We start from the raw sequence: 55,933 nt of genomic DNA, 5'->3' as shown, positions 1-55,933 counted from the left end.
CGCAGAATGACCTGACGACGCGTTCGATCCCGACCAGTCGCCGCACACCAGCCAAGGAGGCCGAAATGAACATGCACTCGATGACAGTCCGCGGCAAGGATCGCTATAAATCCGGCGTCCTCGAATACAAGAAGATGGGCTATTGGGAGCCCGACTACGAGCCCAAGGATACCGACATCATCGCGCTGTTCCGCGTCACGCCGCAGGACGGGGTCGATCCGATCGAGGCGTCGGCGGCGGTTGCCGGCGAATCCTCGACCGCGACCTGGACCGTGGTGTGGACCGACCGCCTGACCGCGGCGGAAAAATATCGCGCCAAGTGCTACCGCGTCGATCCCGTGCCGAATGCGCCGGGGCAGTATTTTGCCTACATCGCCTACGATCTCGACCTGTTTGAGCCCGGATCGATTGCAAACCTCTCGGCCTCGATCATCGGCAACGTGTTCGGTTTCAAGCCGCTGAAGGCGCTGCGGCTGGAGGACATGCGGCTGCCGGTGGCCTACGTCAAGACGTTCCAGGGGCCGGCGACCGGCATCGTGGTCGAGCGCGAACGCATGGACAAGTTCGGCCGTCCGCTGCTGGGCGCCACGGTGAAGCCGAAGCTCGGCCTCTCGGGACGTAACTATGGACGCGTGGTCTACGAGGCGCTGAAGGGCGGGCTCGACTTCACCAAGGACGACGAGAACATCAACTCACAGCCGTTCATGCACTGGCGCGAGCGGTTTCTCTACTGCATGGAAGCCGTCAACAAAGCGCAGGCTGCGTCCGGCGAGATCAAGGGCACCTATCTCAATGTCACCGCCGGCACCATGGAGGACATGTATGAGCGCGCCGAATTCGCCAAGGAGCTCGGGTCGGTCATCATCATGATCGACCTGGTGATCGGCTACACCGCGATCCAGTCGATGGCCAAGTGGGCGCGCCGCAACGACATGATCCTGCATCTGCACCGGGCAGGGCATTCCACCTATACGCGGCAGCGTAGCCACGGCGTCTCGTTCCGTGTCATCGCGAAATGGATGCGCCTCGCAGGTGTCGATCACATTCATGCCGGCACGGTGGTGGGTAAGCTGGAAGGCGATCCAGCAACTACCCGCGGCTACTACGACATCTGCCGCGAGGACTATAACCCGACGCGGCTCGAACACGGTGTGTTCTTCGACCAGCATTGGGCGAGCCTCAACAAGATGATGCCGGTGGCGTCGGGCGGCATTCATGCCGGCCAGATGCACCAGCTGCTCGATCATCTCGGCGAGGACGTGGTGTTGCAGTTCGGCGGCGGCACCATCGGTCATCCGATGGGCATCCAGGCCGGCGCTACCGCCAACCGGGTGGCGCTGGAAGCGATGATCCTCGCCCGCAACGAGGGTCGTGACTACGTGCACGAGGGGCCTGAGATTCTCGCCAAGGCGGCAGCGACCTGCACGCCGTTGAAGGCGGCGCTCGAGGTCTGGAAGGACGTCACTTTCAACTACGAATCGACAGATATGCCGGACTACGTGCCGACCGCCAGCGTCGCGATGTAAGGAGAAAAGATCATGCGTATCACTCAAGGTTGCTTTTCGTTTCTGCCTGATCTCACCGATGAGCAGATCACGCGGCAGGTGCAGTATTGCCTCGGCAAGGGGTGGGCGGTGAACATCGAATTCACCGACGACCCGCATCCGCGCAACAATTTCTGGGAGATGTGGGGCCTGCCGATGTTCGACCTGCCGGATGCCGCGGGCGTGCTGATGGAACTCAACGAGTGCCGCAAGGTCTATGGCGACCGCTACATCCGGATGTCGGCCTACGATTCCAGCCATGGCTGGGAGTCGCTGCGGCTGTCGTTCATCGTCAATCGGCCGAAGGATGAGCCCGGCTTCCGCCTCGAACGCCACGAGGCGGCCGGTCGCAACATCCGCTACACGACGACATCCTATGCCGCCGACCGCCCGGAGGGCCGGCGCTACGGTTGAAACAGCTCCTCGGGTCGGCGAACGTGTTCTCCCTGATCGTTGCTACGTTCGCCGAACTAACTGCTCCGTCGCTGTGCAAGCGGCGACGGAGTTTTTTGTCTCTCGGGAATGCGCGCTGAGGTTCGGCAGATGGATATGGATGTGCCAACAACCACGGACAGGGTAAGCCTTCGGGAAGAGCTTGAGGCCGTCGGCATCGAGGAAATCCTGACGCAGCTCGATCGTGAGCTGATCGGCCTGAAGCCGGTCAAGACGCGAATCCGCGAGATCGCGTCACTGCTGCTGATCGAGCGCATCCGCAAGCGGATGGGACTGACCTCGGGAGCACCGACGCTGCACATGTCGTTTACGGGCAATCCCGGCACCGGAAAGACCACGGTGGCGCTGCGGATAGCCGATATCCTGCACCGGCTCGGCTACGTCCGCCGCGGTCAGGTGGTGTCGGTGACGCGTGACGAACTGGTCGGGCAATATATCGGCCACACCGCGCCGAAGACCAAGGAGATCCTGAAGAAAGCGATGGGCGGCGTGCTGTTCATCGACGAGGCCTATTACCTGTACCGGCCGGACAACGAGCGCGACTACGGCCAGGAGGCGATCGAGATCCTGCTGCAGGTGATGGAATCGCAGCGCGACGATCTGGTGGTGATCCTCGCCGGCTACGGCGACCGCATGGACAAGTTCTTCGCGAGCAATCCCGGCTTCCGATCGCGCATCGCGCATCACATCGACTTTCCCGATTATTCCGACGATGAGCTTATCGACATCGCGGAACTGATGTTGCGGGAAATGAACTACAAGTTCACGCCGGAGGCGCGGGCGGAATTCGTTCGCTACATTGCATTGCGCAAGAACCAGCCGCTGTTCTCCAACGCGCGTTCGATCCGCAACGCCCTGGATCGCCTGCGGCTGCGCCAGGCCAATCGTCTCATCGCCGATCTCGACCATGTCCTGACTGTGGACGACATAAAATCGATTGAGGCCTCGGACGTGCGGGCGAGCCGCGTGTTCGGGAAGGGAGGAAAATCCGCCGAAGCGGATTAGCGTGTGCCTTCTCTGGCGCCAGGTCGACGACTGCGATCAACGAAGCTAACGCTGTAATGCCGTTTCAGGGATCGCCCTGCGAACCACTTCGCGCATCGCAAAGCTCGAATGGATGCGCGCGACGCCGGGCATCCGCGAAAGATGCTGCTTGTGAATGCGCTCGAAGTCGGCGATGTCGCGCGCGATCACCTGCAGATGATAGTCATCGCTGCCCGACATCAGGTGGCAGGACACCACGTCGGGGCAGCGGGCAATCGCCGCTTCGAACGCGGCGAGATATTCCTCGCTTTGTTTCTCCAGCGTGATGGTGACGACAACCGTCGTGACGAGGCCGAGCGCAGTCGGTTCGAGGTCGGCTCGATAGCCGCGAATGATGCCGGTTTCCTCGAGCTGACGAATGCGACGCGCACAGGCGGTGGGTGACAGCCCGACCTTTTCGGCGAGCTCGATCTGGCTGGCCCGTGCGTCGGAGAGCAACTCAGCCAGAATCCGAAGATCAATGCGATCCAGCTCGCTCACGCCGCTATTCTCTAATTTTTGTCAGCAAAGAGCAGAATATCTGCGAAAAATGCTGCCGGCAAGCCGCTATTCGCAGAGAAGCGTTGTCCGTTCAGAGATAGTTTTTGATGTCGGATAGCAGCTTCCAATGCAGGAGCAAGGCGATGCGGATCGGTGTGCCCAGGGAAATCAAGGTCGAGGAATATCGCGTCGGTCTGACGCCGGCGTCGGTCCGGGAATATGTGGCGCAGGGACACGACGTGATCGTCGAGCAGGGCGCCGGGCTCGGCATTGGCGCCGGTGACGATATTTACCGTTCGGCCGGTGCAGCGATCGTGGACACGGCAGCCGAGGTCTTCGCGACCGCGGACATGGTGGTCAAGGTCAAGGAACCGCAGCCGACGGAATGGCGCCAGCTTCGCGAGAACCAGATCCTCTTCACCTATCTGCACCTTGCGCCTGATACCGCGCAGACCAAGGGGCTTCTCGCGTCCGGCTGCACCGCGATCGCCTACGAGACGGTAACGGACGCAAATGGCGGGCTCCCGCTGCTGGCGCCGATGAGCGAGGTGGCGGGACGGCTGGCGATCGAGGCGGCAGGCGCCGCCTTGCGAAAATCGGCGGACGGCATGGGCAAGCTGATCGGCGGCGTGCCCGGCGTCGCGCCGAGCCGGATCGCCGTGATCGGCGGCGGCGTGGTCGGCACGCATGCCGCCAGGATGGCGGCAGGCCTGGGCGCCGACATCGTCATCCTCGACCGCTCGCTGCCGCGGCTTCGCGTCCTTGACGAGATGTTCCTCGGTCGCGTTCGCACGCGCTATGCGACGCAGGATGCGATCGAGGAGGAGGCCATCGGCGCCGACGTCGTCATCGGCGCGGTGCTGGTGCCGGGCGCCAGCGCGCCGAAACTCGTCTCTCGCGCGCATCTCGCCCGCATGAAGCGACGCGCCGTGCTGGTCGATGTCGCGATCGACCAAGGGGGCTGCTTCGAGACGTCGCGGCCGACGACCCATCAGGCGCCGACCTATCTGGTCGACGAGATCGTGCATTATTGCGTCGCCAACATGCCCGGCGCCGTGCCTGTCACGTCGAGCCATGCGCTCAACAATGCCACGCTGCCGTTCGGCCTTGCGCTGGCCGGGAAGGGCATCCGCGCGCTGATCGAGGATCCGCATCTGCGCGCCGGGCTCAACGTGCATCGCGGGCAGATCACCAACCGTGCGGTCGGCGACAGCCAGAATTTGCCCGCGGCGGCGCCCGAGAAAATTCTGGCGGCGTGAAGCCCCGCCGGCTGACAGGCGAGATCCCCGCCGGGACGACCATCAGCTGCTGGACGGGTGGCCGGAATTTGGTTTCTGGCTGAGAAAACGCCGGGCCAGCTTGATGAAATTGTGTACGACCATCGACGTCTCGTCTTTCCTGAACACGAGAAAGACATCGGCGGAGGGCGGTGAAGGCCTGATTGGCCGAAATACGATTTCGTCAGTCGTGAAGCGGGCAATTGATTGTGGGACCAGCGCTACTCCGAAGCCGGCGGCGATCAAACTGGGGACCGACTGTGCATCGATGACTTGCTGGGAAACCCGCGGCAGGAAGCCGGCGTCGACACAACATTTCTGGATGTAGCGCGCAAACTGTGAACTTTCGGGCTGCAGGACAATCTGATCCTCCAACGCAAGGTCGCCGAGGGCGATGCGCTTGCGTCGCGCCAGTGGATGCGTCTTCTGCATCGCAACCACAACCTCTTCCGACCACGCAAGCTCGCTGCGGAGCAGATGCTCGGTGGGGATGCTGCGGTTCAGGCTGATGTTTGTCGTGTGATTGAGGAGGGCCGCGATCTGCAGGGCCGGCGCTTGCTCATGCACCGTCATCCTTACCGAAGGCGCATCCTTTCGATACGCGGCGAGCAGGTCGGCCAGGCGTCCGCGCAGGATGGAGCCGGTTGCTCCGATGTCGAGAGTCCCGACCAGGCCGGCGCCGATTGAATGGATCTCGTCCTCGGCCAGTTTGATCTGCTGTTGAATGGCGCGTGCACGCGCCAGGAGGGCTTCTCCGGCTTGCGTCAACTCGACCTTGCGACTGGTCCTGTAGAGAAGCTGTGTTCCCAACGCCGCTTCTAGCGACTGGATATGTTGGCTGAGAGGAGGCTGCGAAAGATTCAATCGTCGCGCCGCAGCAGTGAAGCTGCGCTCCTCGGCCACCGCAATGAAGTACCGGAGCTGGCGGAGATCCATAGGATTTCCCTCTTGATCGTGTCGTTCTATATATTGGACACTTGGTTCGGCATGGTCAACGAATGGCTTGGTGCGCAGCCGGGACGGGGTCCGGCGGGCAATCATCGGTTTCGAAGCGACGTCAGCGTCGCGTTTAAGAGCAAAAGTGGCACCCGGCCGCGGGCCGACGAAGCCACATCAAATGAAAACACCGACCAAGCGAGGGAACGTCGTGCCAAGGCTATTCAAGTCACTCTTCTTCCAGGTCATCGTGGCGCTGGCGCTGGGTATTGCGCTTGGCATGGTTCACCCGGATGCCGCTCTTCAAATGAAACCGCTGGGCGACGGCTTCATCAAGCTCATCAAGATGCTGGTTCCGGTGATCGTGTTTTGCGTTGTCGTGCACGGGATCGCCGCCGCAGGGGACCTGTCGAAGGTTGGGCGAGTCGGGGTGCGCGCGCTGATATACTTTGAGGTCATCACGACGATTGCGTTGGTGCTCGGCATTGCGCTCGCCTATTACTTCCAGCCCGGTACCGGAATGAATATCGATCCGAAGACGCTGGATGCAAAAGCGTTGAGCGGCTTCAGTCAGACGGCGGCCCAGGTCGCCGGCGGCGGTGTCTCGGAATTCCTCATGAAGCTCATTCCCTCGACGGTGGTCGGGGCCTTCACGACCGGCGACATCCTGCAGGTGCTGATCGTCTCGATCATGTTCGGCTGTGCTGCCTCCCTGTGTGGCGAGCGGGCCAAGCCGGTGACGGATTTCATCGGACGTGTGAGTGACATCGTCTTCAAGATGATGAATTTCGTCGTCAGGTTGGCGCCGCTCGGTGTGTTCGGGGCGATCGCATTTACGGTGGGCAAGTACGGCATCGGCTCGCTCAAGCAACTCGGCGGGCTCGTCGCTCTGTTCTATGTGGCCGTGGTCGTCTTTGTCGTCGTCGTGCTGGGCGCGGTCATGCGCGTTTCCGGCTTCAGCCTGTTCAAGCTGCTCCGCTATTTGCGCGAGGAACTGACGATCGTTCTCGGCACGGCAGCCGGAGACAGCGTGCTTCCGCAGACGATGCGCAAGCTCGAACTTCTTGGCATCAAGCCGTCGACCGTCGGACTGGTAATCCCGACGGGATATTCGTTCAATCTGGATGCCTTCTCGATCTATTTGACGCTGGCCGCCGTGTTCATTGCCCAGGCGACCAATACGCCGCTGGCCACGGGTGATCTTCTGGCAATTCTCGGCGTTGCTCTCCTGACCTCGAAGGGCGCTCACGGCGTCCCCGGCTCCGCCATCGTCGTGCTTGCGGCCACCCTCGCGGCCATCCCGGCCATTCCGGCCATCGGATTGGTGCTGATCCTGTCGGTGGACTGGTTCATTGGCATCGCACGCGCGCTGGGCAACTATATCGGGAATTGCGTCGCCACGGTCGCGGTGGCCTCCTGGGAAGGCGACATCGATCGGGAGAAGGCGCATCGGGTCCTGAATGGGCAGGTCGATCCCGTGAGCGCGGAAGCAGGGATCGATCCGGCGGATCTGGACACAACGGGAGCGCAGCCTCAGGCGATCTGATATCAGGCATAAGGCGTCCGGTATCGGCCAGACCAACCGGGCCGATCTGGACGCCTCGCCATGCTCGAAGTTGATCGGAGTTTGAACGATGCTGACGCTTTCGGTTGCACCTTTGTCAAAGGCGGGGTTCGCGCCTTTCGGCGAGGTCGTCGAGACCGAAGATGTGAAGCCGAAACTGATCAACGAAGGATTTGCCAGTCGCTATGACGATCTGGCGAAGATTGACGTCGCCTCGGCAGGCGGAGAGGTCAATATCAGCCTGTTCATCGGCACGGTGAGACCGGCGCCGATTGTCATCAAGATGATGGAGCGTCATCCGCTCGGCAGCCAGCTTTTCGTCCCGTTGAACGAAGCGCCCTGGCTGGTGGTCGTTTGCGCAGATCCGGGCATCCCGTCGAGCTACCGGGCGTTTGCTGCGTCGGGACGACAGGGCGTCAACTACGCGAGAAACTGCTGGCATCATCCGCTGCTTGTCATTGCGGACGCCAGTCCGTTCGTTGTCGTCGATCGAAAGGGCGCGGGAAGCAACCTCGAGGAAAAGTGGCTTGAAGAACCAGACTGGCTGCGGGTCGCGTTCGATAGTGCTGCAATGCACCCGGGCATTACGGCGAAGCAGGGCTAGTCGTTCGATGAACAAGAACCGTCTTTGAGAGGCCAGGAAATGTCATCTCGAACCTATCACGTCCCAACCGGCGGGCATCCAGCCCAGACGGAGCTTCTGACCGGCCGCGCGGTTTTTACGGATGCCTATGCGGTGATACCCAAGGGCGTCATACGCGACATTGTTACAAGCTATCTTCCACACTGGAACGATGCGCGCGTTTGGGTGCTGGCCCGACCGCTATCCGGATTCGCCGAAACGTTCTCCCATTACCTTGTCGACGTGGCGCCGGGCGGCGGAAGCGAATCGCCGGAGCCCGATACGGAAGCGCAGGGGGCGCTGTTCGTGGTTGGCGGTAAGTTGGCCTTGCGGCTCAACGGGGCGGAACACGTGTTGCGGCCCGGTGGCTTTGCGTATCTTCCGCCCGGTTGCCGCTGGAGCGTACAGAATCGCAGCTCCGAAGCGGTGCAGTTTCACTGGATCCGGAAGCTGTATCAGCGCGTGTCCGGGATCGCGACGCCGGAACCCATTGTGACAAACGAAGATTCCATCACGCCAACACCAATGCCTCATACGGATGGAAGATGGGCCACGACGCGCTTCGTCGATCCATCAGACATCCGGCACGACATGCACATCACCATCGTCACTTTCGAGCCGGGCGCGTCGATTCCGTTTGCGGAGACCCACGTCATGGAGCACGGTCTTTATGTTCTTGAGGGCAAGGCCGTCTACCGGCTCAATCAAGACTGGGTCGAGGTCGAGGCCGGGGACTATATGTGGCTCCGCGCCTTTTGCCCCCAGGCGTGTTACGCCGGTGGGCCCGGGCGGTTCCGTTACCTGCTCTACAAGGACGTGAACCGGCACATGGATTTGCGAGCCCTGAGGCCGGCGGCCGCTTCTGCAATCGGGCTTGTCGGATGACCTGACGCTTCAGTGCCAGCGATGACAGACGTTGCGAGGGGACGACCACGTCTAACGGCCCAGCCGGAACTGCACTACTTGCCCTTGGTCTCGACCTTCTGCTTTTCGTCCTCGTTCATTTTCTTCACGACGGGATCGCGGCTGGCTTCGCCGGTGGTTTGCGTTGTCGTGGCCGGCGGGCTTTCGTTTGGCAGGGAGGTTTGTCCCGGCGGGTTCGTCGCCGGCCGCGTGGCGGTCGCGCCCGGCGGCGACGTCGTTTGAGCGGTCGCCGCCTGAGCAGTTAGTAGAAGCACGCCCGACAGCAAGGATACCGCGAGCGCAGTTGAGTTGGGTTTCATCGGCCTGAACTCCTCTCAGACCAATGAAAACGGCCCGTTCGGCCTAACGTTCCTCCTTACGCCTCCAATTGCTTGCCGATCGGCAGTGCGCGGATGCGCTTGCCGGTCGCGGCGAAGATCGCGTTGATCAGCGCCGGTGCAAACGGCGGCACACCCGGCTCGCCGACACCGCTGGGCGGCGTGTCCGGGCCGGGGGGCACGATGTAGACGTTCGTTACGGCCGGGGCCTCGTCCATCCGGATCACCGGGAAATCGTCGAAATTGCCCTGCTGCACCTTGCCGTCCTTGAAGGTGATCGCGCCATGCTTGGCGAGGCTCAGGCCCATGATCGCGGTACCCTCGATCTGCGACTGGATCCGCTCCGGATTGACGAAAGTGCCGCAATCGATCGCCGTATCGACCCGGGGCACGGTGAGCTTGCCCTTGTCGTCAACGGCCACCTCGACGATCGTCGCGATATAGCTGACGAAGCTGCGATGCGCGGCAATGCCGAGCCCGTGCCCCTTGGGGACGGAACGCCCCCAGCCGCCCTTTTCTGCGACCAGCTCGACGACCTTGCGAAGACGCGCGGTGTCGATCGGATAGCTGTCATAGGGCTCGCCGTAGTTCCAGAGGTCTTTCACGGAATCGAGCTTGACGATCCGCGGAGAGCCGATCAGCTCCAGCAGCATGTCCTTTGGATCGCGTTTGGTGGCGTGCGCGAGTTCGGCGACCATGGACTGCACCGCGAAGGCGCGCGGGATGTTCGACACGGAGCGGAACCAGCCGATACGGGTATGCGCGGCCGCTTCCGGATTCTCACATTGCACGTTGGCGATCTCGAAGGGCATGTCGACCAGCCCCATGCCGAGTTCGAACGGCGCCTGGTGCACCGTGTTGGCGGCAAATGTCGAGGCGATGCTCGGCGCGACGCTTCGATGGCGCCAGGCCGTCACCTTGCCGCTCTTGTCGAGACCTGCCTCGATGCGTTCCACCGAGACGGTGTGCAGGAAGCCGTTGCGAACGTCGTCCTCCCGTGTCCATTGCACCTTGACGGGGGCGCCGAGCTCCTTTGAAAGCAGGGCGGCTTCGATGGCGTAATCGCACTTCGACTTGCGGCCGAAGCCGCCGCCGAGCAGCGTGACGTTGACGGTGACATTCTCCTGGGGAATGTCGAGCGTCTTGGCGACGTCCTCGCGCGTTCCGCCGGCGCTTTGCACCGGTCCCCAGATCTCCGCCTTGTCACCCTTGACGTCGGCGACCGCAACCGGCGGCTCCATGGCGACATGGGCGAGATGCGGCAGGTAGTACTCACCGACGATCACCTTGTCGGCGCCCTTCAGGGCGGCTTCAACGTCGCCTTCCTTCCGCACCACCAGTCCCGGCTTTCGTGCGGCTGCCTCGAGTTCGGCCCGGTAGGCGACCGACTCATACTTGCCGTTGGCGCCATCGTCCCAGACGATCTTCAGGGCGTCGCGCCCCTTGATCGCCGCGCCGGTGTTGCGGGCGATCACGGCGACGCCGCCGAGTGGCTGGAATTTCGATGGCCACGGCCAGCCCTTGACTTCCATGACCTTCTCGACGCCGGACACCTTCATCGCCGCTGCCCCGTCAAACGACGCGACCTTGCCCCCGGTTACTGGCGGCCGGGCAATGACGGCGTATTTCATGCCAGGCAGGCGGACGTCGGCGCCGTAGCGCGCGGTGCCTACCGTGATGTCGCGGAGATCGACCATGCTGATCTGGCCTTTGCCCAGATAGCGGAAATCCTTTGGGTCTTTCAGCCTCAACCCTTCGACACTCGGTACCGACTCCTTGGCGGCGTCGGCCGCCAGATCGCCGAAGCCAATGCGCCGTCCGCTCGCACTGTGGACGACCTCGTGATTGACCGCCTTCACTTCGGTCGCCGGAACGCCCCAGCGTTTCGCCGCTGCGGTTTCGAGCATCGTGCGGGCTGAAGCGCCGATCTGGCGCATCGGCATCAGGTAGTGCCGCGTGCTGCGCGATCCGTCGGTGTCCTGATTGCCGAATTTCACCTCGTCGCCATGCGCCTGCTGAACGCGAACGCGCGACCAGTCGGCTTCCATCTCTTCGGCGACGATCATCGGCAGGCTGGTGCGGACGCCGGTTCCCATCTCGGCGCGATGCGCAACGATCGTGACAATGCCGTCCGGTGCGATCGCGACGAACACGCGCGGATCCACCACGGTGCCGTGCGGCATCTCGCCCGCGCCGGTCTTATACGCGGCAAGGGCGGGGCGTGACATCACGGGAGCAGCCAGAACGAAGCCTCCGGCGAGCCCGAGCCCCTTCAAAATGCTGCGGCGTGAAACGTTGTCGACTTTGACGTATCGCTCAAAGCCACGGAGCTTCCTGGGATTGGTGATGATGTTCATGATCAGACCCCCGTCGATGCGAGGTGGACCGCATTTTCAATGCGCTGATAGCAGCCGCAGCGGCAGATGTTGCCCGCCATGGCCTCGCGTATCTGGTCGTGCGTGGGCTTCGGATTTTCTGTCAGCAGCGCGGCGGCCTGCATGATCTGGCCGACCTGGCAGAAGCCGCATTGCGGAACATTGAGCTGGCGCCAGGCCTTCTGAACTGCGTGATCGCCGGTCGGATGAAGACCTTCGATCGTCGTGACCTCCCGACCAACCACGTCGGAGACCGACGTGATGCAGGAACGTACCGCCTGCTTGTCGACGATCACGGTGCAGGCGCCGCAAAGCGCTTGGCCGCAGCCGTATTTCGTGCCTGTCAGTCCGGCTTCATCGCGGAGGAACCAGAGCAGCGGAAGATCGGGGTCGCCATCCCAGTTCTTTTGCTGGCCGTTAATCTTCAAGGTAATCATGATCGATCCTCGCTCTTCATAAGCTGCTGATGGTAGCTCCGACGTGAGCGGCAACACTCCTGCTGACCACTCGACGCCGTCGCTTCGAAATTCCTTGCTGTCTGGCTGGGATTTCTGTGAGCCATCCTCCTGATCGTTATTATTGGTTTGGTTCAGTCGGCCGCGCTTTTGGATTACTACTATAAGGCGTTCTCCATTTTGCTTCCGCATGTTTGGCGAAAGCGGGGCATCGCCCAAGAATTGCATTTGGTAAGCGACACTGACGCAGTGAGATCGGGCACGAGCAATTGGCGTCAAACTTAAACGTTTCCGTCAGGACAAAATGGAAGATCGTCTCTTCAACATTGTGCGGTCAGCATGGACTTGCATGCGCACATTGAACGCTGGCGTGAGGCCTCTCGCACGCTCGTGATGCACTGCACATCACCGAAGGCTGAGCTGTTCTGCAAAATACGCATGAGGCGCCAGGCTGCAGCGGCGATGCGATGGAGGCTTACGCTACGGGCATTTGTTGCAATCGCTGACATCAAATGGAAGAGGTGATTGCTCGAGACACAATTTTTCTGTCGCCATTTTTTTGACCGAGTCTCTCCTTCAGGTTGAGTGATGTGCAAATCCGATCAGGCAACAACGTCGATCACACGCACAGACACGGAACTCGCGACAGCGATGTGTCAGGATCCAACGCGGCGCGCGCTTATCCTGACGGCTCTTGCCACGGGCGCCTGCCTGGCGTCGTCCAGCCCCTGCATTGCCGAGGAAGATTTACCTGGAAGCAACGAGCGGCCTCAGAAGGGCGACGTTCTGGTTTTCGCCGAAGGGGATCGTGCGGGCGAGGTGATCAAGCCGCAGGATTTGCAGGCTGGCGGTCCGCCGGTTCGGGCCTGGCCAAAAGATCCCAAGACATCGGTCGTGCGCAAGGGCTCGCGCCTGAACGAAGTGCTCGTCGTCAAACTGGAACCGGCTGAGCTGGATGAAGAAACGCGCTCACGCGCCGCCGGCGGCGTCGTGGCTTATTCGGCCATCTGCGTCCACACCGGTTGTCCGATCACGGCTTGGGTAAAGGCGGCTGGCGGCGACAAGGACGTGTTCAAATGCGTTTGTCATAATTCGGAATATGACCCCCGGCAGGGCGCGCAGGTTGTGTTTGGACCGGCGCCCCGGCGCCTGCCGGCGCTTCCGTTGGCGATGGACGACGGTTCGCTGACGGTGGCCGCAACATTCATTGGAAAGGTAGGTGCGCAGCAGGCCAGGTGACGGTGGGCGGCCGTCTCGATCCACGACCAGAAAACAGAATTCGTGAGATGAAAACAAAGGGGAGGTTGCGCTATGGCCTTGAAGCAATGGATTTTGTCCGGTTTGCTCGCGTCTACATGCCTCGTTTCGATCGCTGCCGCGGGTCCGATCGAGAACTACGCCCCGGTGACTGCGGAGCGGCTCAAAAATCCGGAACCCGGCAACTGGATGCATTATCGCCGGACCTATGACGGCCAGGGATACAGCCCGCTCGACCAGATCAACACCTCCAACGTGAAAAATCTCGTGCCGGCGTGGACGTTCTCGACCGGTGTGGTCGAGGGACATGAGGCTCCGCCGATCGTCAACAATGGCGTGATGTTCGTCGCAACGCCGTCGGGGCAGGTGATTGCGCTCGACGCCAAGACCGGTGACGAGTACTGGCGATACAAACGCCAGCTTCCCGAAGACCTCTTTCAATTGCACCCGACCAATCGCGGCGTCGGGCTGTGGGAGGACAAGCTGTACCTCGCCACGACGGACGACCATCTGGTGGCGCTTGATGCCAAGACCGGCAAGGTAGTCTGGGATACCAAGGTTCAGGACTACAAGAAGGGACAGTATCTGACCCTGATGCCGCTGGTCGTCGACGGCAAGGTGATCGTCGGCGGTTCCGGTGGCGAGTTGGGCGTGCGCGGTTACGTCGTTGCCTATGATGCCAACACGGGCAAGGAGCTGTGGCGGACCTTCACCATTCCCGGTGCGGGTGAGCCGGGTAACGAGACATGGAAAGGCGACGACTGGAAAACGGGTGGCGGATCTGCCTGGATGACGGGCAACTACGATCCAGACACCAGGACAGTCTATTGGGGCACCGGCAACGCCGCACCCTGGCCGGGCGACACTCACCCTGGCGACAATCTTTACACAAGTTCAGTGCTCGCGCTCGATCCCGATAGCGGCAAGCTGAAAACTTACTTCCAGTACCACCAAAACGATTCCTGGGATTGGGACGAGGTGGACGCACCAATGCTGGTCGACCTGCAAAGGGATGGCCGGACGATCAAGAGTCTTATCCATCCGGGGCGGAACGCGATTTTCTGGGTACTGGAGCGCAAGCCGGACAGCATCAAATATGTCGCCGGCTGGCCTTTTGTTCATACCGACGTCTGGAAAGGCATTGAGCCCGAGAGTGGCAAGCCGATTGTCGATCCGGCTCACAAGCCGATTATTGGCAAGCGGGTCGAATTCTGCCCATCGTTGTGGGGTGGCAAGGATTGGCCGTCGGCTGCGTACAGCCAGAAAACCGGCTTGGTCTACGTTCCGGCCAACGAGAATTTCTGCGGCGGCTTCACCGGCGAGAAAGTGCCGTTGGTTGCCGGTCAGCTTTGGCTCGGGACCAAGCCCGAAGATATCGGCCTGACACCTCGTCCCGGCGCGACACACTTCGGCGAACTGCAGGCGTGGGATCCGGCCACGGGCAAGAAGGCCTGGTCGCATAATTTTCCCAAGTCGCACCTGTTCGGTTCGGTGACCGCTACCGCAGGCGATCTTATCTTTGTCGGCGGCACCAACGACCGGATGTTCCGCGCCTTCCATGCCAAGACCGGTGAGCTGCTGTGGGAGCAAAAGACCAACTCCGGCATCATGGGCATGCCGGTCGCCTATGAGGTGGACGGGACGCAGTATATCGCCATCCAGTCGGGCTGGGGCGTGGACGCGCAGCGCATCCAGGACGCATTGGTGGGCAAGGTCCCCGGCCTGGAGAACAACGTGCCGCAAGGCGGCGTCGTCTGGGTGTTCGCCGTTAAGAAGTGACGGCGAGCGGTCGCGCCGGGCGCCTGGCTTCTGCGGCGGCAGTGGCGAGGCGCTGGCGCGATCCAGTCCTCTCGCGCGTGGCGTACAGTTATGCCTCGTTCAGGGCCTGCGCGAGGTCCGCGATCAGGTCGGACGGGTGCTCGATGCCGATCGACAGCCGGATCGTGCAGTCGAGAACGCCGATTTTCTGGCGGATGTCAGCGGGAACACCGGAGTGGGTCATGCTTGCGGGCAGGCTGGCAAGCGACTCGGTGCCGCCGAGGCTTACTGCCAGCTTGAAGATCTGCAGCGCGTTGAGGAACTTTGAAGCGGCCGCCTGGCCGCCGACGATGTCGAACGAGAATGTGGAGCCTGCGCCGCTGCATTGCCGCGCGAACAAACGGCCGGCGACGGAGTCCGGTTCGTGGTGAGCAAGATAATGAACCTTCGCCACCTTGTTGTGATCGCGCAGGTAATCCGCCACGAGCCGCGCGTTTTGGTCCGCTTTCTCCATGCGCAGGCTCAGCGTCTCGAGCGATCGGCCGATCATCCAGCAGGAGTGCGGATCGAGTTGGGTGCCGATGGCGCTTCGCAGTGCCTTGATATCCTTCAGGATGGCTTTTGAGCCGATCGCCGCGCCCGCGATCAGGTCGGAATGACCGCCGACATATTTGGTCAACGAGTACACCGAAAGATCAGCGCCGTGTTCGATCGGCCGCTGAAACACCGGTCCGAGCAAGGTATTGTCGCAGGCGACGATCGGCGTATGCCGCTGGGTCTGCGCGATCATGTCGGCGACGCGGCGGACCATCGCTACGTCGACGAGACCGTTGGTGGGATTGGCCGGCGTCTCAATGAAAATCATCGCAACCCGGCCTTTGCGCATGGCTTCCTCCGCTGCCGCCTTGACCGCGGTCTCATCGAGACCGTCGGCAAAACCCACGGCGCCGATCGAGAGGTTCGCAAGCGTCTTCGCAAGCAGTGTCTCTGTCCCGCCATACAACGGCTGAGAGTGCAGAATGACGTCGCCGGGGCGGACGAAGGCCAGGATGGTGGTCGAAATTGCCGCCATGCCCGAAGAGAACAGCGCGCAATTTTCCGCGCGCTCGTAGACGGCGAGCCTGTCCTCGACGATCTCGCTGTTGGGGTGGTTGAAGCGCGAGTACACCAGGCCCGCGCCCATCCCCTCCGGAGGCTCGCGCCGGCCCGAGACGAAATCGAAAAAATCCTGTCCGTCTTCGGCGGTCCTGAAGACGAAGGTCGAGGTCAGGAAGACCGGTGGCTTGACGGCGCCTTCCGACAATTGCGGATCGTAGCCGTAATTCAGCATCAGCGTTTCCGGATGCAGCATGTGGTTGCCGATGTGGGTCTTCGACGGAAACGGTTTCACCATGGCTGTCTCCCTGTCGGGATTCGGAACGTCGCACTGCGTTGCAGGTCCGCAAGTGGCGAGGCGGTGAGAAGCGATGGATGCGACGGCATCCAACGAGTCCAACGCAAGCAGGGATCAGCGTAGCAAAATCCGGGGCTGATTTCACCGCACCCCTGTCGGATTTCACAAGCGAGCGAATCGTCAGGCGTGAACCGCAACCTTCAATGCCTCGGCGCGGATCTCTTCCACGAGCCGTTCCTTCAGGCTGACGAATTCGGGCGTAGTCTTGATCTTGTAGGATCGCGGGTGCGGCAGATCGACCGCGATCTCGGCCTTGATACGGCCGGGACGGGCGCTCATGACGATGACGCGGCTGCCGAGGAAGATCGCCTCCTCGATATCATGGGTGACGAACAGCACCGTCTTCTGGTCGCGTTCCCAGATGCCGAGCAGCATCTCCTGCATCAGCACGCGGGTTTGATTATCCAGCGCGCCGAACGGCTCGTCGAGCAACAGGATCTTTGGATCGTTGGCAAGGGCTCGCGCGATCGCGGTGCGTTGCTGCATGCCACCGGAGAGTTGCTTTGGCCAATGATTCTCAAAACCCGACAGGCCGACGCGCTGAATGAAACCGTCGGCGATTTTTTCGCGGTCTGCCTCGGAAACTCCGCGCTCGCGCAGGCCGAACGCGATGTTTTCGCGCACGGTCAGCCATGGAAACAGCGTGTAGGACTGAAACACCATGCCGCGATCCGCGCCAGGGCCCGTGACCTCTTGGCCGTCCAGAATGACGCGGCCGCTGGTCGGACGGTCGAGCCCCGCGATGATGCGCAGCAGCGTCGACTTTCCGCAGCCCGAGGGGCCGAGGATGGTGACGAAGTCGTTGTTGCCGACGTCGAGGTCGATCGGTTCGAGCGCGCGTGTCGGCGCATGGCCCTGGCGCGCGGGGAAGATGCGGGCGACCTGGTCGATCTTCAGTTCGGTCATGCCAGCTTCCACGGAAACAGCCAGGCGTTGAAGCCCTTGAACAGAAAGTCCGACACCAGGCCGATCAGCCCGATGACGATGATGCCGAAGATGATCTGGCCGGTGTTGAGCAGCGCCTGGCTGTCGGTGATCATGTGGCCGATGCCCGAGGATGAACCGATCAGCTCGGCGACGATGACATAGGTCCACGCCCAGCCGAGAACGAGCCGGAGGATTTCCGCGACCTCGGGGGCGGAGGAGGGCAGCAGCACCCGGTTGATGATGCCGCGGTCGCTGGCGCCCAGCGTGTACGCGGCTTCGACGAGGTCGCGCCTGGTGTTGCCGACCGTCACGGTGACCATCAGGATGATCTGGAATACCGAGCCGATGAATATGACCAGCAGCTTTTGCAGTTCGCCAATGCCCGCCCACAGGATCAGCAGCGGGATAAAGGCGGAGGCGGGCAGGTAACGGGCAAAGGAGACGAACGGCTCCAGAAAGGCTTCGATCGGCTTGTAAGCGCCCATCAGGACGCCGAGCGGCACGGCGATGATGGCCGCCAGCACGAAGCCGCCGACGACCCGCCAGATGGTCATGCCGATGTCGAACAGAAAGCCGTGCTTTGCCAGCAGTTCCCAACCCTCCTGCAGCATGGTCAGTGGAGTGGCGAGAAAAGTCTTGGAGACGTAGCCGCCGAAGGTTGCCCAAGCCCATACGGCGACGAAAAGCACGAAGAACGCGAGGCCATAGGCGACGCGCTGCCTCGATGTCACGGGATCCAGAGGGCGTATCACAGGCATATCCCCAAAACGGTGCGCTGATATCGCCGGTCCCGCTCCCGTGACCGAAAGCGGGGCCGGCGCAAACCAAAACTACTTGATGAAGCTCGTATCAACGAGATCGTCGATCTTCGGAACCGATTTGATGATGCCGATCTCGAGCAACAGGTCTGCGGCTTCCTTTGTGAACGCCTGCCACTCGCCAGCGAAGAATTTCTGGTTCGCGGCCTTGTCTTGCCAGCGCAGATATTTTGCCGAGTTGCCGAACTGTTCGCCGGACTGCTTCACATCGGATCCCATGATCTCATAGGACTTGGCCTGCTCCTTCTCGATCATGGCGACAGCCTCGAAATAGCTGTCGGCCAGCGCCTTCGCGGCCTTCGGATTCTCGGTCAGAAATTTCGGCGTGCAGCCGAACGTGTCCATGATCATCGGGTAGTCCAGCGTGGTCGCGATGATCTTGCCCTTGTCCGGCGCGGCGCGCACGGTCGAAAGGTACGGCTCATAGGTCATGGCTGCATCGTTCTGGCCGGACACGAATGCCTGCGCCGCTGCGGCCGGCTCCAGGTTCACCACTGTGACGTCCTTGACCGTAAGGCCGTTCTTCTTGAGCATCCAGGCCAGGGTGAAATAGGGAGCCGTGCCGGGCGCGGACGCGGCGACCGTCTTGCCTTTCAGGTCCTTGATCGCTGCGACATCGTTCCGCGTTACCATGCCGTCGGCGCCGTAGCTCTTGTCGAGCTGGAAGATCTGCTTGGTGGCGACGCCATTGGCGTTCCAGGAAATCCAGGTCTCGACCGTGGTCGCCGCGCACTGGATGTCGCCGGAAGCGATGGCGAGATGGCGGTCCTTCTGCGGGATCTTCTTGATCGTCACATCGAGACCGTTCTTCTTGAAGATCCCGGCCTGGTTGGCGAGCGTGAGCGGCGCAAACCCGGTCCATCCGGAGATGCCGATGCCGACCTTTACATCCTGGGCGGCGGCCGGTGCGGTTACTAAGAGAGCGGCGGCTGCCGCGAAAAATCCAAAACTACGCATGGCTGTATCCCTTTTGCTGGTTCATGGATTGTATCTTGGTCTGTTCATCGAAACTTCTGCCTCGAAATTGTTGCATGGTCCGTGCCAGATCTTGCGTGCATCGTTGTCCCCTCAGCCGCCCTTGAAGCGAGCAACCAGTTTATGGGACTCGCCCGGATAGAGCAGGCGCACGGCCGTCAGCGGCCGGGCGCTGCGCCAGGTGTGCCGGTCGATCACCAGGCAGGGCGCGCCGATCGCGATGTCGAGCGCTGCCGCTGCCTGCTCATCAGCCACGATGGCGCTGATCGAATGCTCGGCTTCCGTCCATGGCACATGGTGAAGCAGCCATGTGCCGGGCGGCTCGGTCGCAAAATCCGCCGTGGCTGCTTCAGGCACCGCGTCGAGATCGATCAGCCTGTCCTCGATGGCGAACGGTACGTCGTCGGCGCTGTGACGGCACGCAATCGCGATCACCTTTCCGGTCTTCCGTGCCCCAAGCCGGGCGCGGTCGGCGGCGTTCGCGGCGCGCCGCGAGCACTGGATCAGCTCATAGCCGTAACTGCGGCCAAGCGCGCCGATCTCAGCGCGGATGTCGGCGATCTTGAGCACGGCCGAAAGGAACGTGGGCCGGCGGACAAAGCTGCCGGCCTTGCGCCGCCGCTCGATAAGATCGGCCTGCGTCAGCTCCGACAGCGCCTTGCTCACCGTCATGCGCGAGCAGCCATAGCTCGACATCAGCTCGTGCTCGAACGGGATGCGATGACCGGGGGGCCATTCTCCGGTCAGGATACGGCGCTCGATGTCGATCCGGATCTGCTTGTACAACGTCGGCTTGTCGGCCGACTGGGGCTTGCCGCGATCGGTGACGAGGCTCATGCGACGAGCCTCCGAACCGCTGCGTTGAACGCGTCGCGCGCCTTCTGACGCAATACATGCCGTCCATTCTCGACGACCTTGGCGCCGCCTGCCCAGACCGTGTCGACGGCACCCGCGCTCGTAGCAAAAATCCAGCCGTCGAGGATAGCGTCGCCGCGGCGTCCGGCGAGTGAGGGGTGGCTGGTGTCGAGGGTTACGATGTCGGCGCGCGCGCCTGTCTGAAGTCCGGCGGTTGGCTGTGCGAGCGCCTGGGCGCCACCGGTGAGCGCGGCTTCGAACAGCGCGCGGCCGGTCGACAGGCCGGGACCGCCTGAGAGCACGTTGCGCTCGCGGTGTTTCAAGCGCTGGCCATATTCGAGCTGACGCAGTTCGTCGGTGACGCCGACCAGAACGTTGGAGTCCGTACCGATGCCGAACCGCCCGCCGGCGCCGAGGAATTCGCGGGCGGGAAAAATGCCGTCGCCGAGGCTGCCTTCGGTGATGGGGCAGAGCCCGGCAACCGCACCGCTTCCTGCAAGCGCGGCGGTTTCCGCCGCTGTCATATGGGTCGCATGGATCAGGCACCAGCGCTGATCGACGGGCGCATCTTCGAGCAGCCACTCGACCGGCCGTCGTCCCGACCAGGCGATGCAGTCCTGGACTTCTTTTGTCTGTTCAGCGGCATGGATATGCACCGGCCCGCCTTCGGCCAGTGGCGCGATGGCCGCCAATTCGTCAGGCGTCACAGCCCGCAAACTATGCGGCGCGATGCCGACATTGGCGCCAGGCAAGGCGCGAACGGCGATGCGCGTCGCATCAATCAGCCTGGCGAATTGGTCGACCGAGCAGATGAACCGGCGCTGGCCGGCATGCGGCGCGGCCCCGCCGAATGAGCCGTGTGCGTAGAAACTCGGCAGCAGCGTCAATCCGATGCCGGCGATTTCGGCGGCTCGCGCAATTCGCATCGCCATCTCGGCGAGGTTGGCGTAAGGCGCGCCGTCGTGGTCGTGATGCAGGTAGTGGAATTCCCCGACGCGCGTAAAGCCTTGCTCGAGCATCTCGACATAGAACAGCGTCGCAACAGCTTCGGTGTCTTCCGGCGTCATTTCAAGCGCGAAGCGATACATGGTCTCGCGCCACGTCCAGAACGTATCCGCCGAATTGCCGCGCGTTTCGGCGAGCCCCGCCATGCCGCGCTGAAACGCGTGGCTGTGCAGGCTCGCAACGCCGGGAATGGCGAGCTTGTGGCGTTCGTCGTGCGAGCCCGGCGGAACGCCGACTGTAACCTTCGTGATGGTCTGATCCGTCACCACCACCTGCACGTCATCGGCCCACCCCGAAGGGAGCAGCGCTGATGCGAAATGCAGTGTCGACATGTTTCGAAACCGGCTGGACAGAACACCCGCACGATTTTATGTATAGACATATCGATACGTCAAGCTCCTGCCGCGGAGGAGAACTGCATGGCCGAGCGCTTCGATCGAATCTGGCTCAACGCCCGGCTCGCCACGGTCCGGGAGGATCTGCCCGGGCTCGGCGTGATCGAGGGCGGCCTGGTCGCCGCGCGCGCCGGCCGCATTGCCTTTGCAGGCAGCCGCGCCGATTTTCCGTCGGACGCCGATGCCACTGAACGGATCGATTGCGCCGGGCGCTGGATCACGCCGGGACTGGTGGATTGTCATACCCACCTGGTGTTTGGCGGAAACCGCGCGCATGAATTCGAGCTGCGGCTGCAGGGCGCAAGCTATGAAGAGATCGCGCGCGCGGGCGGCGGTATTGTCTCGACGGTCGCGGCGACGCGGGCGTCCAGCGAGGCCGAGCTTGTCGCCGGCGCGCTGCCAAGGCTCGACGCCCTGATCGGCGAGGGCGTGACGACACTGGAGATCAAATCCGGCTACGGCCTCAATGCGGAAACCGAGATGCGCCAGCTATCGGCGGCGCGTACGCTGGGCCGCATCCGGCCGGTCGCCGTCAAAACGTCGTTTCTTGGCGCGCACGCGCTGCCGCCGGAAGCCGATGGCGACAAGGACCGATATATCGATCTGGTCTGCCGCGAGATGTTGCCAGCGGTAGCGCAGGCGGGATTGGCCGACGCCGTCGACGGCTTCATGGAAGGCATTGCGTTCTCGGGAGAGCAAACGACGCGGGTGTTCCGCGCAGCCAAGGCGCTCGGATTGCCGATCAAGCTGCATGCGGATCAATTGTCGAACCTCGGCGGCGCCGCGCTCGCTGCGGAATTTTCCGCTTTGTCCGCCGATCATCTGGAGCACACGGACGAGGCCGGCGTTGCCGCCATGGCGCGGGCAGGGACGGTGGCCGTGCTGCTGCCGGGCGCATTCTATTTCATTCGTGAGACGAAAAAGCCGCCGGTCGAACTGTTCCGCACGCACGGCGTGAACATGGCGCTCGCCACCGACTGCAATCCCGGCAGCTCGCCGCTGACGTCGCTGCTGCTGGTCATGAATATGGGGGCGACGCTGTTCCGGATGACCGTTGCCGAATGCCTCGCCGGCGTGACGCGGGAAGGGGCGCGAGCGCTCGGCATTCTCGGCGAGACCGGTACGCTCGAAGCTGGCAAATATTGCGATCTTGCGATCTGGGACATCGACCGGCCGGCCGAGCTCGTTTACCGGATCGGCTTCAATCCATTGCACAGCCGGGTGTGGAGGGGACAGTGAGCCGCGCCGACGCCTCCATTGTGGTTTCGCCTGGCAGGGTCAGCCTCGATGATCTGGCGCACGTTCTTGCCGGCGCGCCGGTCGTGCTCGATCCATCCTTCTGGCCACGCGTTGAAGCTGCATCGGCGATTGTTGCGGCAGCCGCACGCGCGGAAGCTCCCGTCTACGGCATCAATACCGGGTTCGGAAAACTGGCGTCGAAACGGATCGCGGCCGACCAGACGGCCGTGCTGCAGCACAATCTCATTGTCTCGCATTGCTGCGGCGTTGGGCCGCCGACGCCGGAGCCGATCGTTCGCCTGATGATGGCGCTCAAGATCGTCTCGCTGGGGCGAGGTGCATCGGGCGTGCGCCGCGAGATCATCGAGCAGCTCCAGGCCATGCTTGTGCACGGCATTTGTCCGCTGGTGCCGCAGCAGGGATCGGTCGGTGCCTCCGGTGATCTCGCGCCGTTGGCGCATATGACGGCCGTCATGATCGGGGAGGGGCAGGCGCTGGTCGGCGGAGACATTGTGCCGGGCCGCGATGCGCTGGCCGTCGCCAATCTTACGCCGATCACGCTCGGGCCGAAGGAAGGCCTTGCGCTGATCAACGGCACGCAGTTTTCCACCGCCTATGCCATTTCGGGGTTGTTGCGCGCCCATGGCCTGGCCACCACGGCACTGGTGACAGGCGCCCTGTCGGTCGACGCGGCGATGGCTTCGACGGCGCCGTTTCGCCCTGAAATCCAGCAACTGCGGGCGCATGCCGGACAAATCGCGGCAGCCGCCGCTCTGACCGCATTGCTGGAGGGCAGCGATATCCGCATGTCGCATCTCGAAGGCGACGAGCGCGTGCAGGATCCATATTGCCTGCGCTGCCAGCCGCAAGTGGCCGGCGCCGCGCTTGATCTGCTCGCGCAAGCCGCGCGCACGTTGACGATCGAAGCCAACGCTGTCACCGACAATCCGCTGGTCCTGGTCGATACGGGAGAGATCGTGTCCGGCGGCAATTTTCATGCCGAGCCGGTCGCGTTTGCGGCCGACCAGATTGCGCTGGCGCTGTCCGAGATCGGCGCGATCAGCGAGCGGCGCATCGCGACCCTCGTCGATCCCGCGCTCAATTTCGGCCTGCCGCCGTTCCTGACGCCCGATCCCGGCCTCAACTCCGGCTTCATGATTGCCGAAGTGACGGCAGCTGCGCTCTATGCCGAGAACAAGCAACGCGCCGCAGCCTGCTCGATCGATTCGACGCCGACCAGCGCCAACCAGGAAGATCATGTGTCGATGGCCGCGCACGCGGCGCGTCGTTTGTCCGACATGGCGGATAATCTCGCCACGATACTAGGCATCGAACTGCTGGTTGCGGCGCAGGGTATCACCCTGCGCGCGCCACATTCGACCAGTCCCGCGCTTGTGGCTGTCATTGCAGCGTTGCGCGAAGAGGTGCCGGCGCTGGGTGGCGATCGCTACATGGCCGGCGATCTTGCGAAGGCAACGGCGCTGGTCGGGGCAGGCGCATTGCCGGCGGCCGCGATGTCGGTGCTCGAACAGAACCCGTTTCCAATCCTTGCCGAGAGAGGCCATTCGTCATGAACCGCCGACTGGACAACGACCGTACGATCCGCTCGCCACACGGCTCTGAGATCAGCGCCAAGAGCTGGCTGACGGAAGCGCCGCTCCGAATGCTGATGAACAACCTCGATCCCGATGTTGCCGAACGTCCGAGCGAGCTCGTCGTCTATGGCGGAATCGGGCGTGCCGCCCGCGACTGGGAAAGTTTCGATCGCATCGTCACCTCGCTGCGCAAGCTCGAGGGCGACCAGACGCTGGTGGTCCAGTCGGGCAAGCCGGTCGGCATCTTCCGCACCCATGCCGATGCGCCGCGCGTGCTGATCGCGAACTCGAATCTGGTGCCGCACTGGGCGACGCTCGATCACTTCAATGAACTCGACAGGGCCGGGCTGATGATGTTCGGCCAGATGACGGCCGGCTCGTGGATCTATATCGGCAGCCAGGGCATCGTGCAGGGGACGTATGAAACCTTTGTCGAGGTCGGGCGGCGTCACTATGGCGGCAATCTCGCGGGCAAGTGGATATTGACCGCGGGTCTTGGCGGCATGGGTGGCGCGCAACCGCTGGCCGCAACCATGGCCGGGGCGTCGATGCTGGCGATCGAATGCCAACCGAGCCGCATCGAGATGCGCCTGCGCACGGGCTACCTCGACCGGCAGGCAGGTTCGCTTGACGAGGCGCTCGCGCTCATGGCGGAAGCGGCGCAGAGCAAGAAGGCAATCTCGGTCGGCCTGCTCGGCAATGCCGCCGACATTTTTCCGGAACTTGTGCGCCGTGGCGTCAGGCCCGACATCGTCACCGACCAGACCAGCGCGCACGATCCGATCAATGGCTATTTGCCGAAGGGATGGACGCTCGCCGAGTGGGAGTCGAAACGCAGCGATGATCCGAAAGCGGTTGAAGTCGCGGCGAAGACCTCGATGGTCGGCCACGTCCAGGCCATGCTGGATTTCCATGCACAGGGTATTCCCACGCTCGACTACGGCAACAACATTCGCCAGATGGCCAAGGACATGGGACTGAACAACGCGTTCGATTTCCCCGGTTTCGTTCCGGCCTACATCCGTCCGCTGTTCTGCCGGGGCGTAGGGCCGTTCCGGTGGGCGGCGCTATCGGGCGACCCCGAGGACATCTTCCGCACCGATGCCAAGGTCAAGGAGCTGATGCCTGACGACAAGCATCTGCACAACTGGCTCGACATGGCCAAAGCGCGGATCAAATTTCAGGGGCTGCCGGCGCGGATCTGCTGGGTCGGCCTTGGCGATCGCCACCGGCTCGGCATGGCGTTCAATGAAATGGTGGCGAAGGGTGAGCTGAAGGCGCCGATCGTCATCGGCCGCGATCATCTCGACAGCGGCTCGGTCGCGAGCCCGAACCGCGAAACCGAGGCGATGCGCGACGGCTCGGATGCCGTGTCCGACTGGCCGCTGCTCAATGCGCTGCTCAATTGCGCCAGCGGGGCCACCTGGGTCTCGCTGCATCATGGCGGAGGCGTCGGGATCGGCTATTCGCAGCACGCCGGGATGGTCATCGTCGCCGATGGAACGCCGGAGGCCGCGCGCCGTCTCGAACGCGTGCTGTGGAACGATCCGGCGACAGGCGTCATGCGCCATGCCGATGCAGGCTATGAAAGTGCTGTCGCATGTGCCCGCGCCAACGGCCTCGATCTACCCAGCCTGACGTTGTAGCGCACCGGATCGGCACGCGCTTCGCAGGCGTCGTCGGCTATCTTAAAAAGTGATGGAACGTTGATACCGGTGATTTACCCTTGGAGGGCGTCGGGCCATGGATTCTGGTCAGCCGACGGCACTCGACTGAAGGGCGGATTATCCCTCTTGATGGTTGTGCATACGCGTAACTTGCTTATATAATGCTCTCCTAGGGGTCAGTGACCCGTGCAAATTCAATTGGTTTTCCGGTCAGGCCCGTCATTCAGGCGGGCCGTTGCCGTTTTGGGACTACCGAAAGATGAGCCAGTCCAATCGTACCGACCATATTCGCCTGACATCGCATCCGGTGCCCGGCGCGACGCATGAATTCCCGATCCGGTGGGGCGCGCCGACCGCGCGTGAGCGTGGTCCGATCATCGGGACGGTATCGCGTCCACAGGATCGCAACGTGATTGGCACCCACGGAGGCTCCTATGCTGTCTACCGCGCGCTTGCCGTATCTTCGGGCGCGCTGGACCCGATCCGTCGCCCCGATCTGACCAACACGCATCCGGCCGCGACCGTTGGGCCGTTCTCGCAATGGATGGATCCGGAACGCATTGTGGCCCTTGACCCCTGGGGACATCTCGTCGCCGAGAATTTTCGCGCCGAAATCGCTGAGGGTATCGACATCAGGCCGAGCATCGCGATCACGCGCGCCCGTCTCGATCTGCCCGAAATTCAGGCGGCTCTGGCCGCCAAGCGGCTGGAGCCCGATGGTGAGTTCGTTCACGCCAGCGGCTCGGTCTCCGTCGTCAAGATCGCGATCGATCCGGTCTGGTATCTGCCGGGGATCGCGCAGCGCTTCGGCACCAGCGTGACCAACCTGCGGCGTGCGCTGTTCGAACAGACGGCCGGCATGTTTCCCGAGCTTGTCACGCGACCGGATCTGCAGGTCTTCCTTCCGCCGATAGGCGGGATGACCGTCTATCTGTTCGGCGACGTCACGAAGCTTCCGGACCATCGGACCAAAATTACCTGCCGGGTCCATGACGAATGCAATGGCTCGGATGTCTTCGGCTCCGATATCTGCACCTGCCGTCCTTATCTCATCCATGGCATCGAGGAATGCGCGCGTGCCGGACAAGCCGGCGGTCTCGGCGTCATCGTCTACAACCGCAAGGAAGGAAGGGCGCTCGGCGAGGTCACGAAGTTTCTGGTCTACAATGCGCGTAAGCGCCAGGAAGCAGGCGACGATGCGGCCGCCTATTTCGAACGAACGGAATGCGTTGCCGGGGTGCAGGATGCGCGTTTCCAGCAATTGATGCCGGACGTCATTCACTGGCTTGGATTGAAGCGCATCGACCGGTTCATCTCGATGAGCGACATGAAGTACGATGCGCTGACGGGGCAGGGCATCGAAATTGTCGAGCGCGTCGCCATTCCCGACGACATGATTCCGGCCGACGCCCATGTGGAAATCGCCGCCAAGAAGGCCGCTGGATATTTTTCGCCGGACCAGAAGCCCGAGGACCTGATCGCCTCCGGCCGGCCGCTCGAAAAATATTAGGGCGGGCCGGACCTTTGATCGTGACCGCAGACACGAGCGCAGACGCCTTTTCTCTTTTGAGTGCGCAAGCGGTGCGCGCTCGCGCCCACCGGATGCTCGAAATCGGCTTGAACGACCAGCTTCGCCATTTCCGGGTGGACCTTGGCCGGCTCGACGCGGCGGTAGACCTCGTGCTTGCGACAACGCGCAAGGCCTATCCGACCTTCGATGTGCCCTTTCATTCTCGCTGGCGACATTTCGTTGTCGGTGGCGTTGATCGCTGGGCGGCGCTTGCCGACGCGAGGGACTGGCGCGACGGCAAAGAGCGCGCCCGTTCCGAATTTGACCTCGCCATCGTCAGTGTGCTTCTCGACGCCGGTGCAGGTCCGTCGTGGCGCTATCGCGATCCCTTGACCGGCGCCAGCATTGGCCGTTCGGAGGGGCTGGCGCTTGCCAGCCTGGATATGTTTGCGCGCGGTGCCTTCTCAGCGAAGGCTGACGAACCGTTGCGGGCCGATGCCGCTGTGCTTCAGCGATTGACCGTTGCCGATCTGCGGACTGGCTTTCAGGTTGCGGACGACAATCGGCTGGTTGGCCTCGAAGGCCGTGTCAGCCTTCTTCGCCGGCTGGGTGAACAGGTATCGGCGGCGCCGCAGGTTTTCGCTCGCGGCGACACGGCCCGACCCGGCGGATTGTTCGATCACCTCACGGAGGCGGCCGAGCAGGGGGTGATCGAGGCCCCGACGATTTTGGCGGAGCTGTTACGCCAGTTGGGGCCGATCTGGCCGTCGCGCATCACGCTCGGCGGAATCCCGCTGGGGGATTGCTGGCGTCATCCGGCGCTCAAGACAGAAGACGCTACCAGCGAGCTGGTGCCGCTGCACAAGCTGTCGCAGTGGCTGTCCTATTCGCTGATCGAGCCGATGCAGCGGGCGGGGCTGCAGGTCACCGATATCGACGGCCTGACGGGCCTCGCGGAATACCGCAATGGCGGATTGTTTGTCGACGCCGGGGTGCTGGCATTTCGCGACCCCGCGGACGCGCAACGCGAACACGATGTCGCATCTCCGCTCGTGGTCGAGTGGAGGGCGTTGACCGTTGCGCTGCTGGACCGGTTGGCGGATCTGCTGCGGCAGCGCGTAGGTCTTGACGCCCTCTCGCTTCCACTGGCGAAGATTCTGGAAGGTGGCACCTGGGCGGCGGGCAGGGCGATGGCGTTCGAACGCCGGCCCGACGGCTCTCCGCCCGTCAAGGTCATCAGCGACGGTACGGTTTTTTGAGCGACTATTCGCAAGAGGGCAAGAGCATGGAAGGCGTTACGATCGTGGATCACCCGCTGGTCCAGCACAAGCTTACGCTGATCCGGGACAAGACGATTTCGACCAAGTCGTTTCGCGAGCTCCTCAAGGAGATCGGGATGCTGCTCTGTTACGAGGTGACGCGCGATCTGCCGTTGACCGATGTGGAGGTCGAGACGCCGCTTGCGCGCATGCACTCCGCCAAGATCGCGGGAAAGAAACTGGTCTTCGTGCCGGTATTGCGGGCAGGGGTGACCTTTGTCGACGGAATGCTGGATCTCGTTCCGACCGCCCGCGTCGCGCATATCGGACTCTACCGCGAACCGCAGACATTCGTGGCAGTCGAATATTTTTTCAAATCGCCGTCCGATCTTCACGAGCGATTGGCGATCGTGGTGTCGCCGGTTCTTGCAACCGCGAACACGGCGGTGGCGGCGGTGGACAGGCTGAAGGAACGCGGCGCAAAGGATATCCGGCTGGTGTGCCTGCTTGCCGCGCCGGAGGGGGTGGAGCGCTTTCGCGGTCTGCATCCCGACGTTCGGTTGTGGACGGCCGGCATCGACGAGGGGCTGGATGCGAACGCCTTTATCCTGCCCGGCCTCGGCGATGCCGGAGATCGCGCTTACGGGACGCGATAGCTCACTGCTTACTGGAAAGCGGTTTCCGAAAAATTTCGGAGCTTGCGCGAGTGCAACCGCTCCAACGGCATATCAGCCAGCTTTTCCAGCGCCCTGATGCCGATCGTCAGGTGCTGACTGACCTGCCGCTTGTAGAATTCGGTGGCCATGCCGGGCAACTTCAGTTCTCCGTGCAATGGCTTGTCGGATACGCACAGCAAGGTGCCGTAGGGCACGCGAAAGCGAAACCCGTTGGCGGCGATGGTCGCCGATTCCATGTCCAGCGCGATCGCCCGCGACTGCGATAGCCGCTGCACCGGACCGCGCCGGTCGCGCAGCTCCCAGTTGCGATTGTCGATGGAGGCCACGGTGCCGGTGCGCATAATGCGCTTCAGGTCGTATCCGGAAAACCCCGTGACTTCCGCCACGGCCTCCTCGAGCGCGACCTGGATTTCAGCGAGCGCGGGAATCGGCACCCACAGCGGAAGGTCGTCGTCGAGCACATGGTCTTCCCGCACGTAAGCGTGCGCCAGCACGTAGTCGCCCAGCGCTTGCGTATCGCGCAATCCGGCGCAGTGCCCGAGCATCAGCCACGCATGCGGTCTGAGCACGGCAATATGGTCGGTGATCGTCTTGGCGTTCGCCGGTCCGACACCGATGTTGACCATGCTGATGCCGCCATAGTTCGGCTTCTTCAAATGATACGCCGGCATCTGTGGCAGGCGCAGTGCCGGCGCGCCGGCATCCAGCCGCTGCTCGCCGGGGTAGGTGATGACGTTGCCCGGCTCGACGAATTCAGTATAGCCGCCGCCGCCTTTCGCCATCAGCTCCCTGGCGCGCGCGCAGAATTCGTCGATGTAGAATTGGTAGTTGGTGAAAAGTACGAAATTCTGGAAGTGCAGCGGGTTGGTGGCGGTGTAGTGCGTCAGGCGATGCAGCGAATAGTCGACGCGCTGCGCGGTGAATTGCGCCAGCGGCCGCGGCCGGCCGACCGGCGCTTCATATGTGCCGTTGGCGATCTGATCGTCGGTTCCATCAAGGTCCGGGACGTCGAACAGGTCCCGGAGCGGTCGCTTGATGTGCTTGGCGGCGCTGCCGTCAACATAGGTGCCTTCGAGAAAAGCAAAATGCAGCGGGATCGGCGTATCCGATTCCGATACAACGACCGGAACGCCATGATTGTGCATGATCAGATCAAGCTGCTCGACGAGATAGGTTTCGAACAGGTCGGGCTGGGTGATCGTGGTCGAGAAGTGCCCGGGCGTCGGCATATGGCCATAGGCCTGGCGGGAATCGATCTGGGTATACGAGTTCGTGGTGACGCTGACTTCCGGATAGAAGGCCCGGTAGCGCCGGTTGCTGTCGCCACCGGCCGCGAGCGCGGCAAAGGAATCGCGCAGGAACGAGGTATTTCTCGCATAGAGCGATCGCAAGGCCGCGACCGCCTCCCGTGCGTCGTCGAAGCTTTGCCGCGGGAAGGGCTCCGGCGTGGCAATTGAACCGATGGCTTGGGGCTGGCCGTGATTCTTCATGGCCTTAACATAGTATCCTGGAGCCGCGATGGGGAGGCTTGACGACGCCGGTCCTGCCAGGAACTTTCTCGGCCCAAAAAGCGCGTTCAGTTGTTCGGCAAGGCCATGCCGGCGGGCTTTGAGCCCCACATGCAGAAGCTCGTCGGCTCGAAGCCGAATTGCCGCGGCCGGTGCGTGGCCTCGTCCTCGATCTCGTCGACGCCGACCGAATATTCGAAGATCATGCCGTCGGGACCCTTGAAGTACAGGAAGCGTGCGCCCGACGTCGGGTGCCGGCCCGGGCCGAACACGATTGGAACGCGGCGCTCACTGAGGAAATAATAGGAACGCAGCACATCGTCGCTGCTCTCAACCTGATGATTGATGTGCTGGATGCCGGCCTTCGGGGCACGCACAAGCGCGATCGTGTGATGGATCGCGTTGACGCGCATCAATGGGATGTCGCCGATGCGGTCGCTGACGCGGGCGTTGCACACCTGGGTCCAGAACCGTTCGTCGCGGGCGGGATCGGTGGAATTCAGTCCGATATGGCTGAAGCCGGTAATCCCGGCGTCGCGGCTGGCAAAATATCGGCGCCCGCTTCGTTCGGGCCGCACCACGAGTTCAATGTAGTTACCGGTCGGATCGCGAAAGCCGATGAAGGCTCTCACCTTGCGTTGCTCGGCTTCATGCGGGGAGCCAGCGTGGACTGCATGGCCGAGCGACTCCAGCGTTGAAGCCGCTTCCTGCAGGCTGGCCTCATCCTCGACCTCGAAGCCGACGGTCTGATCATTGGGGTCGCCTTCGGAATAGCACAGCGTATGCGCGCGGGCGTCGGAACGGAGATAGAGGTCCTTCTTGCCGCGTTCGGCAATCTGCAGCCCGAGGCAGGTCGTGGCGAAAATCTCGGCAGACTCCAGGTCGGGCGAACCGAGGCGAACGTAGCTCACGTCCTTTAGCTGAATCATGCTGCTCTCCCGCGCATCTACACCGCTGCGCCCAGTTCCGGTACATCTTTGCTTTCGCTACCCCAGTCGCAGAGCGAGGTAGCAGTGAGCGGAAACTGCCGCGCCAGCCGCGGCTTTCCATCGAGCCTGGCCATGCCATTCACATAAGAGAAGATCAGCCCGTCGGGTCCCTCGACATGCAGAAACATCTGGCGCGAGGCCGGTTCGCGGCCCGGGCCCTGAACGACCCTGATCTGGCTTTCCTGCATGAAATAGCTGTTCTGCATGATCTGATCGAGCGCTTCGACCTCGAATGCCGCGTAGAGAATTCCATTGCGTTTCGATGGATACAGCGCAACGCGATGATGCAGTCCGTCGATCCGCAGATAGGCGATATCACCGACCCAGTCGCTTACCTCGGCGCCAAGCGCACGCCAGAACGCGAGGTCGCGGGCGTGATCGGTCGTGCGGAGGCCAACGCCGTGGAACGCGACGATGCCGGCGTCGCGCGCGGGAAAATAGCGCCGTCCACTTCGGGTCGGCCGGACCACCAGATCAATCCGGTTGCCCGATGCATCCTCGGCCAGCAGCGCCGATTGCACGTAGCGGCGCTGGCACTCGCCGGCAGTAGCCCCCCTGGCGGCAAAGCCGGCCTCGCTTAGCTGTCGGCCGATTTCCTTCAGCGCCTCATCGTCCCAGACCTCGATCCCAACGCTTGCACCGTCCGGGGAATTTTGGCCGAGGCTTACCGTGCGAAACCGGTCGTCCGAACGAAACGCAATCTCGCCATTCTGATCGGCGACACGTTGCAGTCCAAAGATGTCGGAGACAAAGTGTGCGCTGGCGCCGGGCTCGCTGACGGCCAGACGGACGTAGCAGACCGAATTGATCAGCGGTATCGCACGGCCATTGTTCATCGTGTCCGCGCCTTCGGATGCTGGTGCTCGAGGAAAATCTTGATCATCCGCCGCCAGACCGCGAACAGTTCGTCGAACCATTTTGGATCGTTGTCCCAGAGCGTGCGCAGCGCCATGCCGCGAACGACGCTGAGCGTAAGTGCGACGATGTCGGCCGCCACCGGGCCCGGAACGCCGCTCGCCGCCAGCGCCTCGGTCCAGGCTGTCTCGACCGGCCGGCGAGCCTTGCGGGAGATGTCGAGGATTTGCTTGCGGACGGCCTGGTCGGTCGAGGTCGACAGCACGATGTCGATTGCCACCATGAAATGCTCGCTAAAGAAGAATTCGCGGGCGTCCTCGATGACAGCTTCGATCAGGTCGCGCGGCCGGTTGATGGCGGCGGCGCGGCGGCGGCTCTGGATCTGGGCCTGTTCGAAGACATACTCCAGCGTCGCCACGACCAGTGAATCCTTTGTCGGGAAATGGTGGAGTTGCGCCCCCCGTGACAAGCCTGCCTCGGCGGCGACATCGGCAGTTCGAAAACGGGCGTAGCCGCGCCGGCGTATCAGCTCCGATGCAGCCTTCAGGATTCGCGTTCGCGTCTCCTCGGTGCGTTCCGCCTGGGTTCGCCGCCGGGCGGTGCCAAGCGATCGGCGTACGGTTCTTTGCGGGGCGGGGACACGGTCGGGACGGCTCGGCATTTTCACACCTCGATCTGAACCTGCCCGTCAACGATGGTGACGGGATATGTTTTCAACGCGACCTCGCAGGGCATTCCGGTCGGTTCGCCGGTGGTGACGTCGAACGTGCCGAAATGGAAGGTGCATTCCACGATCTTCCCGCTGATGATGCCTTCCTCCGCAAGCGAAGCTTCGCCATGCGTGCACATGTCGGCGGTGGCGTAGATCGCACCTTCGACCCGATAGAGCGCGACATTGGAGCCATCGGGCAGGGGAGCCTGCTTGATTTCGCCTTCCACCACCTCATCAGCGGCACAAAGAATTACTGTTTCTGCCATCGCACGGAACCTAGAGCATGGTGCTGCCGCCGTTGACGCTGATGACCTGGCCGGTCACGAACGAGGCTTCGGCGGAAGCGAGATAAGAGACCATGGACGCGACTTCCTCCATTTCGGCCGGACGGCCCATGGGAATGACGCTGACGAATTTGGCGGCGAGCTGAGGGTTGCTCTTCGTGATCGCCATCATCTGCGGTGTATTCACCGCGCAGGGGGCGACCGTGTTCACGGTTATGCCGTCTCTGGCGAATTCGCGCGCCATGCCGGTCGTGAGACCGTGAACGCCGCCTTTGGCGGCGTTATAGGCAGCATGATCCCACAAGCCATTGCGGACGGAGTCGGCGCCGAGATTGATGATGCGGCCATATGCCTGCGCGCGCATCCTGGGGACCGCATACCAGGAGCACCACAGGACGGTCCACAGGTTGCGGTCGATCGTGGTCTTCAGCGTTTCCGGCGAATGCTCGGCAAAGGCCTTGATGATGCCGCCGCCGGCATTGTTGACGAGAATGTCGAGGCGGCCGAACCGCTCGCACGCCAGATTGATGGTCTTTTCGGCTGTATCCTGATTGGCGAGGTCGCCGGCATGGCTCGCGACTTCCGCGCTGAATTCCTTGGTGAGATGCGCTGTGGCCTGCTGCAGTCCGCTCTCGTCGATATCGGCAAGCACCAGCCTGGCGCCGTCCCTTGCCAGCCGCTCGGCGATTGCAAGACCGATGCCTTTCGCCGCACCGGTGACAATGGCAACATTATCTCTGAGTTTCTTGTCCATGTCCGCCATTTCTTCAGAGAATGATGCTGACGCGGCCCTGGGCGCGCAGGCCCTCGCTGTCCAGAAGGCAGCGCTTTTCCTTGATCCGGAACGTGCCGTTACCGGGCACCAGGCGATAGCGATTGCTGCCGAAATAGGTATCGGTCACACCATCCTTGGTACGATAGGTGATGAATGCCGAGCTGACCTCCAGTTCGTCGCCGATCTGTTTTCGGATTCGCACGTTGCTGACGAGGTGACGCGTCCTCGAATGCGGGAACTCGGCGTGCGCGGTTCGCTTCATCAGGCGCTTGACCCGCTCGCTGAGCCGGAAGCGGTCATCGGCGACATAGAACAAATTGTTGTCGGGCGAAGCATCGACCGCAAGATCGGTGGCCGGGACATAGTAAATCGCATCGTCCGTGAACAATTCCAGCCATTCCGGCAGGCGCCATTCGTCAAGTAGTTCGGCTTCGGCGAACAGGAAATCTTCGACTTCCGTGCGAGCTATGGCTTGCATGACTGTTGCTCCGTCGCTCATGCCGGCACCCTGAAAACGTGTTCATTCCAGTTCGACCAGAACGCGCGCATCTGCAACTCGTCGTCATAGGACGGGTTTTCCTTGCCCATGCCCTTTGAAATATCGTTCCACTGCGCCTCGGCGGAGTTGCGAAAGCCGCGCTGACATTGTTCGAGCGCCTCGACGTCGTCGGGCGTCGCAAAGCCGCCGGGCCCGAGAAATTCGAGGAAGTTGAACAGCCGGTACTTTCGCGCCCATTCGGTCTCCTCCCTGGGGGCGAGAGCCCAGGCGCTGATATTCATGAAATCGGGCGCGGCGGGATAATAGGTCCGCACCGTCACCGCCATGATGTCGTTGATCACCAGGTTCGGGAAGATGAACAGGTTGCGATTGAAGGTGGCGATGCGGTCGGCGCGTTCCTTCCCGAACCGCGTGAGCAGGCCGTCATAGAGGCGCGAGAGTTCGCGCTTGCCTTCCTCGCCCCAGGAAGGAATCCACTGCGCCACGGGGCGGCCCCAGGGCGCCTTGTACTCGAGCACGGCATGGCCCTTGCCGAGATCGCGGGCCGATCCCTCGAATGCGACCTGTGCCAGCGCCCCGGTCGCCGATTTCAGATAGTCCAGATAGGTCGCGTGCGTTGTCAGTGCGTGATAGCCGTCGATGCTGTTTTCGGTCAAAAGCTTCCAGTTGGCGCGCATCGAATATNTCCTGCGTGCCGCCGACGATGGTCATCCCGGACTCGGCCTGGTCGCAGATCANCGTCGAGATATTCCTTGACCGGGCCGAGATAGTCCGACAGGTCTTCGACGCCCTTGTCGAAACAGATGAAGTTGAAGTCGCGGTAACTCTCGAAGCGCGGGACCTGCTGCATGTTGGAGGTCGAGCGCTCCTTGAAATCCTCGGCGTAAGACGTCTCCCCCGGCTGGCTGCGCAGCGTTCCGTCGAGAGCGAACACCCAGCCGTGATAGAAGCACTGGAAGGATTTGGCGCTACCGTGTTTTTCCCGGCAGACTTGCGCCCCGCGATGCGGACAGGTGTTCAGCATCGCCCTGAGATTGCCTTTGCCGTCGCGTGCGAAAAGGATATTCCGGCCGCCCACCTGGCGGGTGACGAAATCGCCGGGCTTGGCGAGTTCGGAACTATGGCCGAGATAGAGCCAGCTTTTGTCGAATATCCGCGTCCGTTCGGCTTCCAGAATCTCGGGATCGACAAAGGCCTGGCGCGAAACCTTGAAGATCTTTTTGGATTCGTCGACCATGAGCGCGGTGCTCATCCGCTGGAACGCGTTCATTGCTGTCTCTCCCCAAAAGGTTCTTTGCTTGTTTTCATTTCAAGGCGGTCCGCAGATCGTAGGCTCGTGACTCCAGGTCCGCGCGGGCGGGGCGCTTGCTCGCCGCGATCACGCGCCGCAGCACGGCCATCTCCTTGGCGGCATTGACCGACAGCGCGCCGACTACATCCGAACCGCGCATCGCGATCACCGAGAACTTCCCCGAACGCGTATCGCCGCGAACGATGTGATCGCTGTCGAGCATGTCGCCGGCGACCTGGATGTTCAGGTCGTATTGATCGGTCCAGAACCAGGGCGGGTCGTTATATTCGCTTGCCTCACCAATCATGTTGGCGGCGACCGATATCGCCTGGTTCTGCGCATTGGCCCAGGTTTCGACCCGGATGGCGCGGCCATGGCAGCGGCTCCATTGCAGCGCCGCATCTCCTGCGCAGAACACGCCGGGCGCCGCGGTACGCCCGTTGGCGTCTACCGCGATTCCCGTAGCCGACGGCAGCCCTAGCCGATCGGCGACTGTCGGTACCGATTCAACCCCAATGCCGACCAGCACGAGATCGGCGGCGATCATGCGACCGTCGCAGAGGGTTACGCCGTCAGCGGTGGCACCGCTAACCGTCGTGCCGAAGATGAAGCCGACGCCATGGCTCCGGTGCTTTGCCGCGACGAGATCGCTGACGATGGAAGGAAACGCGCGCGCCAGCAGGCGCTGTTCGCTTTCGATCACGGTGACCGCGCATCCCATGATCGCCGCTGCACAGGCCGCTTCCAGACCGATCACGCCACCGCCGACGATCACCAGCCGTGACTTGTTCTGGATCGACTTGCGGAAGCGCAGCGCATCCTCGACGTTGCGGAGGTATTGAACGTCAAGCCCGCAATTCTCGAGCGCCGCGAAGCGGCGAGGGCGCGTGCCGGTCGCGATCAGCAGGCGGTCGAAAGCGAATGAGCGGCCGTCCGTGGTCGATACGGTCCGGCGATCGGCGTCGCAATCCGTTACGGCCGCGCCGGTTTCGAGCCGGACTCCCAACTTGTCCTGCCAGTCACCGGCCTGCTTGATATAGCTGACGGGTACGTCCGGCGCGTGAAGCATTTCCTTCGAGAGTTGCGGCCGCTCATAGGGCGGATGCGGTTCTTCGCCGAGCATCGTGATGGCACCCTGAAAGCCCTTCGCCCGCAGGGCTTCCGCGGCCCGGCCGCCGGCCTGGCCCGCACCTGCAATCACGATGTTTTCGATCTGCGCCGACAATTTCGGACCTCGTCCGTTTCCGCTCCCCAGGCCGCGATTGCCGCGGCCGACATTATTCTTCGATTGCAAGCATAATAAAAACAGTCCAACCTGCTTGTAAAGTGACATCGCGGCGGCGCCTGCGGAATGTTTGGCACGGCACGTTTCGGTGCATAACGAGAACGAGGAAGCGCTTTGGCCGAGGCCATCGACATCCATACCCATTTCGTTCCGCGCAGCATCCCGTTGGAAACGGGACGCAATCCGCTCTGGCCGTCGATCGAGACCAGGGGGAACGACGCTGCCGCGGTCATCGTCGGTGGCAAGGTATTTCGCGTCATCGATTCCAGAAGCTGGGATGCAGAACGCCGGACCGATGACATGGCGGCTGATGACGTCGATGTGCAGGTGGTTTCACCGATGCCGGAGTTGTTGTCGCACTGGTTTCCAGCCGGGGACGCGGACGCGCTCTGCCGTCATGTCAATGAAGGGATCGCGGAACTGTGCAACGCACACCCCCGGCATTTCGTCGGCATCGGTATGGTGCCGATGCAGGATACGGCGCTCGCGGCCAGACGGCTGGAAGAAGTGAGTTCGCTCGGCCTGCGTGGCATCGAGATCGGCACGCATATCAACGGCATTCCGATCGGCGATGCGCGGCTGCGCGAGGTCTATGCCGCGGCTGAACAGGCCGGCCTGATGGTGATGGTCCATCCGCTGCATCCGCTCGGCCTCGACCGCATGGGCGGACGGCCCGAACTCGCCGCCGTTGCCGCATTCCCGTTGGAAACCGCCTTCGCGGCGGTGTCCCTGATGACGAACGGTATTGTCGAGGCATTTCCGAAGCTGCGGTTCTTGCTCAGCCATGGCGGCGGCGCGCTGCCCTGGATATTGCCGCGCTTGCGGCATGCGAGAACGATCGGACCACCCCTGGATAGCCTGTTTTCAAGCGATCCCGGCGAGATGGCGAAGGCATTTTATTACGATACCATCCTCTATGATCGCGCGGCGCTGGACTATCTCGTTACAAAAGTCGGCGAGGCGCGGTTGGTGGTGGGGTCGGATTATCCCTTTACCATCAAGCAGGACCGTCCGGCGGAATTCGCAGAAGCGGCGCTCGGCATTGCGCGCGAAGCATTCGCCGACAATGCGCGAAGCCTGCTCGGCCTCGAAACGAGGTCGACGGCGCGCCGCGCCCGTTGAGAGGGAGGTTGTCCTGGGTACGTGCTATTCCTATCCCCAATTCTGTTCGCTGGGACCGCTGCCACCGCGCACGCCAGCCCGCCCTGACCCGCAAGTGCCGCGCGACAGCGCGCTTGGCCCATGTACGCATGGCGCGATAGGCGCTTTCTATTTCTACATGGAAGGTTCGAGCGACGACGCCGCGTTCGGCTTTTGCGATATCGAGGTGTCGGTTCAGCATGTCGCCGAAGGCAAGGTGAGATTGGAGCTCTATTGTATTGCCGACGGCTATCAGAGCGCGCGGGGTATCGGCAGGCGGCATCCGTTGAAAGTGGCGATCCTGGCAAAAGACAAGGTTCTGGCAACGGTGGACTGGCATTTCCCCGACGTGATCTGCGGTCACGCCGATCCCATGCATTTCGCAACGGATCTTGCCATGGCGGATCATCTCTTCGCCGGGATTGACCGGATTGAACTGGTCGGGACGACCGGTGAGTCGGAACCTTGCGGGTAGGGTCTGACACATCAGCATCGGCCGGTGCCGTGAGGGCATATCAATAAACCGGATGGACTGCTTGTAATAAAATGTTCTCATGGATAGTAAACCAGCGTACAAGTAAGAACAAATCGAGGACCGTCTCTCCGCCAATAGCGGCAACCTGTTGATGTCGAGGAACAAGTCATGCGCGCGTGCCGGACGATCGCGTTCAGCCTGTTCGTTATATTGCTCGGGATGGGCATGGCGGATGCTGCCTCCTTTCCATCGCGGCGGATCACTCTTGTCGTGCCGTTCCCGGCGGGCAGCGCGACCGATGCCGTGACCCGGCGTCTGGCCGAAAGTATCGGGACCGCCACAAACGTCGCCGTGGTGGTCGAGAACAAGCCGGGCGCCGATGGCAATCTGGCAGCATTGTCGGTTCTGAAGGCCGAGGCGGACGGATACACGGTGTTCGTGACCACCAACTCGACCCAAGCCGCCAACGTCAATCTCTTCAATTCAATGCCCTATGATCCCGCCCGTGATTTTGCGCCGGTTGCCGGGATCATGACCATTCCGATGATGCTGACGGTCAGGGCAGAGTTTCCCGCGCGCAACGTCGCGGAATTCGTCGCGCTGGCAAAGGCGCGCGAGAAGCCACTGTCGTTCGGCAGCGGCAACACGTCGAGTCGCGGAGCTGCCGAACTCTTCCGCTTTCGTGCTGGAATCCCGATGCAGCACGTTCCCTATCGCGGAATGCCCCAGGCCCTGACCGACGTTCTTTCCGGCGAGATCGATTGCGTGTTCGCCGATCCGGCCAGCGCGCAAGGGTTGGTGCAGGATGGGCGGTTACGTGTATTGGCGGTGACCAGCCACGAGCGGCTGGCCCCGATGCCAAATGTTCCGACAGTTACGGAAGCCGGGATATCCGGAGCTGATCTGACCGCCTGGGTCGGCGTCTATGTGCGGGCCGGCACGCCGACCGATGTCATTGCCAGGCTCAATGAGCTGACGACCGCATTCGTCTCGCGCGAGGAGACTAGGGCCTATCTGGAATCGGTCGGTGCAAAGCCGTTTCGCGCGACCCCCGACGAGTTGGGGGCATTTCAGGCGGCGGATACCAAGCGCTGGGCAGAGATCGTTGCGATTGCGAAAATCGAGAATAAATGATCCGTCGGCCACCGATGTCGGCGTATCAGAAGGTTGCGCGTCTCAGGCCGCCCGTCGTCGCTTGCGGGCCTTGGCACGCGGCGCTTCCGTCTCCTCGCTCTCCTTCTGGCTCTCCGGCAGCGTACCATCCGACATCGCGAGCAGATTGTGCTTCATGGCCAGCAGCGCATCCGATGCGCCTTCCAGCTGCTTGCGGTCGATCCCGTTGACGATCATGGCGTTGAACTTGTCGGTTTCCTTGCGGAGCTTCTCGAGGAAACCGCGGGCCTGCTTGGTGACGTAGACGCGCTTGACGCGCCGATCGACGGGATCGGCCTGCCGTATCACGAAGCCGGAAGACTCCAGGCGGTCGATCAGCGCCCCGACGGCGACCTTTCCGACGTCGAGCTCGTTGGCGAGCTGGGTCTGGGGCAGGCCGTCCTTGCGCGAAATGAACGCAAGTACCCACCATTGCGAACGGGTGATGCCGAGCGGCGCCAGAGCGCGGTCGAACATCATCCTCCTGAGCCGCGACACGTCATGGATGAGATATCCAAGCCGGAGATCCCAATCGGGCTGATCGACCATTGATGTTTCCCTTGAAGCGAGTCGGGGCAGGCCTTACTAATACCATACACCAGCGTATTTTAAAGGGCATATCGCGATTTTCGGCGCAAACTGGGCACTCTAGTTGCCAACCGTTAACCGGTTTACAAAAGAAGTACGCTAGTGTATGAATTGCTCCTGGCCGGAAATAGCGAAGCGCGATCAAAATCGCGCCGCAGGGAAGGAAGACACCATGTTCGACGCCGCCCTGCTTCAAGGCAAGCGTATCCTGGTCACGGGCGGAGGCACCGGGCTTGGCAAGGAAATGGCGGTGGGGTTCGCGGCCCACGGCGCGCATGTCTACATATGCGGGCGGCGCAAGGAGGTGCTGGATCTGGCGGTGGCCGAGATCCGCGAACGGTCGCGCGGGCAAGCGGACGCCTTGATCGCCAACGTTCGCGACCCTGATAGCGTCGAGGCGATGATGTCGGCGATATGGGCGGACGGCCCGCTCACCGGCCTCGTCAACAACGCAGGCGCCAATTTCCTGGCGCCGACCGAAAGCCTGTCGCCGCGGGGCTACGAGGCGATCCGGTCGACGGTGATGGATGGTTCCTTTTACGCGTCCGTTGCCTGCGGCAAGCGATGGATTGCCGAAGGTTTACCCGGCGTCATCATCAGCAATCTCGTCACCTGGGTCTGGACCGGATCGGCCTATGTGGTGCCGGCGGCAATGGCGAAAGCGGCGGTGCATGCCATGACCATGTCGCTGGCGGTCGAGTGGGGCCCCAAGGGCATTCGCGTCAATGCGATTGCGCCGGGGCCGTTTCCGACCGAAGGCGCGTGGGACAAGCTCAATCCGTTGGCGGAAACCGGTGTCGGCGCGACGCAGGCGGACGAGGTTCCGCTGCGCCGTTTCGGCAAGATGGACGAGTTGCGCAATCTCCTGATCTTCCTGATGTCGGACGGCTGCAGCTACATCACCGGTGACACGATCAGCATCGACGGCGGCCATCATTTGGCGGCGCCCAGCACTTTCGCTGGCCTGGCGAAACTGTCGCCGGCCGACTGGCAGCGCGCCCGCGAGGCCATTCAGGCCTCGGTGCGGAAGGAAAAGCAAACGCGGTCGATCTGACGCGCGGGCGGCGAAGCTGGCCTGCGGCACGAAGAGGGAGAGGCGCCGATGGATCTCGCGATGTCGACCAGGAGCTTTGATTGCACCATCGATGCTGGCCTCGCCCAGATCGTTCTCAATCAGGCAGACCGCGGCAATCCGATCGACGGCGAATTTTGCCGCGAATTCAGCCTGTGCGTTGCCGAACTCAGCGAGCGGGCCGATGTACGGTCGGTCCTGCTGTCGGCGCGCGGCCGTCTGTTCAGCGTTGGCGGCGACCTGACCTCGCTGGTGAAGCAGGGAGACGCGCTGCCCAGAACGATCAAGGCCTGGACGGCCGATCTTCATGCCGCGATCGCGCGAATGGTTCGGATGCGGGCGCCTGTCGTTGCTGCCGTGCACGGCAATGTTGCCGGCGGAAGCGTGTCGCTGATGGCGGCGGCGGACCTGGTCGTGATTGCGGAATCGGCGCGCATCTCGTCGGCCTTCGCAAAGATAGGGTTCAGTCCGGACAGCGGCTCCACCACCACGGTTACGCGCCGGATCGGCATGGCGCGCGCGAGACGCTTTTTTCTGCTGGCTGAAACGCTGGACGCCAGGACAGCCCTGTCGCTCGGCCTCGTCGACTTCGTCGTCCCCGATGGCGACGTGCAGCGCGAGGCGGAACGAATAGCACGGGAACTGGCGGCGGGTCCGACAGAAGCCTATAGCGCGATCAAGCGCCTGTTTTCGCAGACGCTGGACCGGTCGCTCGAGAGCCAATTGGAGGACGAGGCGCAGACGCTCGCCACCATTGCGCGGACGGCCGACGCGCGCGAAGGCGTCAAATCATTCGTCGAAAAGCGAAAGCCCGTATTCACCGGGCGGTGAAGCCAGCGCCAGGCCCCATCGGGACGCGACAATCCTGCCCAGTTGCAAGCTATCGTAATCCAGAATAAGGTACACTAGTGAACTAAATCAATCCGAACGTAGAATTCGGAAAAATCCGCCGCAGGAGGGAAAGATGACCGCAGCCGCTGCCAAGCGAGATATTTCTCCCGCCAGTTTCCGCGAGGCCGGATACTGGCTCGATAAGACCGTTGATCAGCTTCTTGCCGAGGCGGTGGCCAGGACACCCGACAAGGTATCGATCGTCGCCGATCGGGCAGATCGCGGGCAGGCCCTTCGTTTGACCTACAAGGAGCTCGAAAGGCGCGCAAACTGCGCTGCCACCTCGCTGCTGCAGCTCGGCGTCGGGCGCGGCGACATCGTCACGGTGCAATTGCCCAACTGGTGGGAGTTCGTCGTGACAGCCTTCGCCTGCAGCAAGATCGGCGCCGTGATGAATCCGGTGATGCCGATCCTGCGGGAGCGCGAGCTGGTCTACATCCTGAATTTCTGCAAGGCCAAGGTTTTCATCGTTCCGAAGGCCTATCGCGGATTCGACTACGCAGCGATGGCGCAGGGGATGCGCGGCGATCTGCCCGATCTCCAGCACGTGATCGTCGTCGATGGCGACGGACCTGACAGCTTCGAGCGGGCGCTGCTGGCGTCCGATCCCGGAAAACTTCCCTCAGGTCTGGCTCCGGATGACATGGCCGTCCTGATGTTTACCTCGGGCACCACGGGCGAGCCGAAGGGCGTCATGCACACCTCGAATTCGCTCGTTGCCTGCTGCAAGGCGCTGACGGGCAGGTTTGGCCTCGATTCCAGCGATGTCCTGCTGGTGGCCTCGCCGGTTGGCCACATGACGGGATATGCCGCAATCGTTCTGCTCTCGGTTTATCTTGGCGGCACGATGGTCCTGCAGGACGTGTGGGAGGCCAAGCACGGCGTCAGCCTGATGGCGGGCGAAGGCGTCACCTATACGGCCGCCTCGACGCCGTTCCTGAGCGACATCTGCGAGGCTGTGAAGGCGGGCGCTCCCCATCCGAAAGATCTGCGCTCGTTCCTGTGCGGCGGCGCGCCGATTCCTTCCGTGCTGATCGAGCGGGCGGCCAACGAGCTCGGTCTAAAAGTCTGTTCGCTCTGGGGCATGACCGAGATCCTGTCGGGCACGCTCACCGAACCTTCGCGGGCAGGGGAAAAGTCGGCGACTACGGATGGCCGGGCGCAGGACGGGATGGAAGTCCGGATTGTCGATCTCGACGGCAAGCCGGTGCCCGCTGGTCAATCGGGACGGTTGCTCGTTCGCGGTGCCCAGATGTTCAAGGGCTATTACAAGCGGCCGGAGCTTCAGACATTCGACGGCGAGGGATGGTTCGATTCCGGTGACCTCGCCTACATGGACGAGGATGGCTACATCCGCATCTCGGGCCGGGTGAAGGACATTCTGATCAGGGGCGGGGAAAACGTGCCGGTCGTCGAGGTCGAAAACCTGCTCTACAAGCATCCGGCCGTCGCCGCGGTCGCTCTGGTTGGTTTTCCCGATGCACGGCTCGGCGAGCGCGGCTGCGCCTTCGTCGTTCCGCGCCCCGGCAGCACGATCGATCTGGCCGCGGTGCAAACTTATTTAAGCGACTGCAAGATGGCGAAACAGTTCTGGCCGGAGCGCGTCGAGGCCGTCGCTGACCTTCCTCGCACCGCCAGCGGCAAGATCCAGAAGTTCAAGCTGAAGCAGATCGCTGCGGCATTTGCCGAAACGAAGTAGCGCGGAAGCGGCATCCGTCCTGGTCATTGATCGGAGTAGGACGGGTCCCGCCGCTCGCGAAATGCCGCGACCGCCTCCGTATGGTCATTCGTCTCCAGCAGCATCACCTGCTGCCGATCCTCCATCATGAGTGCCGCATCCAGACTGGGCGCGTCGATGAGGACGTTGAGCGCCTGCTTTGTCAGCCGCAGTCCCATCGGAGAGACGCGAAGCATTTCGGAGGCGAATTCCATTCCCTTTGCCAGCAGTTCATCGGCCGGAACGATATCGCTGACCAGCCCGATCGCTTTCGCGCGTTCGGCCTTGAGGAAGCGTCCCGTAAGCAACAGCTCCGACGTGACGGAAAGACCAACGAGCCGGGGCAGGAGGTAGCCCGAGCCCATGTCGCAGCCGCCGACGCCGATGCGGATATAGGCGGCGTTCATCCGTGCATCCGGCGCGGCGAAGCGGACGTCGCAGGCCAGCAGGAAGGAAAAGCCGGCGCCGCACGCGGCGCCATGGGCAAGGCCGATGATCGGCTGCGGGCAGGACCGCATCAAGCGGATCACGCCGGAATAGTTTTGCTGCATCCTGAGCTGACGCTGTGGCCGTCCCTTGCCGGGTGCCGCGAACGCATCCGAGCCGAGTTCGGCGCCGGCGGAAAATTCCGGTCCGTTGCCGCGCAGGATCACCACGCGCGTCGTCGGGCGATCGTGGAGACCGGAGAAATAGCCGGTTAAATCCGCGATCATTTCCGGCGAGACGGCGTTGAGCTGGTCGGGGCGGTTCAGGGTCAGGATCTCGATCGCGCCGCGGGTTTCCAGGGTAATCGTGTTCGGTTGCGTCACGGGTGCGCTCCCATCGTTCATTGTCTTTGCTGACATATAGTAATATAGTGTACCATAATCGGGCGCAATGCTGGGCTGCCTTCGGCAGCGCTGGCAGAGGCCGCAAGATAGCGACCAGACGTCAGGGAGACGAGACCATGCCATATCAGTCCGTGTTCAGGCCGGACCTGTTCAAGGGGCAGACGATCATCGTGACCGGTGGCGGCAGCGGGATCGGGCGCTGCACGGCCCACGAACTCGCCGCCCTCGGCGCGAACGTGGCGATCCTGGGCCGAACGGTGGAGAAGCTCAACGAGGTGCAGCGGGAAATCGAGGAGGATGGCGGGCAGGTGATGAGCCACGCCTGCGACATCCGCGATGACGCGATGGTCGTGGCCGCCATCGAGGCGGTGCTTGCGAAATACGGGCGTATCGACGGCCTCGTCAACAATGCCGGCGGTCAGTTTCGCTCGCCGCTGAAGGCGATCTCCACCAAGGGATTCGAGGCGGTCGTGCGCAACAACCTGACCGGCGGATTCATCTTCATGCGCGAGGTCTATAACCGCTGGATGGAAGCCAATGGCGGCGCGATCGTGAACATCATCGCCGACATCTGGCACGGCTGGCCCGAGTTCGGCCACTCGGCAGCCGCCCGTGGCGGCATGCTGACGCTGACTGAAACGGCGGCTTGCGAGTGGTCGGGATCGGGCGTGCGTGTCAACGCGGTGGCGCCCGGCGGGATTGTGTCGAGCGGCTTCGATACTTACACGCCGGAAATGCAGGCGAAGCTGCACGACTTCACCGAGCGCGTGCCGCTGCAGCGGTTCGGAACCGAAGCGGAAATATCCGCCGCCATCATCTTCCTGCTTTCGCCGGCGGGCGCCTATGTCACCGGCTCCTGCCTTCGCGTCGACGGCGGCACGCCGAATGCGCGAACCACCTGGAAGCTGGAGCCGCACAGCCGCAGCGTGCCGTTCGAAGGCTTTCATCGCGCCACATTGCCCGAGGTGATGAAGCGGAAAGCCAGCGGCTAAGGTGACCGTCGCCTAGTCGACGGCAATGATCAGCTTGCCGTGATTTTCTCCGCGGTAAAGCCGGGCAATGGCGCCAGGCGCATGTTCGAGCCCCGGCAGGATTTCCTCGTCGTGGACGATCTTGCCGTCGAGTGCGAATTGCGTCAGGTGCGTTGCCGCTTCCTCGAACTCGGCAACGTGGTCAAAGATGATGAAGCCGGACCACCGCAGGCGACGGGTGAGAACTTCCCGTTCGGGACGGGGCCCTGTGGGAACAGGCGTCCAGGAGGCGTTCGCGGCCGTGCCGCACTGGATGATCCTTCCACGCAGCCGCATGGAACGGATCGCCGCGTCGGCGATCGGCCCGCCGGTATTGTCGAAGAAGACGTCGTTGCCATCTGGGCATGCCTCGCGGATCGCGCCGGCAAGATCGGCGGTGTCGCGATAGTTGATCATGCGCCGATAGCCGTAGCGCGCTTGCGCCAGTGCAGCCTTTTCGGCTGAACTGGTCAGCCCGACGGCATGGCAACCGGCTATCCGAGCGAGTTGTCCGACAAAACTTCCGACGCTGCCGGCCGCGGTCGAGACCAGCACGTGTTCGCCGGGTTTGGGATCGCCGAGCCGGTGCAGGGCCAGATAGGCCGTGAGACCATTGATGCCGAGCAGGCCGAGATTCGCGCTCAGCGGCAATGCCGAAGGGATTACGCGGCGCAGCACGGCCTGTGCTGTGGCGACGCAGTACGTCTGCCAGCCGAACCAGCCATAGACGAACTCGCCCGCGCGAAATTCAGGTGCATTGCTCATGAGAATTTCGCCGACGGCGAGCGCGCGCATGGGAGAATCGAGCGGCACCGGCGCGCTGTAGTTTCCTTCGTCATTGGCCCATCCGCGTTGCGCGGGGTCGACGGAAAGATAGTGGTTCCTGATCAGGATCTCTCCGGCGCGCGGCGTGGCCACCGGTTCCGTCACCAGCGCAAACTGCTCGGCCTGCGGTATTCCCCGCGGCCGCGCGACGAGCCGCACCTGCCGGTTCATGTCGGCTTGCATGGCGGATCCTCCCAATTGGTACACTTGTGTACGAATTGACAATACGATAGAAAACGCCTCGAAGACAAGAAAGCGTTGCGGCGCAGGCCGTCTTATTCACCCCCGGGATCAAGCAAGAGGCAACAAATGGCGGGGCTCTTCTTCGAACAATTTTCCGTCGGACAGACGTTCTCCCATGAAATCCGGCGTACCGTGACCGACATGGACAATATCCTGTTCTCGTCGCTGACTTATAATCCGGCGGCGGTGCACATCGATCACGAATACGCCAAGGGCACCGAGTTCGGAAAACCGCTGATGAACTCGATCTTCACGCTGGGCTTGATCATCGGGCTGTCGGTTCAGGACACGACGTTGGGAACGACCGTCGGTAATTTGGGAATGGAAGACACGAAGTTTCCGCGACCCGTATTCGGCGGCGATACGCTGCGCGCCGAGACCAAGGTCGTATCATTGCGCGAAAGCAAGTCGCGTCCGACGCAGGGCATCGTGACGTTCGAGCATCGCGGATTCAATCAGCGCGATGAGGAAGTGGTCTACTGCCGCCGGAACGCTCTGATGATGAGGCAACCAAAATGAGACTGCGCTCGCTTCTGTTCGTGCCGGCCGACAGCGAACGGAAATACGCCAAGGCCACCGGCGTCGGCGCCGACGCGCTGATCCTTGACCTGGAGGACTCGGTTGCGCCGGGCCGAAAGGCCTTTGCCCGGGATGCCGTCAAGGCGCTTCTGGGGGAAGCGAAGAGGGACTGGTCGTTCTTGGTTCGGATCAATCCGTTCGGCACCGGCCTTACGCTGGAAGATCTGGCGGCGGTGGTGCGTCCGGGCCTCGACGGCATTCTCATTCCCAAGGTCAACGGCATCGAGGATGTCGATCTCATCTCGCATTATGTCGATGTGCTGGAGGTGGCCACGGGCATGACGCCCGGCCACGTCAAGCTATTGGTCGTCGCCACCGAAACGCCTGCCGCCATGATCGGTTTCAACGGCTATGCGCGCAAGAACAAGCGCCTGGTGGCGATGACCTGGGGCGCGGAAGATCTGGGCGCGGCGCTGGGCGCGCTCACCAACAAGGAGGCGGACGGATGCTGGACGTTTCCTTACCGGGTGGCGCGGGCACAATGTTTGTTCGCGGCCGGCGCCGCGGACGCGGCGGCGCTCGAAACGCTGTATGCGGACTTTAGGGATCAGAACGGACTAGCGGAGAGCTGCAGGATCGCGCGCCGCGACGGATTTGTCGGCCGGATCGCGATCCATCCCGATCAAGTTGCCACCATCAATACCTGCTTCACGCCGTCGGAATCCGATCTCGAACACGCGCGCCGTGTCGTCGCCGCTTTCGCCGCCAATCCCGAGATCGGAACGGTCGGGATCGACGGCAAGATGTACGACATGCCGCATCTGACCGCCGCGCGTCGAACGCTGGCTTCCGTCGGGGAGGGAGGTTTCAATGGATAAATCATTCTCCAATCAGGCCGACGTGCCGGAAGACCATGCCGCCATTCGCGACGGCGTTCGTGCCGTCGTCACCCGCTTCGATGACGAATACTGGCTGGCGCGCGACGAGGACGGCGAGTTTCCCCGCGAATTCCACCGCGCCATGGCCGATGCCGGCTGGCTCGGCATCACCATGCCGGAGGAGTATGGCGGTTCCGGCCTTGGCGTGACCGAAGCCGCCATCATGATGCATGAGGTGGCAAGCCACGGCGGCGGCATGACGTCGTCGTCCGCCGTGCACATCAATCTGTTTGGCCCGCATCCGATCGTCGTGAAGGGAACGGATGAGCAGAAGCGGCGCTGGGTTCCGCGGCTCGTTTCAGGCGAAGACCAGTGCTGCTTCGGCTTCACCGAACCGGATGCGGGGCTGAACACCACGCGCATCAAGACCTTTGCCGAAAAAGTGCCCGGCGGCTACCGCGTCCATGGACAGAAGGTCTGGACCTCGACCGCCCAGGTTGCCAACAAGATCATGCTGCTGACGCGGACCACCAAGTTCGAAGACTGCAAGCGGCCGACCGACGGCATCACCATCTTCTACACTGATCTCGATCGCTCGAAGATCGAGGTCCGCCGTATTCCGAAGATGGGTCGCAAGGCGGTCGACTCCAACGCCATTTTCATCGATGGACTGTTCATTCCGGAAGCGGACCGGATCGGCGAGGAGGGAAAGGGGTTCTCCTACATCCTTCACAGCCTTAATCCAGAACGGATACTGATCGCGGTCGAGGCGATCGGAATCGGGCAGGACGCGCTGCGCCGCGCGACGCGCTACGCCCGGGAACGCATCGTGTTCGACCGTCCGATCGGTCAGAACCAGGGCATTCAACATCCGCTGGCCGAGCGCTGGATGTATCTGGAGGCAGCCTGGCAGATGGCGACGCGCGCCGCCTGGCTCTACGACAACGGTAAGCCCTGCGGCGCCGAGGCCAACAGCGCGAAGTTTCTGGGCGCTCGCGCCGGTCACGATGCGGCCTGGCAGGCCATCATGACCCATGGCGGCTTCGGCTACGCCAAGGAGTATCATGTCGAGCGGTTGTTCCGTGAGGTCGCGATTACCCGGCTCGCGCCGATCACGGAGCAACTGATTCTGAGTTTCATCGCCGAGAAGGTGCTCGACTTGCCGAAGAGCTATTGATCGGCGACGCCTCCGTCAGAGGTTGCGCGAAATCAGCTCGCGCATGATCTCCGAGGTCCCGCCATAGATGCGTAGCACCCGCGCATCCGCAAACAGGCGGCAGATCTCGTATTCGCGCATAAAGCCGTAACCGCCGAAGAACTGCAGGCACTGATCGACCAGGCGGCCGTGCATCTCGGTGGTCCAGAGTTTTGCGGTCGAAGCCGCATAGGTCGTGAGCTCGCCGCGGACATGGTCGCGCAGGCACTGGTCGACATAGGCCCATCCGACCGCAAGATCGGCTTTCAGATCGGCCAGCCTGAACCGTGTATTCTGAAACGTTCCGATCGGCTGTCCGAACGCCTTGCGCTCTCCGACATAATCCTTGGTGATGTCAAACGCCTTCTGCGCGGCGGCGATCGAGTGCAGCGCGATCGTCAACCGCTCCTGCGGCAACTCGCTCATCAGCGCGGCCATGGCGCCGCCTTCCGAGCCGAGCAGGTTTTCGATGGGAACGCGGATCTGGTCGAAGAACAGTTCCGAGGTATCGGAGGAGAGATGACCGAGCTTGTCGAGGTTGCGGCCGTGCCGGAAGCCGGCGCGTTCGGTCTCGACCAGCACGAGGCTCATGCCGCGCGATCCGCCGTCCGGGTTGGTTCTGACAACCACGATGACGAGATCGCACATCTGGCCGTTCGAGATGAAGGTTTTCTGGCCGGAAATGACGTATTCATCGCCTTCCCGGACCGCGCGCGTGCGAATGCCCTGCAGGTCGCTGCCGGTGCCGGGCTCGGTCATCGCGATGGCGCAGACGGTTTCGCCGGCGACCATGCGCGGCAGCCATTTCTTCTTCTGCTCCTCGGTGCCGTAATGCAGCAGATAGCCGCAGCAGACATCGCTGTGCACTGAGAAGTCGGTCGCTGGTCCTGCAAAGCCGGAATAAGCGAGTTCTTCGATGACGACGGCGTTGTGACGGAAATCACCGCCGATCCCGCCATATTGCTCCGGCACCTGCGGACAGAGCAGGCCGGCCTCGCCGGCGGCCGGCCACAGGGCGCGGTCGATGATCCCGGCTTTTTCCCATTCCTGAAAGTGCGGCTGTATCCTGGTTGCGGCAAAGCGGCGGACGCTTTCGCGCAACAGGGCGTGCTCTTCGTCGAATACCGGGCGATTTTGCAGCATGTCCGTCGTGCCGTAGGTTGGAGCTAGAAGGCGACCTTGTCGCCGCCCTTGAGCTGGAGAATTTCCCTTGCCTCGTCCGGAGTGGCGATCTCCAGTCCAAGGCCTTCGATGATCTTGCGGACTTGCGTCACCTGTTCGGCATTGGTCTGGGCGAGGCGGCCGGCGCCGATCCATAGACTGTCTTCAAGCCCGACCCGGACGTTCCCGCCCATCGAGGCCGCCATCGCAGCGACTTGCATCTGGGCGCGGCCGGCGCCGAGAACCGACCAGCGATAGTTGTCGCCGAACAGGCGGTCGGCCGTCCGCTTCATGTGCATGACGTCATCCGGATGCGAGCCGATGCCGCCGAGGAGCCCGAAGCAGGTCTGGATGAACAGCGGCGCCTTGACGAGGCCTTCGGTCCAGAAATAGTGCAGGTTATAGAGGTGGCTGGTGTCGTAGCATTCGAGCTCGTAGCGCGCGGCCGAGCCGTTCAGCGTCTCCAGCGCATAGCGGATATCCCTAAACGAGTTTCGGAACACGAGATCGTGGGAGCCCTCCAGCATCTGCGGCTCCCAGTCGTGCTTGAACGACTTGTAGCGCTTCAGCATCGGGAACAGGCCGAAATTCATCGAGCCCATGTTGAGGCTCGCGACTTCCGGCTTCCAGGTGGCGGCTGGCCGCACGCGCTCCTCGACGGTCATGTAGGGCGATCCGCCGGTCGTCAGGTTCACGACGACGTTCGAACTCTGCTTGATGACGCGCAGGAACGGTTCGAACGCCTCCGGCGATTGATCCGGTCGCCCATCGACCGGATTGCGCGCATGGAGATGAACGATCGCGGCCCCGGCCGCCGCCGCGCCGAGCGCGGACTCCGCGATCTCGGCAGGCGTCACCGGCAGGTGCGGCGACATCGAGGGCGTGTGGATCGATCCGGTAACCGCGCAGGAAATGATGACCTTGTGCGATGCCATGATCCCTCTCTCAACTTGCGATTCCGACGTCAGCGACCGTCAGGACACGAACTTGTGGAAGTCCGGTTCGCGCTTCTCGTTGAACGCCGAGACGCCTTCCTTTGATTCAGCAGTGTCATAGAACATTTTCACCGCGTGAAGGGCGAAGTTGCTGATGCCGCGGATATTGTCCGAATCGGCGTTGAAGGACCGTTTCGCCAGCGCGATGGCGGTCGGCGACCGCTGTGCCAGCTTGTCGGTCCAGTCCTTGACGGCGGCGTCAAGCTGCGCCGCGGGGACCACCTTGTTGACGAGGCCCATTTCGCGGGCCTGCTCGGCGGTGTAGCGATCATTGATGAACCAGATCTCGCGGGCTTTCTTGTCGCCGACGTGGCGGGCAAGAAAGGCCGTACCCCAGCCGGCGTCGACCGATCCGACTTTCGGACCGACCTGTCCGAACTGGGCGGTGTCGGCCGCAATGGTGAGGTCGCAGAGCGTGGCGAGCACATTGCCGCCGCCGATCGCGAAACCATTGACGCGGGCGATCACCGGCTTCGGCACATCGCGGATCAGGCCCTGCAGTTCATCGATCGGCAGTCCCACCACACCGCGGCCGTCATACTGGCCCTCATGCGCCGATTGATCGCCGCCGGTGCAGAACGCCTTTTCGCCGGCGCCGGTCAGGACGATGCTTGCGACCTGCCGATCGTTGGCGGCGAGATGGAAAGCCTGGATCAGTTCTTCCAGCGTCTGTCCGCGGAACGCGTTGTAGACTTTTGGGCGGTTGATGATGATCCACGCCGCGTGGTCGCGAACTTCGTAGATGACGTCGGTAAACTGCTTTGGATCGGTCATGGCATTTCCTCGCGCGGGTTAGATCATGTTCATTCCGCCGGACACGGAAATGGTCTGTCCGGTGATGTATTTTCCATCGTCAGAGGCGAGCATGGCAACGATCCCGCCATAGTCTTCCGGCTCGCCCATCCGCCGCAGCGGGATTCCCCTGACCATCGCGTCCTTCCATTTGACGGCTTGCTCGCCTTCGCCAAGGACGGTGGCCATCATCGGCGTGTTGGTCGGGCCCGGGCAGATGGCGTTGAGCAAAACGTTCTTGCGTGCCAGCTCGCGGGCCAGCGATTTGGTGAAGGAGATCAGCCCGCCCTTGCAGGCGGAGTAGACGGCTTCGTCGCTGGTTCCGACCCGCGCCGCATCGGAGGCGATGTTGACGATCCTTCCGCCGCCGCGTTCGGCCATCAGGGGCGCAACCGCCTTGTGGGTGTTGAGCGGCCCATAGAGGTTGATGCGGATGATCTTGTCCCAGAGGTCCTTGTCGGTCTTCAGGAACGGCATCGGCCGGTCCCAGCCGGCATTGTTGACCAAGAGCCAGATCGGGCCGAGCTCGGCTTCCACCTTGGCCACGGCCTCGCCGACGGAGGCGGCATCTCCGACATCCACCGCGTAGGTCTTGATGACCGCCTGCGGCGCGAGCTTGGCGGTTTCTTCGCCGGCTTGCGGGTTGATGTCGAACACCGCGACCTTGCAGCCTTCCTCGGCGAGGCGCAGCGTCAGCCCACGGCCAATTCCCTGTCCGCCGCCGGTGACGACGGCTACTTTTCCAGCTAGGCCCTTCAACGCAAACCTCCCTTGTCGTTTGTCATTGTTGTTGGCGCGCGCGGCCCGATCAAGCCGGAATATGATGCTGCCGGCATTGCAGCGCTCACACGCGCGGCGTTCAGCTCACGAGACCGCGCCGTTCTTCTGCAGCGCAAATCCGTGCTGCGAATACATCTGCCGCGCGATGATCGTCTTCATGATCTCGATCGAACCTCCGGCGATTTTTACGATCCTTGCGTCCGCATAGGCTCGTGCAATCGGATATTCCCACATATATCCCCAGCCGCCGAACAGCTGCAGGCATTCATCCACGGTCTCGCAGTGGAGCTCGGAGGTGAACATCTTTGCCATCGCGGCGTCCACGGGATCGAGCTTGCCCTCCATGAACAGCGAGATGCATTTGTCGGTGAAGACGCGTGCCACGGCCGCCTTGGTCCTGAGATCGGCCAGCTTGAACTGGGTGTTCTGGAAATCGGCAATCTTCTGACCGAACGCGCTACGCTCGGCGGTATATCGCAACGTCCAGTCGATCACCGTCTCGGTGACGGTTGCCGAGCGGATCGCCTGGGCGAGGCGCTCCTGCGACAGCTTGGTCATCATCTGGGCAAATCCCTTGCCCTCCTTGCCCAGCAGGTTGCTTCCGGGAATGCGGACATTGTCGAAGAACAGTTCCGACGTATCCTGCGCCTTCATGCCGAGCTTCTCCAGATTCCGGCCACGCTTGAAGCCGGGCCGGTCGCTCTCGACGATGAACAGGGTAACTCCCTTTGCCCCGGCATGGCTGTCGGTCTTGGTCGCCAGCACGACGAAGTCGCAAAGCTGGCCGTTGGAAATGAAGACCTTCTGGCCGTTGATGACAAAATCGTCGCCGTCGCGGGTAGCGCGGGTCCGGATCGCCTTGAGGTCGCTACCAGCATGAGGCTCGGTCATGCCGAGCGATCCGATCGCTTCGCCCGAGACCATTTTGGGCAGCCACTTGCGCTTTTGTGCCTCGGTGCCGAAGGACAGGAGATACGTCGCGACCAGATCGGTATGGATCAGAAAGCCGGGCCCGCTGGCGCCGGACCGCCACAACTCCTCGAAGACGACGACGTCAAAGAGGTAATCCAGTCCCGTCCCGCCATATTCCTCGGGCACCGTGCAGCAGAGCAGGCCGGCCGCCCCGGCCTTCAACCACAGCTCGCGCGGAACGATGCCATCCTCTTCCCATTTGGCGTGGAAGGGGACGATCTCGCGATCGACAAAGCGCCGGACCGTTTCCCGGAAAATTTCATGCTCTTCGCGAAAGATCGTGCGCTCGATCATTGTCAAAACGCGTCCTGTCTGATTTAGTTTGCTAGTGTACCATCTCTGAGATGGATATACAATGCAAGACTGGCGCTACGCAAGTACGATAGTACACCAACGAACGGTAACTCAAGCGACGAGGAAGCGATGCCTGGAACGCCGGAGCTGAAGCAATTTCGGGCCGAACAGTCACCGAGCGGGGTCCTCCACCTGGTCTTCGACATGCCCGGCCGCTCGATGAACGTGTTCTCGAACGCGGCGATCGAGGAACTCGGCCGGTTTGCCGACTGGCTGCCGCAAAGCGACGTGGCGGGCGTCGTCATCCGCTCCGGCAAGTCCTCGGCGTTCTGTGCCGGCGCCGATCTGGCCGAGCTGGAGACCGCCTACGATATGGTCATGGCAGCGCCCGCCGCCGAACGCGACCGTGTTGCGTTCGATCACTTCTTCCGGCTGAGCCAAGGGTTGCGCAAGCTCGAAACCGCGGGCAAGCCCGTTGCGGTTGCGATCGCGGGACTGGCGCTGGGCGGCGGCGCCGAATTCGCGCTTGCGGCGCATTACCGGGTCATCACCGATCAGCCGCAGAGCACGTTTGGCCTGCCCGAGTCGCTGGTGGGATTGTTGCCGGGAGGGGGAGGAACCCAGCGTCTTCCGCGCCTGATCGGTGTCGAGGCGGCGCTGCCGGTTCTGCTCGACGGCGCCAGGGTCGGCGGGGCGGCGGCGATCGCGGCCGGTCTCGCGGACGCTTTGGTGGCGCCGGGCGAGGAGGTGGCGGCTGCGGAACGCTGGGTATTGTCGCGCCCACCGGCCGCGCAGCCATGGGACCGGCCCGACTGGCGTGCAAAG

Annotated in this window: 55 protein-coding genes and 2 pseudogenes (1 of these 57 only partly in view); 27 read left to right on the top strand and 30 right to left on the bottom strand. The window is 62.6% G+C overall.

The window, feature by feature from the left end:
- From fba to cbbX, 4 genes are all read left to right on the top strand, one after another.
- Window positions 1-10: the end of a class II fructose-bisphosphate aldolase gene (gene fba / locus CQ14_RS09515; RefSeq protein ID WP_057857638.1), read on the top strand. 1,076 nt of this gene lie to the left of the window's left edge; the window shows 10 of its 1,086 coding nt (coding positions 1,077-1,086); its start codon lies off the left edge, out of view; the stop codon is at window positions 8-10.
- Window positions 11-65: 55 nt separating this feature from the next.
- On the top strand, window positions 66-1,526 hold the full coding sequence (locus tag CQ14_RS09510; RefSeq protein WP_057857680.1) for a form I ribulose bisphosphate carboxylase large subunit: 1,461 nt from the start codon (window positions 66-68) through the stop codon (window positions 1,524-1,526).
- 12 nt (window positions 1,527-1,538) lie between these two features.
- Window positions 1,539-1,958, top strand: a complete 420-nt coding sequence (locus tag CQ14_RS09505) for a ribulose bisphosphate carboxylase small subunit (protein ID WP_057857637.1) — start codon at window positions 1,539-1,541, stop codon at window positions 1,956-1,958.
- Between the two features lie 135 nt (window positions 1,959-2,093).
- Window positions 2,094-3,002, top strand: a complete 909-nt coding sequence (gene cbbX, locus CQ14_RS09500; RefSeq protein ID WP_245320272.1) for a CbbX protein — start codon at window positions 2,094-2,096, stop codon at window positions 3,000-3,002.
- 45 nt (window positions 3,003-3,047) lie between these two features.
- Here the strand turns inward: cbbX and CQ14_RS09495 are convergent, their stop codons facing one another.
- Window positions 3,048-3,521, bottom strand: coding sequence for an Lrp/AsnC family transcriptional regulator (locus CQ14_RS09495; protein ID WP_057857635.1), 474 nt, complete (start codon window positions 3,519-3,521; stop codon window positions 3,048-3,050).
- Between the two features lie 143 nt (window positions 3,522-3,664).
- On the opposite strand from CQ14_RS09495, the gene ald reads away from it, so the two are divergent.
- Window positions 3,665-4,780: an alanine dehydrogenase gene (gene ald, locus CQ14_RS09490; RefSeq protein ID WP_057857679.1), complete on the top strand. Its 1,116-nt coding sequence runs from the start codon at window positions 3,665-3,667 to the stop codon at window positions 4,778-4,780.
- A gap of 42 nt (window positions 4,781-4,822) precedes the next feature.
- On the opposite strand, the gene CQ14_RS09485 is transcribed toward ald, so the two are convergent.
- The gene (locus CQ14_RS09485) at window positions 4,823-5,734 is read right to left on the bottom strand and encodes a LysR substrate-binding domain-containing protein (protein ID WP_057857634.1); all 912 of its coding nucleotides are present in this window, start codon (window positions 5,732-5,734) and stop codon (window positions 4,823-4,825) included.
- A 211-nt stretch (window positions 5,735-5,945) separates the two neighbouring features.
- On the opposite strand from CQ14_RS09485, the gene dctA reads away from it, so the two are divergent.
- The 3 genes from dctA to CQ14_RS09470 all read left to right on the top strand — a co-directional run bounded on the left by dctA (window position 5,946) and on the right by CQ14_RS09470 (window position 8,805).
- A complete protein-coding gene (gene dctA / locus CQ14_RS09480; protein ID WP_057857678.1) occupies window positions 5,946-7,280 on the top strand; it encodes a C4-dicarboxylate transporter DctA in 1,335 nt (444 codons plus the stop codon).
- 88 nt (window positions 7,281-7,368) lie between these two features.
- Window positions 7,369-7,902 (top strand): ureidoglycolate lyase, encoded by a 534-nt coding sequence (locus tag CQ14_RS09475; RefSeq protein WP_057857633.1) that lies wholly within the window; start codon window positions 7,369-7,371, stop codon window positions 7,900-7,902.
- A gap of 39 nt (window positions 7,903-7,941) precedes the next feature.
- Window positions 7,942-8,805, top strand: coding sequence for a bifunctional allantoicase/(S)-ureidoglycine aminohydrolase (locus tag CQ14_RS09470; RefSeq protein WP_057857632.1), 864 nt, complete (start codon window positions 7,942-7,944; stop codon window positions 8,803-8,805).
- A gap of 74 nt (window positions 8,806-8,879) precedes the next feature.
- On the opposite strand, the gene CQ14_RS09465 is transcribed toward CQ14_RS09470, so the two are convergent.
- The 3 genes from CQ14_RS09465 to CQ14_RS09455 are packed head-to-tail and all read right to left on the bottom strand — an operon-like array spanning window position 8,880 to window position 11,973.
- On the bottom strand, window positions 8,880-9,143 hold the full coding sequence (locus CQ14_RS09465; RefSeq protein ID WP_057857631.1) for a hypothetical protein: 264 nt from the start codon (window positions 9,141-9,143) through the stop codon (window positions 8,880-8,882).
- 56 nt (window positions 9,144-9,199) lie between these two features.
- A complete protein-coding gene (locus tag CQ14_RS09460; RefSeq protein ID WP_057857630.1) occupies window positions 9,200-11,518 on the bottom strand; it encodes a xanthine dehydrogenase family protein molybdopterin-binding subunit in 2,319 nt (772 codons plus the stop codon).
- Window positions 11,519-11,520: 2 nt separating this feature from the next.
- Window positions 11,521-11,973, bottom strand: coding sequence for a (2Fe-2S)-binding protein (locus CQ14_RS09455; RefSeq protein ID WP_057857629.1), 453 nt, complete (start codon window positions 11,971-11,973; stop codon window positions 11,521-11,523).
- 669 nt (window positions 11,974-12,642) lie between these two features.
- Here CQ14_RS09455 and CQ14_RS09450 point away from each other — a divergent pair.
- Window positions 12,643-13,230: a QcrA and Rieske domain-containing protein gene (locus tag CQ14_RS09450; RefSeq protein WP_245320275.1), complete on the top strand. Its 588-nt coding sequence runs from the start codon at window positions 12,643-12,645 to the stop codon at window positions 13,228-13,230.
- A gap of 72 nt (window positions 13,231-13,302) precedes the next feature.
- Window positions 13,303-15,027: a methanol/ethanol family PQQ-dependent dehydrogenase gene (locus tag CQ14_RS09445; protein ID WP_057857628.1), complete on the top strand. Its 1,725-nt coding sequence runs from the start codon at window positions 13,303-13,305 to the stop codon at window positions 15,025-15,027.
- An 88-nt stretch (window positions 15,028-15,115) separates the two neighbouring features.
- On the opposite strand, the gene CQ14_RS09440 is transcribed toward CQ14_RS09445, so the two are convergent.
- The 6 genes from CQ14_RS09440 to CQ14_RS09415 form a co-directional block, all read right to left on the bottom strand.
- Window positions 15,116-16,399: a cystathionine gamma-synthase family protein gene (locus tag CQ14_RS09440; RefSeq protein ID WP_057857627.1), complete on the bottom strand. Its 1,284-nt coding sequence runs from the start codon at window positions 16,397-16,399 to the stop codon at window positions 15,116-15,118.
- A gap of 180 nt (window positions 16,400-16,579) precedes the next feature.
- Window positions 16,580-17,365 (bottom strand): ABC transporter ATP-binding protein, encoded by a 786-nt coding sequence (locus CQ14_RS09435; RefSeq protein WP_057857626.1) that lies wholly within the window; start codon window positions 17,363-17,365, stop codon window positions 16,580-16,582.
- Entirely contained in the window at window positions 17,362-18,135 is a 774-nt protein-coding gene (locus tag CQ14_RS09430; protein WP_156434827.1) for an ABC transporter permease, read from the bottom strand. The genes CQ14_RS09435 and CQ14_RS09430 overlap by 4 nt, the downstream gene beginning before the upstream one ends.
- Before the next feature lie 81 nt (window positions 18,136-18,216).
- A complete protein-coding gene (locus CQ14_RS09425) occupies window positions 18,217-19,161 on the bottom strand; it encodes an ABC transporter substrate-binding protein (RefSeq protein WP_057857625.1) in 945 nt (314 codons plus the stop codon).
- A gap of 111 nt (window positions 19,162-19,272) precedes the next feature.
- The gene (gene hutC / locus CQ14_RS09420; RefSeq protein WP_057857624.1) at window positions 19,273-20,016 is read right to left on the bottom strand and encodes a histidine utilization transcriptional repressor HutC; all 744 of its coding nucleotides are present in this window, start codon (window positions 20,014-20,016) and stop codon (window positions 19,273-19,275) included.
- The gene (locus CQ14_RS09415) at window positions 20,013-21,371 is read right to left on the bottom strand and encodes a formimidoylglutamate deiminase (protein WP_057857623.1); all 1,359 of its coding nucleotides are present in this window, start codon (window positions 21,369-21,371) and stop codon (window positions 20,013-20,015) included. Before CQ14_RS09415 ends, hutC begins: the two co-directional genes overlap by 4 nt.
- Window positions 21,372-21,458: 87 nt before the next feature.
- Between CQ14_RS09415 and hutI the strand changes: the two genes are divergently transcribed.
- From hutI to upp, 6 genes are all read left to right on the top strand, one after another.
- Complete coding sequence (gene hutI, locus CQ14_RS09410) at window positions 21,459-22,673, top strand: imidazolonepropionase (protein ID WP_057857622.1); 1,215 nt, start codon at window positions 21,459-21,461, stop codon at window positions 22,671-22,673.
- Complete coding sequence (gene hutH, locus CQ14_RS09405; RefSeq protein WP_057857621.1) at window positions 22,670-24,247, top strand: histidine ammonia-lyase; 1,578 nt, start codon at window positions 22,670-22,672, stop codon at window positions 24,245-24,247. The genes hutI and hutH overlap by 4 nt, the downstream gene beginning before the upstream one ends.
- On the top strand, window positions 24,244-25,914 hold the full coding sequence (gene hutU / locus CQ14_RS09400) for a urocanate hydratase (protein ID WP_057857620.1): 1,671 nt from the start codon (window positions 24,244-24,246) through the stop codon (window positions 25,912-25,914). Before hutH ends, hutU begins: the two co-directional genes overlap by 4 nt.
- A gap of 280 nt (window positions 25,915-26,194) precedes the next feature.
- Window positions 26,195-27,445, top strand: a complete 1,251-nt coding sequence (locus CQ14_RS09395; protein WP_057857619.1) for a GTP cyclohydrolase II — start codon at window positions 26,195-26,197, stop codon at window positions 27,443-27,445.
- Window positions 27,446-27,465: 20 nt separating this feature from the next.
- Entirely contained in the window at window positions 27,466-28,704 is a 1,239-nt protein-coding gene (locus tag CQ14_RS09390; RefSeq protein ID WP_057857675.1) for a URC4/urg3 family protein, read from the top strand.
- A gap of 26 nt (window positions 28,705-28,730) precedes the next feature.
- Window positions 28,731-29,360 carry a uracil phosphoribosyltransferase gene (gene upp, locus CQ14_RS09385; RefSeq protein ID WP_057857674.1) on the top strand — a complete coding sequence of 210 codons (630 nt, stop codon included), beginning with the start codon at window positions 28,731-28,733 and terminating at the stop codon, window positions 29,358-29,360.
- Window positions 29,361-29,368: 8 nt separating this feature from the next.
- On the opposite strand, the gene CQ14_RS09380 is transcribed toward upp, so the two are convergent.
- The 11 genes and pseudogenes from CQ14_RS09380 to CQ14_RS09340 all read right to left on the bottom strand — a co-directional run bounded on the left by CQ14_RS09380 (window position 29,369) and on the right by CQ14_RS09340 (window position 37,519).
- The gene (locus CQ14_RS09380; protein ID WP_057857618.1) at window positions 29,369-30,871 is read right to left on the bottom strand and encodes an AMP nucleosidase; all 1,503 of its coding nucleotides are present in this window, start codon (window positions 30,869-30,871) and stop codon (window positions 29,369-29,371) included.
- Between the two features lie 86 nt (window positions 30,872-30,957).
- Complete coding sequence (locus CQ14_RS09375; RefSeq protein ID WP_057857617.1) at window positions 30,958-31,818, bottom strand: VOC family protein; 861 nt, start codon at window positions 31,816-31,818, stop codon at window positions 30,958-30,960.
- Window positions 31,819-31,835: 17 nt separating this feature from the next.
- Window positions 31,836-32,714 (bottom strand): VOC family protein, encoded by an 879-nt coding sequence (locus CQ14_RS09370; RefSeq protein ID WP_057857616.1) that lies wholly within the window; start codon window positions 32,712-32,714, stop codon window positions 31,836-31,838.
- A complete protein-coding gene (locus CQ14_RS45980) occupies window positions 32,711-33,151 on the bottom strand; it encodes a hypothetical protein (RefSeq protein WP_057857615.1) in 441 nt (146 codons plus the stop codon). Before CQ14_RS45980 ends, CQ14_RS09370 begins: the two co-directional genes overlap by 4 nt.
- Window positions 33,152-33,157: 6 nt before the next feature.
- Window positions 33,158-33,394: pseudogene (locus tag CQ14_RS48200) on the bottom strand (helix-turn-helix domain-containing protein); the annotation flags it as partial.
- Between the two features lie 2 nt (window positions 33,395-33,396).
- Window positions 33,397-33,711: a non-heme iron oxygenase ferredoxin subunit gene (locus CQ14_RS09360; RefSeq protein WP_057857614.1), complete on the bottom strand. Its 315-nt coding sequence runs from the start codon at window positions 33,709-33,711 to the stop codon at window positions 33,397-33,399.
- Window positions 33,712-33,721: 10 nt separating this feature from the next.
- Window positions 33,722-34,483, bottom strand: a complete 762-nt coding sequence (locus tag CQ14_RS09355) for an SDR family oxidoreductase (RefSeq protein ID WP_156434814.1) — start codon at window positions 34,481-34,483, stop codon at window positions 33,722-33,724.
- Window positions 34,484-34,496: 13 nt separating this feature from the next.
- Window positions 34,497-34,982 (bottom strand): aromatic-ring-hydroxylating dioxygenase subunit beta, encoded by a 486-nt coding sequence (locus CQ14_RS09350; protein WP_199805488.1) that lies wholly within the window; start codon window positions 34,980-34,982, stop codon window positions 34,497-34,499.
- 17 nt (window positions 34,983-34,999) lie between these two features.
- Window positions 35,000-35,687 (bottom strand): annotated as a pseudogene (locus tag CQ14_RS48195) (RHO alpha subunit C-terminal catalytic domain-containing protein); the annotation flags it as partial.
- Window positions 35,688-35,741: 54 nt separating this feature from the next.
- Window positions 35,742-36,240: aromatic ring-hydroxylating oxygenase subunit alpha (locus tag CQ14_RS48190; protein ID WP_430650160.1), on the bottom strand; the 499-nt coding region annotated here is incomplete at its 3' end.
- A 67-nt stretch (window positions 36,241-36,307) separates the two neighbouring features.
- Entirely contained in the window at window positions 36,308-37,519 is a 1,212-nt protein-coding gene (locus tag CQ14_RS09340) for an NAD(P)/FAD-dependent oxidoreductase (RefSeq protein ID WP_199805485.1), read from the bottom strand.
- A gap of 174 nt (window positions 37,520-37,693) precedes the next feature.
- On the opposite strand from CQ14_RS09340, the gene CQ14_RS09335 reads away from it, so the two are divergent.
- The 3 genes from CQ14_RS09335 (at window position 37,694) to CQ14_RS09325 (ending at window position 40,328) form a co-directional block, all read left to right on the top strand.
- Window positions 37,694-38,701, top strand: coding sequence for an amidohydrolase family protein (locus CQ14_RS09335; protein WP_057857610.1), 1,008 nt, complete (start codon window positions 37,694-37,696; stop codon window positions 38,699-38,701).
- A 94-nt stretch (window positions 38,702-38,795) separates the two neighbouring features.
- The gene (locus tag CQ14_RS09330) at window positions 38,796-39,194 is read left to right on the top strand and encodes a hypothetical protein (RefSeq protein ID WP_156434812.1); all 399 of its coding nucleotides are present in this window, start codon (window positions 38,796-38,798) and stop codon (window positions 39,192-39,194) included.
- Between the two features lie 168 nt (window positions 39,195-39,362).
- Complete coding sequence (locus CQ14_RS09325; protein ID WP_057857608.1) at window positions 39,363-40,328, top strand: Bug family tripartite tricarboxylate transporter substrate binding protein; 966 nt, start codon at window positions 39,363-39,365, stop codon at window positions 40,326-40,328.
- 42 nt (window positions 40,329-40,370) lie between these two features.
- On the opposite strand, the gene CQ14_RS09320 is transcribed toward CQ14_RS09325, so the two are convergent.
- Window positions 40,371-40,895: a MarR family winged helix-turn-helix transcriptional regulator gene (locus CQ14_RS09320; RefSeq protein ID WP_057857607.1), complete on the bottom strand. Its 525-nt coding sequence runs from the start codon at window positions 40,893-40,895 to the stop codon at window positions 40,371-40,373.
- A 211-nt stretch (window positions 40,896-41,106) separates the two neighbouring features.
- On the opposite strand from CQ14_RS09320, the gene CQ14_RS09315 reads away from it, so the two are divergent.
- The 3 genes from CQ14_RS09315 (at window position 41,107) to CQ14_RS09305 (ending at window position 44,596) form a co-directional block, all read left to right on the top strand.
- A complete protein-coding gene (locus CQ14_RS09315; protein ID WP_057857673.1) occupies window positions 41,107-41,988 on the top strand; it encodes an SDR family oxidoreductase in 882 nt (293 codons plus the stop codon).
- A gap of 48 nt (window positions 41,989-42,036) precedes the next feature.
- Window positions 42,037-42,837, top strand: a complete 801-nt coding sequence (locus tag CQ14_RS09310; RefSeq protein ID WP_057857606.1) for an enoyl-CoA hydratase/isomerase family protein — start codon at window positions 42,037-42,039, stop codon at window positions 42,835-42,837.
- A gap of 133 nt (window positions 42,838-42,970) precedes the next feature.
- Window positions 42,971-44,596 carry an AMP-binding protein gene (locus CQ14_RS09305; RefSeq protein ID WP_057857605.1) on the top strand — a complete coding sequence of 542 codons (1,626 nt, stop codon included), beginning with the start codon at window positions 42,971-42,973 and terminating at the stop codon, window positions 44,594-44,596.
- 23 nt (window positions 44,597-44,619) lie between these two features.
- On the opposite strand, the gene CQ14_RS09300 is transcribed toward CQ14_RS09305, so the two are convergent.
- Complete coding sequence (locus CQ14_RS09300; RefSeq protein ID WP_199805484.1) at window positions 44,620-45,423, bottom strand: enoyl-CoA hydratase/isomerase family protein; 804 nt, start codon at window positions 45,421-45,423, stop codon at window positions 44,620-44,622.
- Between the two features lie 137 nt (window positions 45,424-45,560).
- Here CQ14_RS09300 and CQ14_RS09295 point away from each other — a divergent pair, with 137 nt between their 5' ends.
- A complete protein-coding gene (locus CQ14_RS09295; RefSeq protein ID WP_057857603.1) occupies window positions 45,561-46,436 on the top strand; it encodes an SDR family oxidoreductase in 876 nt (291 codons plus the stop codon).
- A gap of 12 nt (window positions 46,437-46,448) precedes the next feature.
- Here CQ14_RS09295 and CQ14_RS09290 read toward each other — a convergent pair whose 3' ends face one another.
- Window positions 46,449-47,462 (bottom strand): NADP-dependent oxidoreductase, encoded by a 1,014-nt coding sequence (locus CQ14_RS09290; protein ID WP_057857602.1) that lies wholly within the window; start codon window positions 47,460-47,462, stop codon window positions 46,449-46,451.
- A 126-nt stretch (window positions 47,463-47,588) separates the two neighbouring features.
- On the opposite strand from CQ14_RS09290, the gene CQ14_RS09285 reads away from it, so the two are divergent.
- The 3 genes from CQ14_RS09285 to CQ14_RS09275 are packed head-to-tail and all read left to right on the top strand — an operon-like array spanning window position 47,589 to window position 50,096.
- Window positions 47,589-48,041 carry a MaoC family dehydratase gene (locus tag CQ14_RS09285; RefSeq protein ID WP_057857601.1) on the top strand — a complete coding sequence of 151 codons (453 nt, stop codon included), beginning with the start codon at window positions 47,589-47,591 and terminating at the stop codon, window positions 48,039-48,041.
- Window positions 48,038-48,919, top strand: a complete 882-nt coding sequence (locus tag CQ14_RS09280) for an HpcH/HpaI aldolase/citrate lyase family protein (protein ID WP_057857600.1) — start codon at window positions 48,038-48,040, stop codon at window positions 48,917-48,919. Before CQ14_RS09285 ends, CQ14_RS09280 begins: the two co-directional genes overlap by 4 nt.
- Entirely contained in the window at window positions 48,912-50,096 is a 1,185-nt protein-coding gene (locus CQ14_RS09275) for an acyl-CoA dehydrogenase family protein (RefSeq protein ID WP_057857599.1), read from the top strand. The genes CQ14_RS09280 and CQ14_RS09275 overlap by 8 nt, the downstream gene beginning before the upstream one ends.
- A gap of 15 nt (window positions 50,097-50,111) precedes the next feature.
- On the opposite strand, the gene CQ14_RS09270 is transcribed toward CQ14_RS09275, so the two are convergent.
- The 5 genes from CQ14_RS09270 to CQ14_RS09250 all read right to left on the bottom strand — a co-directional run bounded on the left by CQ14_RS09270 (window position 50,112) and on the right by CQ14_RS09250 (window position 55,108).
- Window positions 50,112-51,257, bottom strand: coding sequence for an acyl-CoA dehydrogenase family protein (locus tag CQ14_RS09270; RefSeq protein WP_057857598.1), 1,146 nt, complete (start codon window positions 51,255-51,257; stop codon window positions 50,112-50,114).
- 23 nt (window positions 51,258-51,280) lie between these two features.
- Entirely contained in the window at window positions 51,281-52,210 is a 930-nt protein-coding gene (gene kce / locus CQ14_RS09265; RefSeq protein WP_057857597.1) for a 3,5-dioxohexanoate:acetyl-CoA acetone transferase, read from the bottom strand.
- A 39-nt stretch (window positions 52,211-52,249) separates the two neighbouring features.
- Window positions 52,250-53,044 carry an enoyl-CoA hydratase-related protein gene (locus tag CQ14_RS09260; protein ID WP_057857596.1) on the bottom strand — a complete coding sequence of 265 codons (795 nt, stop codon included), beginning with the start codon at window positions 53,042-53,044 and terminating at the stop codon, window positions 52,250-52,252.
- Window positions 53,045-53,062: 18 nt separating this feature from the next.
- Window positions 53,063-53,821: an SDR family oxidoreductase gene (locus tag CQ14_RS09255; protein ID WP_057857595.1), complete on the bottom strand. Its 759-nt coding sequence runs from the start codon at window positions 53,819-53,821 to the stop codon at window positions 53,063-53,065.
- 105 nt (window positions 53,822-53,926) lie between these two features.
- Window positions 53,927-55,108 carry an acyl-CoA dehydrogenase family protein gene (locus CQ14_RS09250; RefSeq protein WP_057857594.1) on the bottom strand — a complete coding sequence of 394 codons (1,182 nt, stop codon included), beginning with the start codon at window positions 55,106-55,108 and terminating at the stop codon, window positions 53,927-53,929.
- A 129-nt stretch (window positions 55,109-55,237) separates the two neighbouring features.
- Between CQ14_RS09250 and CQ14_RS09245 the strand changes: the two genes are divergently transcribed.
- A partial coding sequence (locus CQ14_RS09245) for an enoyl-CoA hydratase-related protein (protein ID WP_199805483.1) occupies window positions 55,238-55,933 on the top strand: 696 nt, incomplete at its 3' end.

It is taken from the genome of Bradyrhizobium lablabi, from assembly GCF_001440475.1.
GTDB lineage: Bacteria > Pseudomonadota > Alphaproteobacteria > Rhizobiales > Xanthobacteraceae > Bradyrhizobium > Bradyrhizobium lablabi.
This window is presented reverse-complemented; position numbering and strand designations above follow the sequence as displayed.

What these genes read in the sequence shown, in the direction of transcription:
- CQ14_RS09510 (WP_057857680.1), top strand. Translation starts at nt 66, where the DNA reads ATGAACATGCACTCGATGACAGTCCGCGGCAAGGATCGCTATAAATCC.
- CQ14_RS09505 (WP_057857637.1), top strand. Translation starts at nt 1,539, where the DNA reads ATGCGTATCACTCAAGGTTGCTTTTCGTTTCTGCCTGATCTCACCGAT.
- cbbX (WP_245320272.1), top strand. Translation starts at nt 2,094, where the DNA reads ATGGATGTGCCAACAACCACGGACAGGGTAAGCCTTCGGGAAGAGCTT.
- ald (WP_057857679.1), top strand. Translation starts at nt 3,665, where the DNA reads ATGCGGATCGGTGTGCCCAGGGAAATCAAGGTCGAGGAATATCGCGTC.
- CQ14_RS09485 (WP_057857634.1), bottom strand. Translation starts at nt 5,734, where the DNA reads ATGGATCTCCGCCAGCTCCGGTACTTCATTGCGGTGGCCGAGGAGCGC.
- CQ14_RS09475 (WP_057857633.1), top strand. Translation starts at nt 7,369, where the DNA reads ATGCTGACGCTTTCGGTTGCACCTTTGTCAAAGGCGGGGTTCGCGCCT.
- CQ14_RS09470 (WP_057857632.1), top strand. Translation starts at nt 7,942, where the DNA reads ATGTCATCTCGAACCTATCACGTCCCAACCGGCGGGCATCCAGCCCAG.
- CQ14_RS09465 (WP_057857631.1), bottom strand. Translation starts at nt 9,143, where the DNA reads ATGAAACCCAACTCAACTGCGCTCGCGGTATCCTTGCTGTCGGGCGTG.
- CQ14_RS09460 (WP_057857630.1), bottom strand. Translation starts at nt 11,518, where the DNA reads ATGAACATCATCACCAATCCCAGGAAGCTCCGTGGCTTTGAGCGATAC.
- CQ14_RS09455 (WP_057857629.1), bottom strand. Translation starts at nt 11,973, where the DNA reads ATGATTACCTTGAAGATTAACGGCCAGCAAAAGAACTGGGATGGCGAC.
- CQ14_RS09450 (WP_245320275.1), top strand. Translation starts at nt 12,643, where the DNA reads ATGTGTCAGGATCCAACGCGGCGCGCGCTTATCCTGACGGCTCTTGCC.
- CQ14_RS09445 (WP_057857628.1), top strand. Translation starts at nt 13,303, where the DNA reads ATGGCCTTGAAGCAATGGATTTTGTCCGGTTTGCTCGCGTCTACATGC.
- CQ14_RS09440 (WP_057857627.1), bottom strand. Translation starts at nt 16,399, where the DNA reads ATGGTGAAACCGTTTCCGTCGAAGACCCACATCGGCAACCACATGCTG.
- CQ14_RS09435 (WP_057857626.1), bottom strand. Translation starts at nt 17,365, where the DNA reads ATGACCGAACTGAAGATCGACCAGGTCGCCCGCATCTTCCCCGCGCGC.
- CQ14_RS09425 (WP_057857625.1), bottom strand. Translation starts at nt 19,161, where the DNA reads ATGCGTAGTTTTGGATTTTTCGCGGCAGCCGCCGCTCTCTTAGTAACC.
- hutC (WP_057857624.1), bottom strand. Translation starts at nt 20,016, where the DNA reads ATGAGCCTCGTCACCGATCGCGGCAAGCCCCAGTCGGCCGACAAGCCG.
- CQ14_RS09415 (WP_057857623.1), bottom strand. Translation starts at nt 21,371, where the DNA reads ATGTCGACACTGCATTTCGCATCAGCGCTGCTCCCTTCGGGGTGGGCC.
- hutI (WP_057857622.1), top strand. Translation starts at nt 21,459, where the DNA reads ATGGCCGAGCGCTTCGATCGAATCTGGCTCAACGCCCGGCTCGCCACG.
- hutU (WP_057857620.1), top strand. Translation starts at nt 24,244, where the DNA reads ATGAACCGCCGACTGGACAACGACCGTACGATCCGCTCGCCACACGGC.
- CQ14_RS09395 (WP_057857619.1), top strand. Translation starts at nt 26,195, where the DNA reads ATGAGCCAGTCCAATCGTACCGACCATATTCGCCTGACATCGCATCCG.
- upp (WP_057857674.1), top strand. Translation starts at nt 28,731, where the DNA reads ATGGAAGGCGTTACGATCGTGGATCACCCGCTGGTCCAGCACAAGCTT.
- CQ14_RS09380 (WP_057857618.1), bottom strand. Translation starts at nt 30,871, where the DNA reads ATGAAGAATCACGGCCAGCCCCAAGCCATCGGTTCAATTGCCACGCCG.
- CQ14_RS09375 (WP_057857617.1), bottom strand. Translation starts at nt 31,818, where the DNA reads ATGATTCAGCTAAAGGACGTGAGCTACGTTCGCCTCGGTTCGCCCGAC.
- CQ14_RS09370 (WP_057857616.1), bottom strand. Translation starts at nt 32,714, where the DNA reads ATGAACAATGGCCGTGCGATACCGCTGATCAATTCGGTCTGCTACGTC.
- CQ14_RS09360 (WP_057857614.1), bottom strand. Translation starts at nt 33,711, where the DNA reads ATGGCAGAAACAGTAATTCTTTGTGCCGCTGATGAGGTGGTGGAAGGC.
- CQ14_RS09355 (WP_156434814.1), bottom strand. Translation starts at nt 34,483, where the DNA reads ATGGACAAGAAACTCAGAGATAATGTTGCCATTGTCACCGGTGCGGCG.
- CQ14_RS09350 (WP_199805488.1), bottom strand. Translation starts at nt 34,982, where the DNA reads ATGCAAGCCATAGCTCGCACGGAAGTCGAAGATTTCCTGTTCGCCGAA.
- CQ14_RS09325 (WP_057857608.1), top strand. Translation starts at nt 39,363, where the DNA reads ATGCGCGCGTGCCGGACGATCGCGTTCAGCCTGTTCGTTATATTGCTC.
- CQ14_RS09320 (WP_057857607.1), bottom strand. Translation starts at nt 40,895, where the DNA reads ATGGTCGATCAGCCCGATTGGGATCTCCGGCTTGGATATCTCATCCAT.
- CQ14_RS09315 (WP_057857673.1), top strand. Translation starts at nt 41,107, where the DNA reads ATGTTCGACGCCGCCCTGCTTCAAGGCAAGCGTATCCTGGTCACGGGC.
- CQ14_RS09310 (WP_057857606.1), top strand. Translation starts at nt 42,037, where the DNA reads ATGGATCTCGCGATGTCGACCAGGAGCTTTGATTGCACCATCGATGCT.
- CQ14_RS09305 (WP_057857605.1), top strand. Translation starts at nt 42,971, where the DNA reads ATGACCGCAGCCGCTGCCAAGCGAGATATTTCTCCCGCCAGTTTCCGC.
- CQ14_RS09295 (WP_057857603.1), top strand. Translation starts at nt 45,561, where the DNA reads ATGCCATATCAGTCCGTGTTCAGGCCGGACCTGTTCAAGGGGCAGACG.
- CQ14_RS09290 (WP_057857602.1), bottom strand. Translation starts at nt 47,462, where the DNA reads ATGCAAGCCGACATGAACCGGCAGGTGCGGCTCGTCGCGCGGCCGCGG.
- CQ14_RS09285 (WP_057857601.1), top strand. Translation starts at nt 47,589, where the DNA reads ATGGCGGGGCTCTTCTTCGAACAATTTTCCGTCGGACAGACGTTCTCC.
- CQ14_RS09280 (WP_057857600.1), top strand. Translation starts at nt 48,038, where the DNA reads ATGAGACTGCGCTCGCTTCTGTTCGTGCCGGCCGACAGCGAACGGAAA.
- CQ14_RS09275 (WP_057857599.1), top strand. Translation starts at nt 48,912, where the DNA reads ATGGATAAATCATTCTCCAATCAGGCCGACGTGCCGGAAGACCATGCC.
- CQ14_RS09270 (WP_057857598.1), bottom strand. Translation starts at nt 51,257, where the DNA reads ATGCTGCAAAATCGCCCGGTATTCGACGAAGAGCACGCCCTGTTGCGC.
- kce (WP_057857597.1), bottom strand. Translation starts at nt 52,210, where the DNA reads ATGGCATCGCACAAGGTCATCATTTCCTGCGCGGTTACCGGATCGATC.
- CQ14_RS09260 (WP_057857596.1), bottom strand. Translation starts at nt 53,044, where the DNA reads ATGACCGATCCAAAGCAGTTTACCGACGTCATCTACGAAGTTCGCGAC.
- CQ14_RS09250 (WP_057857594.1), bottom strand. Translation starts at nt 55,108, where the DNA reads ATGATCGAGCGCACGATCTTTCGCGAAGAGCATGAAATTTTCCGGGAA.